Genomic DNA, 57671 nt, shown 5'->3' on the forward strand with positions numbered 1-57671 from the left:
CGCTGCAACGCCTGATGGAAGAGGACGGCATCGACGGCGTCACCTCGAATCCCGCCATTTTCCAGAAAGCGTTGACCGGCAGTTCGTTCTATGCCGAGGATATAGCCCGCCTGCGCACGTCCGGTCTCGACCCCGAGGCGCGTTACGAGGCGCTGGTGATTCCCGATATCCAGGCCGCCTGCGACATTCTGTGGCCGGCCTATGTCGCCAGTGCGGGCGATACCGGCTACGCCAGCCTGGAAGTCTCACCCTTGCTGGCGCATGACGCGGTTGGCACTGAAGCAGCTGCCTTGAGACTGCGCCAGTCGGTTGGGCGCGACAACCTGCTGGTCAAGGTGCCGGGCACGCCAGCCGGCGTGCAGGCCTTTGAGAACCTGACGGCGCTCGGCGTGCGGGTCAATGTGACGCTGCTCTTCTCGCTCGCCCAGTATGAGGCAGTGGCCCAAGCCTATTTGCGCGGGGCGCAGCGCTGGCTGGCCGAGGGCGGCAGTGCCGCGCAGTTGCGCTCGGTGGCGAGCGTCTTCCTGAGCCGCGTCGATACGCTGGTGGACCGGCGGCTCGAAGTCATCGGCACGCCGTTGGCCCGGGTGCTCCGCGGGCGGAGCGGCGTTGCTCTGGCCAAGCGCTGCTACCAACGCTATCTCGAACTCTTCCACGGCCCGACCTATGCCGCGTTGGCCGAGGCCGGCGTGCGACCACAGACGCCACTTTGGGCAAGTACCGGTAGCAAAAATGCGGCTTACAGCGATGTTCTCTATGTCGAGGCGCTGATCGGTCCGGAAACCATCAACACGCTGCCCGACGCGACCCTGGCCGCCTTCCACGAACATGGTCACGCCCTGGACCTGCTGGTCGAAGGCGCCAACAAAGCGCATTACCATATCGTGGCACTCGCCGGACAGGGCATTGAGTTGAATGAAGTCGGCGAAGCCCTGCAGATCGAGGGCGTACGCCTGTTCGTCGAGGCCTACGAAGAAATCTTGAGCAGCGTTTAGAGCGTTATAGAAGCGACAGCGGAGGTTTTGACTTCCGCTTTTCTCTCCGGGGCCGGCCGTGCCACCAAAATTCCTGGGCCGATACATTGTCAATGGCTCCTCAGCGCCGCTTGTTGCAAGTCCCGACATATTTAATCTAGGTCGCCGTTCGCTATAGGCTGACATTCAGGCAGTGACCTGGAATGGCCAAGATGAGAACAAGGGGACTCTAGTGCAAATTAGAAAGATACTGACTGTAGCGTGTACCGTTGCCGCATGTTTTCTGGGGGCGATGGCATTCGCGCAGAACCGGACTATCACCGTCGCATCGACGACCTCTACCGAGCAATCCGGACTATTCGGCTACATCCTGCCGCTCTTCGAGAAAGAGACTGGTGTGAAGGTACGGGTAGTCGCCCTCGGTACCGGACAGGCGCTGGATATTGCCCGCCGCGGCGATGCTGATGTCGCTTTCGTCCACGACAAGGCGGCGGAAGAGAAATTTGTCGCCGAAGGCTTTGGCGTCGAGCGCCGCGAGGTCATGTATAACGACTTCGTTTTGGTCGGACCCAAGGGCGATCCGGCCAAGGTGGCAGGCAAGGGCATCCTCGAGGGTTTGCGACGGATTGCTGCCATCGATGCTGTGGCTCGCTCAGCCTTCATTTCCCGTGGCGACAAGAGCGGCACACATGCCGCCGAACTTCGCTACTGGAAGATGGCGGGGCTCGATCTGGACAAGATCAAGGGGGCTTGGTACCGCGATACCGGCTCCGGCATGGGGCCGGCGCTGAATATGGCCTCCTCTGCCAACGCCTACGTCCTTGCCGATCGTGGCACCTGGCTGTCGTTCAAGAATCGCGGCGACCTGGTGATTCTTGTCGAGGGCGATAGCCGTCTGTTCAATCAGTACGGCGTGATATTGGTCAATCCGCTCAAACATCCGCAAATCAATCGGGAAGATGGTCAGCGCTTCGTCGAATGGCTGATTTCCGCTTCCGGCCAAAAAGCGATTGCCGAATACAAGATCGGCGGCGAGCAGTTGTTTTTCCCGAATGCTAAACGATAAGCGCAAATCAATGGGCGGATGCTTCCATCCGTAAGGACGAAGTCACGAATTCTGCCGTGTGTCTAACATCCGCCCTCCATTATTAGTGACTGCCGTACCTCACGGAAATTCCTGGGTTTTTGCCATCCCCGACTCGTTTGGATCTTGCCAGTTGTTAGTGATCCCGTTCGGGGCGTCAGGCTCTCATTCAGCCTTTTCGCCATAGCCCAGCCTTTGGGACAGGGCTGCCGCTGCGGACAGCATCGCCTTGGCAACGGGACTGTCCCATTCGGCGTTGAATTCCCCCATCGAACCCAGCGCTGTTATCGAGGCAACCATGCTGCCTGTGTGGTCGTAAACCGGGGCGCTGAATCCGTTGATGCCGGGGGTCAGGCTGCCAGTCGCGCGCGATATGCCGTGGGCGCGGATGTCGGTTAGCGTCTTTTCTAGTTGACGCCGGACCGTTGTAATAGCGACCTTGCTTTCGTCGGCTGCTTCGTGCAACTCCTCGTCGAGCATCTTCTTGAGGAAGGGCGACCGGTAAAAAGCCGAAAAAGCCCGCCCTGTAGCGGACTTGGAGAGCGATAGTACCGTGCCCGGGCGCAGGGTGATGGTTACCGGCGAGCCCGAGTCGACGATACGGACGATAGTGGCTCCGTGATTTCCCCAGACGGCTAGCGCCACGGTTTCCTGAATTTCTTCGCAGAGTGCTTCGAGAATCGGTCCGGACAGACGCACCGGGTCGAGTCGCCCCAGCCCCGAAAGCCCTAGTTCCAGCGCGTAGGCGCCAAGGTCGTAGCGGCCGCTACTGGAATCCTGTTCGACAATCCCAATTCTCAGGAAACTGACCATGTAGCGATGTGCCTTGGCTGCCGGCATTCCGGCGCCCTTGGCAATGTCGCGCAACATCATGGGGCGATTGGTCGCCGCCAGGACCCGCAACAGACGAAAGCCCACTTCGATGGATTGAATCCCCTGTCGATCACTTGCAACTTTGGTAACCATAACGGGCCGCCTGGATGAAAACCAATATTCTATTCATCTATGACGCCGCTGAGCGCGCCGAATATAATGCCGCAGCAAATATACAGGGAGGGTGTATGCGTTCAGTGTTAGTGGCGAATCCAAAAGGCGGGGCCGGCAAAACCACTCTGGCAACCAATTTGTCAGGCTACTTTGCCAATCAGGGAAAGAAAACCACGTTGTGCGATCTTGATCGCCAGCAATCGGCGCTCCGCTGGATGGCTTTTCGCGACCCGGCATTGCCGCCGGTGACAGGGTACTTTGCTGGTAACCAGATCGTGCTCAACCTGCCCCGCGAGGCCGACTGGGTTGTCGTGGATGCGCCGGCTGGCTTGCAGGGCTACAAGCTTACTGATTACTTGCGAGCAGTAGACAAAGTTGTCGTGCCGCTGGTGCCGTCGATATTTGACATGGCGGCTACCGAAGATTTTCTCAATTCGATGCGTAACGAAATACGTGGGCAGCGTTCCAAAGTCGGGATCGTCGCCATGCGTGTCGATCCGCGGACCAAGGCGGCAAGCATGCTGGAAGAGTTCCTCAAGCATTTCGATATTCCTATCGTTGCTTATCTCCGCAACACCCAGAACTACGTCAATGTGGCTGCCGCTGGTGCAACGGTCTTTGATCCGCCACGGGCGAAGCATCGTCGGGATGTCGACCAGTGGGCGACGCTCGTCGATTGGTTGGGAAGTAAATAGTCTTTCGAACAGATTGTTGTTGACACCCCGTGGGAGCGTCTGGATAATGCGCCCCTCTGACGGACGCGGGGTGGAGCAGCTGGCAGCTCGTCGGGCTCATAACCCGAAGGTCGCAGGTTCAAGTCCTGCCCCCGCAACCAACAAAATTTAACGCTTGGTAATTGCTAGGCGTTTTGTTTTTGTGAAGTTGGAAGTTGTTGTTGTAAGAGAAGAAGTTGGGTGTAAAAGCTTGACGAGATGTTGGAAGTGATTCATAATCTCGCTTCTCTGCTGCTGACGGATTTAACGAGACGGCGCGGCGAGTGATCTTTAACAATTTGAACAACCGATAGGTGTGGGTGCCTTGATGCTAGCGATGCAAATCGCAAAAAAGTATTAAAGGCAATCACACGGATGGAGAGATCCATCGAGGTAGAAGTTAAATTCTACCGTCAGTGAATTGTGAGTATTAGTTGGATTGAACTGAAGAGTTTGATCCTGGCTCAGATTGAACGCTGGCGGCATGCCTTACACATGCAAGTCGAACGGCAGCGGACCTTCGGGTGCCGGCGAGTGGCGAACGGGTGAGTAATGTATCGGAACGTACCTTTCAGTGGGGGATAACGTAGCGAAAGTTACGCTAATACCGCATATTCTGTGAGCAGGAAAGCAGGGGATCGCAAGACCTTGCGCTGATTGAGCGGCCGATATCAGATTAGCTAGTTGGTGAGGTAAAGGCTCACCAAGGCGACGATCTGTAGCGGGTCTGAGAGGATGATCCGCCACACTGGAACTGAGACACGGTCCAGACTCCTACGGGAGGCAGCAGTGGGGAATTTTGGACAATGGGGGCAACCCTGATCCAGCCATGCCGCGTGAGTGAAGAAGGCCTTCGGGTTGTAAAGCTCTTTCGGCCGGGAAGAAATCGCATGGGTTAATACCCTGTGCGGATGACGGTACCGGCATAAGAAGCACCGGCTAACTACGTGCCAGCAGCCGCGGTAATACGTAGGGTGCGAGCGTTAATCGGAATTACTGGGCGTAAAGCGTGCGCAGGCGGTTTTTTAAGACAGGCGTGAAATCCCCGGGCTCAACCTGGGAACTGCGCTTGTGACTGGAAGGCTAGAGTACGGCAGAGGGGGGTGGAATTCCACGTGTAGCAGTGAAATGCGTAGAGATGTGGAGGAACACCAATGGCGAAGGCAGCCCCCTGGGTCGATACTGACGCTCATGCACGAAAGCGTGGGTAGCAAACAGGATTAGATACCCTGGTAGTCCACGCCCTAAACGATGTCAACTAGGTGTTGGGAGGGTAAAACCTTTTAGTACCGGAGCTAACGCGTGAAGTTGACCGCCTGGGGAGTACGGCCGCAAGGTTAAAACTCAAAGGAATTGACGGGGACCCGCACAAGCGGTGGATGATGTGGATTAATTCGATGCAACGCGAAAAACCTTACCTACCCTTGACATGTCCAGGAGCCTGAAGAGATTTGGGTGTGCCCGAAAGGGAACTGGAACACAGGTGCTGCATGGCTGTCGTCAGCTCGTGTCGTGAGATGTTGGGTTAAGTCCCGCAACGAGCGCAACCCTTGTCGTTAATTGCCATCATTTAGTTGGGCACTTTAACGAGACTGCCGGTGACAAACCGGAGGAAGGTGGGGATGACGTCAAGTCCTCATGGCCCTTATGGGTAGGGCTTCACACGTCATACAATGGTCGGTACAGAGGGTTGCCAAGCCGCGAGGTGGAGCCAATCCCAGAAAGCCGATCGTAGTCCGGATCGTAGGCTGCAACTCGCCTGCGTGAAGTCGGAATCGCTAGTAATCGCGGATCAGCATGTCGCGGTGAATACGTTCCCGGGTCTTGTACACACCGCCCGTCACACCATGGGAGCGGGTTCCGCCAGAAGTAGGTAGCCTAACCGCAAGGGGGGCGCTTACCACGGCGGGGTTCGTGACTGGGGTGAAGTCGTAACAAGGTAGCCGTAGGGGAACCTGCGGCTGGATCACCTCCTTTCTAGAGAAAGCATCTCTGGCACCCACAACCTATCGGTTGTTCAAAGAGTAGCAAACAGACGAGGGTCTGTAGCTCAGTCGGTTAGAGCACCGTCTTGATAAGGCGGGGTCGTTGGTTCGATTCCAACCAGACCCACCACGTCACAAACGGGGATTAGCTCAGCTGGGAGAGCACCTGCTTTGCAAGCAGGGGGTCAACGGTTCGATCCCGTTATCCTCCACCAGAATCTAAAGATAAGCTGATTGTTTATCTTTAGCTTTTGAGGAATCAATTGCTACGCTCTTTAACAAAACGGAAGAAGGTTGTGTTGCAGCGCTGATGAGGCGTTGGCAACACGTTGTGATTGCATCTGTCTTCATTTCTTTGCCGGAATGAGACAGCACAAATATGAGTTTGCCTGTAGCCACTCTCTTAGGAGAGTACAAGGTTATAGGATCAAGCGACTAAGTGCATGTGGTGGATGCCTTGGCGATCACAGGCGATGAAGGACGTGCAAGCCTGCGAAAAGCGGGGGGGAGCTGGCAATGAAGCTTTGATCCCCCGATGTCCGAATGGGGAAACCCACTCAGCAATGAGTATCCCACACTGAATACATAGGTGTGGGAGGCGAACCCGGTGAACTGAAACATCTAAGTAGCCGGAGGAAAATAAATCAACCGAGATTCCCCAAGTAGTGGCGAGCGAACGGGGAGCAGCCTGCTAGTGATAGCGGAGACGTTAATGGAACGGAATGGAAAGTCCGGCCGTAGTGGGTGATAGCCCCGTACATGAAAACGACTCTGTGGTACTAAGTTAGCGAAAAGTAGGGCGGGGCACGTGAAACCTTGTCTGAACATGGGGGGACCATCCTCCAAGGCTAAATACTCGTGATCGACCGATAGTGAACTAGTACCGTGAGGGAAAGGCGAAAAGAACCCCGGGAGGGGAGTGAAATAGATCCTGAAACCGCATGCATACAAACAGTGGGAGCCGACTTGTTCGGTGACTGCGTACCTTTTGTATAATGGGTCAGCGACTTACGTTGTGTTGCGAGCTTAACCGAATAGGGGAGGCGTAGCGAAAGCGAGTCTGATAAGGGCGTTTAGTAGCACGGCGTAGACCCGAAACCGGATGATCTATCCATGGCCAGGATGAAGGTGCCGTAACAGGTACTGGAGGTCCGAACCCACTAATGTTGAAAAATTAGGGGATGAGCTGTGGATAGGGGTGAAAGGCTAAACAAATCCGGAAATAGCTGGTTCTCCCCGAAAACTATTTAGGTAGTGCCTCATGTATCACTTGCGGGGGTAAAGCACTGTTATGGCTAGGGGGTCATCGCGACTTACCAAACCATGGCAAACTCTGAATACCGCAAAGTGCGAGCATGGGAGACAGACAGTGGGTGCTAACGTCCATTGTCAAGAGGGAAACAACCCAGACCGCCAGCTAAGGTCCCCAAGACACAGTTAAGTGGGAAACGAAGTGGGAAGGCATAGACAGCTAGGAAGTTGGCTTAGAAGCAGCCATCCTTTAAAGAAAGCGTAATAGCTCACTAGTCGAGTCGTCCTGCGCGGAAGATGTAACGGGGCTCAAACTGTGCACCGAAGCTGCGGATATCCGTAAGGATATGGTAGGGGAGCGTTCTGTAGGTCTGTGAAGGTGTCTTGTAAAGGATGCTGGAGATATCAGAAGTGCGAATGCTGACATGAGTAGCGATAAAGGGAGTGAAAAGCTCCCTCGCCGAAAGCCCAAGGTTTCCTACGCAACGTTCATCGGCGTAGGGTGAGTCGGCCCCTAAGGCGAGGCAGAAATGCGTAGTCGATGGGAAACAGGTCAATATTCCTGTACCGATTCTAGATGCGATGTGGGGACGGAGAAGGTTAGGTCAGCCATCTGTTGGAATAGGTGGTTTAAGCGTGTAGGCGTGCCCCTTAGGCAAATCCGGGGGGCTAAGCTGAGGCGTGATGACGAGGCACTACGGTGCTGAAGTGATTGATACCAAGCTTCCAGGAAAAGCCACTAAGCTTCAGTCTAGAATTGACCGTACCGCAAACCGACACAGGTGGGCAGGATGAAAATTCTAAGGCGCTTGAGAGAACTCAGGAGAAGGAACTCGGCAAATTAACACCGTAACTTCGGGAGAAGGTGTGCCCCGGTAGGTTGTAGAGCCTCGCGCTCGAAGGCCGATGGGGTTGCAGTGAAATGGTGGCTGCGACTGTTTAATAAAAACACAGCACTCTGCAAACACGAAAGTGGACGTATAGGGTGTGACGCCTGCCCGGTGCCGGAAGGTTAATTGATGGGGTGCAAGCTCTTGATCGAAGCCCCGGTAAACGGCGGCCGTAACTATAACGGTCCTAAGGTAGCGAAATTCCTTGTCGGGTAAGTTCCGACCTGCACGAATGGCGTAACGATGGCCACACTGTCTCCTCCTGAGACTCAGCGAAGTTGAAATGTTTGTGAAGATGCAATCTCCCCGCGGCAAGACGGAAAGACCCCATGAACCTTTACTGTAGCTTTGCATTGGACTTTGAATCGGTCTGTGTAGGATAGGTGGGAGGCTGTGAAACCGGGACGCTAGTTTCGGTGGAGCCAACCTTGAAATACCACCCTGATTTATTTGAGGTTCTAACCTTGATCCGTGAATCCGGATCGGGGACCGTGCATGGTGGGCAGTTTGACTGGGGCGGTCTCCTCCCAAAAGGTAACGGAGGAGTACGAAGGTACGCTTAGGACGGTCGGACATCGTCCATAAAGTGCAATGGCAAAAGCGTGCTTGACTGCGAGACCCACAAGTCGAGCAGGTGCGAAAGCAGGTCATAGTGATCCGGTGGTTCTGTATGGAAGGGCCATCGCTCAACGGATAAAAGGTACTCTGGGGATAACAGGCTGATACCGCCCAAGAGTTCATATCGACGGCGGTGTTTGGCACCTCGATGTCGGCTCATCTCATCCTGGGGCTGTAGCCGGTCCCAAGGGTATGGCTGTTCGCCATTTAAAGAGGTACGTGAGCTGGGTTTAAAACGTCGTGAGACAGTTTGGTCCCTATCTGCCGTGGGCGCTGGAAATTTGAAGGGGGCTGCTCCTAGTACGAGAGGACCGGAGTGGACGAACCTCTGGTGTACCGGTTATGACGCCAGTCGTATCGCCGGGTAGCTATGTTCGGAAGAGATAAACGCTGAAAGCATCTAAGCGTGAAACTCGCCTTAAGATGAGATTTCCCGGAGTCTTGAACTCCTTAAAGGGTCGTCGAAGACCACGACGTTGATAGGTCAGGTGTGGAAGCGCAGTAATGCGTTAAGCTAACTGATACTAATTGCCCGTACGGCTTGATCCTATAACCTTGTAATACACTGCAAACTCATAATCGCAGTCACAACAAACAACCTTCTATCCCCGTTTTGCGTTTGGCGCGGTTACTCGCGACAAACATACAAGTTACGTCTGGCGGACATAGCCTTCTGGTACCACCCCTTCCCTTCCCGAACAGGACCGTGAAACAGTTGAGCGCCAATGATAGTGAGCTTCCGCTCGCGAAAGTAGGTCACCGCCAGACTCCCCATACAAACCCCCTTCAGCTCCAACTGAAGGGGGTTTCTGCGTCTACGGCTCCAGAGGCTTTCATCGCAAAATCGGACTTCGAGCTCCTCGCGCGCTATGTTAGAATTCGAAGTGGCGGGTCTCCCCGCATTGCAAGATGGTGAATCTGGTCAGGTCCGGAAGGAAGCAGCCACAGCCATTTACTGCAAGTGCCGGGGGTTAGGCTCGCCACTTTCATTTTCTGCTTTGATGTGGGGCGCATGAGTTATCAGGTTCTTGCCCGCAAGTGGCGGCCGCGAAATTTTTCTACGCTCGTTGGCCAGGAGCACGTTGTTCGTGCCTTGACCCACGCCCTGTCAGAGCAGCGCCTGCATCATGCCTATCTGTTTACGGGTACCCGTGGGGTCGGCAAGACGACGATTGCCCGCATTCTCGCGAAATCGTTGAATTGCGAAGGGGGTATTACAGCGACCCCATGCGGCACATGCTCGGCCTGTCAGGAGATCGATGGTGGACGTTTCGTCGATCTGCTCGAGGTTGATGCGGCGACCAATACCCGTGTCGACGAAATGCGTCAGCTACTCGAGAATGCTGTGTATGCGCCGACCCGCGGCCGTTTTAAGGTCTATGTGATCGACGAAGTACACATGCTTTCTAACTCGGCATTCAATGCCATGTTGAAGACTTTGGAAGAGCCGCCGGAGCATGTGAAATTCATTCTGGCGACAACCGATCCGCAGAAAATTCCGGTCACGGTGTTGTCGCGTTGCCTGCAATTTAATCTCAAGCAAATGCCGGCTGGCGCCATTTCCGGCCATCTTGCCCATATTCTGCAGGCAGAGGGCATTCCCTTCGAGGCGCCCGCTCTTGGGCTGATTTCCCGCTCCGCTTCGGGCAGTATGCGCGATGCCCTCTCTTTGCTCGATCAGGCGATCGCACATGGTGCCGGACGGGTTGAGGAAGCCCAGCTTCGTAGCATGCTGGGAACCGTTGATCAGGATTATCTGTTTGCTGTCCTTGAGGCGCTTATAGAGGGAGATGCGCCGGCTTTGCTGCAGATTGCTGCTGATCTCGCTATGCGCAGCCTATCCTTCTCGGCTGCCTTGCAGGAGCTGGGGGCGCTTCTGACCCGTTTGCAGATCGCTCAGTGCGTGCCGTCGGCTATTGAAGAAGACGATCCGGAGCGCGTGCGTTTGCTGCGCCTGGCCGCAGGATTCTCTCCCGAGTTCATCCAGTTGGCCTATCAGATTTCAGTGATTGGCAGAAATGAGCTATCGGTTGCGCCGGACGAGTATTCCGGCTTTGTCATGACGTTGCTCAGGCTGCATGCCTTTCGCCCCAGTTCGGTAGCCGATTTCGTGGCGGCAGTGACGCCGCGCGCGAAGTCCATTGCTCAAGTCGCGGCGAAGCCTCCCGAGACGCCCTCGGCGCAGCCAAAGTCATCAGCCGTTTCTGCAACGCCCGTATCGATACCAGGGGGCCAGAATCTGGACTGGCATCAGATCGTTTCCGCTCTCCCGTTGTCCGGTCTGGCGAGGACTCTGGCCCAGCATTGCGAATTGCGTCTGATCAGCGAGACGGAGTGTTGCCTGCGGTTGGCGCCGGTGCATGCTCATCTACAGATGAAACCGAGTCCGGAGCGATTGCAGCAGGCATTGGGCGACTATTTTGGGCGGCCGTTGCAGCTCAAAATCGAGGTGGGCACCAATGAAACGGATACACCGGCGGTGGCTGCTGGCCGTGAGAGACAGGAGCGCCAGGAGCAGGCGATTGCTTCGATTGAACAGGATAGCTTTGTACGTGATGTGATTGAGTCGTTTGATGCATCACTGGTTGAATCTTCTATTAAACCGATAGCGTGACGGAGAAATCGAAATGATGAAGGGCGGTCTGGGAGGCCTGATGAAACAGGCGCAGATGATGCAGGAAAACATGAAAAAGGCGCAGGAGCAGTTGGCTCAGCTTGAGGTAGAGGGGCTGGCCGGGGCTGGAATGGTCAAGGTGGTGATGACCTGTGCTCATGACGTGCGTCGTGTCAGTATCGACCCATCGGTGATGGATGATCGCGAAATGCTGGAAGACCTGGTTGCCGCTGCGGTGAATGATGCTGTGCGGCGCGGCGCAGCCCTTAGTCAGGAGAAAATGGCCGGCTTCACGTCCGGTCTGAATTTGCCCCGGGCTTCAAGCTGCCCTTCTAAGGTGAATCCCTCCGGTCTTGAGGCCCTGATCGAAGCGTTGCGCTGCTTGCCCGGAATCGGGCCGAAGTCGGCGCAGCGAATTGCCTACCACCTTTTGCAGCATGACCGGAGCGGCGCCCTGCGACTCGGTGATGCCGTGCAGCACGCTTTGCAGACGATTCGCCATTGTCAGCGCTGCAATACCTTTACCGAAGCTGAAGTCTGCGAACGCTGCGCTTCGCCGCGGCGCGACCCCTCTCTGCTTTGCGTTGTCGAGACACCCGTCGATCTGAACATGATGGAGCAGACACGGGCTTACCAGGGGCTCTATTACGTTCTGATGGGACGGATATCGCCCCTGGACGGCATCGGGCCGAAGGAACTTGGTCTCGAACAGTTGATGGCACGGGCACTGGATGGCGTGGTGAAGGAAGTGATTCTGGCGACCAACTACACCAATGAAGGGGAAGCCACAGCTCACTATGTCACGGCGATGCTCAAGTCTAAGGGCATCACAGTGACCAGGATCGCCCGTGGCGTACCCGTTGGCGGCGAACTCGAATATGTCGATAGCGGTACGCTGGCGCAGGCTTTGCGCGAGCGTAAATCGTGTTCAGCTTGATCACAGCTTTGATCCCGGGGGCGGTTGGCGTATAATTTAGCGTTTATTTTTAATCCCATCCAATTCCTTTAGGGGTCAGCGTTATGAGCAATCAAGGAAAAATGGACTGCGGGCGGCGGCGTTTGATCGTCGCAACTGCAGCCGTGGGCGGAGTGGGCGCAGTTGCTGCGCTCGTGCCGTTCGTATCCAGCTTGCTTCCTTCCGAACGTGCCAAGGCAGCAGGCGCTCCGGTAGAAGTCGATATCAGCAAGCTCGAGCCGGGTCAGATGATGACCGTCGAGTGGCGTGGCAAGCCGGTGTGGATCATCAATCGCACCAAAGACATGCTGGATACTCTCCCCAAGCTCGCCGACATGGTCGCCGACCCGAAGTCTGACAAGAACCAGCAACCGGACTACGCGAAGAACGATACCCGTTCGGTCAAGCCCGAAATCATGGTCGTCGTCGGTATCTGCACCCACCTCGGCTGCTCGCCGTCGTCCAAGTTCAAGGCCGGTGCCGAAGAAGGCATGCCGGGCGATTGGCTGGGCGGCTTCCTGTGTCCTTGCCATGGTTCGACCTTCGACTTTGCCGGCCGTGTTTACAAGGCAAAGCCTGCCCCGACCAATCTCGAAGTGCCGCCGCACGTGTATCTCGCCGATACCCGTATCTTGATCGGCGAAGACAAGAAGGGAGCATAAGAAATGGCTGCTGGCAATTTCGATAAATACAAGTCCGACGGTTCCCTCGCCGGCAATGCGCTGGAGTGGCTTGACGCCCGTTTCCCGGCTACCTCGATGTGGAAGGGTCACCTTTCCGAATACTACGCCCCGAAGAACTTCAACTTCTGGTACTTCTTCGGTTCCCTGGCGCTGCTCGTGCTGGTCATCCAGATCGTTACCGGCATCTTCCTGGTCATGCACTACAAGCCGGATGCCGCTTTGAATGCAGCGGGCGTACCGATCGCATTCGCCTCCGTCGAATACATCATGCGCGACGTGCCAGGTGGCTGGCTGATTCGCTACATGCACTCGACCGGTGCTTCGGCCTTCTTCATCGTGGTTTATCTCCACATGTTCCGCGGCCTGATCTACGGTTCCTACCGCAAGCCGCGCGAACTGACCTGGCTGTTTGGCGTCGGCATCTTCCTTGTGCTGATGGGCGAAGCCTTCTTCGGCTATCTGCTGCCGTGGGGCCAGATGTCGTACTGGGGCGCCCAGGTTATCGTGAACCTGTTCTCAGCTATCCCGGTGATCGGCAATGACCTGTCGCTGATCATCCGCGGCGACTTCGTCGTCGGCGATGCGACCCTGAACCGCTTCTTCTCCTTCCACGTCATCGCCTTCCCGCTGGTGCTGCTCGGTCTCGTTGCCGCCCACGTGCTGGCGCTGCACGAAACCGGTTCGAACAATCCGGACGGCGTCGAGATCAAGGCCAACAAGGACGAGAACGGCATTCCGCGCGACGGCATTCCGTTCCACCCGTACTACACGGTCAAGGACATCGTCGGTGTCGTCGTCTTCCTGATGGTGTTCTCCGCCGTGATGTTCTTCGCGCCGGAAGGTGGTGGTTACTTCCTGGAAACGCCGAACTTCTATCCGGCCGATCCGCTGAAGACCCCGCCGCACATCGCGCCGGTCTGGTATTTCACGCCGTACTACTCCATCCTGCGGGCCATGGTCTGGAACTTCTTCGGTCTCGATGCCAAGTTCTGGGGTGTGGTGGCGATGGGCGCGTCTGTGGTGATTTTTGCCGCACTGCCTTGGTTGGATCGTAGCCCGGTGAAGTCGATCCGCTATCGCGGTCCGATCACCAAGGCCATGATCACCATCTTCGTGATCTGCTTCTTCATCCTCGGTTACCTCGGCACGCTGTCGCCGTCCCCGATGGGCGAAATCATTTCCCAGATCTGCACGGTGTTTTACTTCGGCTTCTTCCTCGGCATGCCCTGGTGGTCCCGGATGGACAAGTTCAAGCCGGTTCCTGAACGCGTGACGATGAAGAAGTGAGGATGCAAAAAATGAAAAAATTTCTGATCGCATTGCTCTTCGCCCCGCTGATGGCTTTTGCCAGCGGCAGCGCCGTCCACCTCGACAAGTGGCCGGGCTCCGTTGGTGACAAGCCGGCATTGCAAAATGGTGCCAAGCTGTTCGTCAATTACTGCCTGAACTGTCACGGTGCGTCCTACCTGCGGTACAAGAACCTGCTGGATCTCGGGCTGACCGAGCAGCAGGTCAAGGAAAACCTGATGTTCACCTCCGACAAAATCGGGGAGTTGATGCGGGTTGCAGCGCGTCACGACGAGCAGAAGCAGTGGTTCGGCGCAACGCCGCCGGATCTGACCATTGTTGCCCGGGCTCGCGGTGAAGCTGGCAATGCCGGAGCCGGTGCCGACTGGCTCTACACCTACCTGCGTTCCTTCTATCGCGATGCCAATCGTCCGACGGGCTGGAACAACGTGGTATTCGAGAACGTTGGCATGCCGCATATCCTGTACGGACTGCAAGGCCAGCAAGTGCTGAATCACGAAACGCACAAGCTGGAACTGGCCGTCCCGGGCTCGATGCCGCCGGCCGAATTCGACAAGGCGGTTTCCGATCTGGTCGGCTTCATGGTCTGGATGGGCGAGCCGCAGCAGGAATATCGCCGTACTCTGGGCTGGTTCGTTCTGGCCTTCCTGGCAGTTCTCTTTGTTGTCGCTTACGCGCTCAAGAAGGAATACTGGAAAGACATTCACTGATCCCTCCCGGATCAGCTAACGGCATCGCGGGTTTGGCTCTGGCCAGCCCCCGATGCCGAATCTCATTTTGAGGGTTACCACAAATGATGAACCTCTACTCGGGCACCACCTGTCCTTTTAGCCATCGCTGCCGCATCGTCCTGTTCGAAAAGGGCATGGATTTCCAGGTGATCGATGTCGACATGTTCAACAAGCCGGAAGAAATGGCTGCGATCAATCCGCACAATCGCGTGCCGGTGCTGGTCGAGCGCGATCTGGTCCTGTTCGAACCCAACATCATCAACGAATACATCGACGAGCGCTTCCCGCATCCGCAACTGATGCCGGCCGACCCGATCATGCGCGCCCGCGCCCGCCAGTTGCTGGTCGGCATGGAACGCGAAATCTTTTCCTTCATGGAAGTGATCGAGAAGAACGGCAAGACGGCCGACAAGGCCCGTCAGGAAATCCGCGCCCGTCTGACCGAGATCATCCCGATCTTCAACAAGCAGAAGTTCATGCTGGGTGACGAATTCTCGATGCTCGACGTGGCCATAGCGCCGCTGCTCTGGCGTCTGGACCACTATGGCATCGATCTCGGTAAGGCCGCGGCGCCGCTGATGAAGTACGCCGAGCGGATTTTCAGCCGTCAGGGCTTCATTGACGCGCTGACGCCCTCCGAAAAGGCGATGCGCAAGTAAGGCATGGAACTTCCGTCCACCAAGCCTTACCTGCTGCGTGCCATCTGGGAATGGTGCTGCGACAACGGATTTACGCCGTATATCGCAGTCCAGGTCGATGCACGTACCGTCGTTCCGCGCGAGTTCGTCAAGGACGGCCAGATCGTGCTCAATATCGGGCAGGATGCGACCAACAAGCTGAATATCGGGAACGATCTGATCGAGTTTCAAGGGCGGTTTGGCGGCGTCGCCCGTCAATTGTCGGTTCCGGTCGGGCAGGTTTCGGCGATTTACTCGCGCGAAAATGGCGCCGGCATGGCTTTCGAGATCGGTGAGGAAACTGCTTCTTCCGACATCGAACTTCCCGATGACGCAGCGGAAGGCGATTCCGACGAGCCGCCACCCGAGCCGCCGCGTCCCGAAGGAGGGCGGCCCAAGCTGCAACGCATCAAATAGGGACGAAGGCTGCGCTTGATGCACCAAAACGGGGAGATTTCATTCTGAAATCTCCCGTTTTTCGTACAAGCCCATGATTTTCCTGCTTGGCATGGCTGTTGCTCAAGGAGGCCAGAAGGAAAATTATGAAAACTGAAGTCAAATCCACCTGTTGCTATTGCGGCGTCGGCTGCGGTGTCCTGATCGAAACCGAGAACGGCAAGATCAGCGGCGTCCGCGGCGACCCAGAACACCCAGCCAACTACGGCCGCTTGTGCACCAAAGGCGCGACGCTGCATCTGACCGCCGACCCGAGCTATCGCCTGCATTATCCGGAGCGGCGCGCCGTGCGTGGACAACCGGGGCAGCGCGTGAGCTGGGATACGGCGCTCGACGAAGCCGCAGAGCGTTTTGCCGAAACCATCCGCCAGCATGGCGCGGATTCGGTCGCCTTCTACATTTCCGGCCAGCTGATGACCGAGGACTACTATGTCTTCAACAAGCTCGCCAAGGGGCTGATCGGCACCAACAATGTCGACACCAACTCGCGGCTCTGCATGTCCTCGGCCGTCGCCGGCTACAAGCAGACGCTCGGGGCCGATGCGCCGCCGTGCAGTTATGCCGACATCGGCCAGGCCGGAGTGATCTTCATCGCCGGAGCCAATCCCGCCGTCGCGCACCCGATCGTCTTCCGCTACGTCGAAGATGCGAAGGCGGCCAATCCCAACCTCAAGATCATCGTCGCCGATCCGCGGCGCAGCGAAAGCGCGGAACTGGCCGACCTTCACCTGCCGATCAAGCCCGGTTCGGATATCGCGCTGTTCAACGGCATGCTGCATATCCTGATTGCCGAAGGCTTGATCGATCAGGACTGGATCGATGCCCACACCACCGGCTTCGCGGCGCTGGCTGCGGTCGTCAGGAACTACACGCCGGCGGTGGTCGCCGATCTGTGCGGCATTCCGGCCGCCGATATAGTCCAGGCGGCGCGCTGGTTCGGCAGCAACGGACCGGCGCTGTCGCTTTATTGCCAGGGGCTCAACCAGTCGGCCCATGGCACGCACAACAACGCCGGAATCATCCAGCTGCATCTGGCCACCGGCCAGATCGGCAAGCCCGGCGCCGGGCCGTTCTCGCTGACCGGCCAGCCCAATGCCATGGGCGGCCGCGAAGTCGGCGGCCTCTCGAACCTGCTCTCGGCTCACCGCGATCTGGCCAACCCGGAGCATCGTGCCGAAGTGGCGCGTCTCTGGGGCATCCCGTCGGTGCCGGAAAAGCCGGGAAAATCGGCGGTCGAACTGTTCAAGAGCCTGAAGTCCGGCGAGATCAAGGCGGTATGGATCGCCTGTACCAACCCGGCGCAGTCGATGCCCAACCAGGCCGAAATTCGGGCGGCCCTGCAGAACGCCGACTATGTCGTGTTGCAGGAAGCCTATGGCAACACCGACACTGCTGATTACGCTGACCTGCTGCTACCAGCCAGCGCCTGGGGCGAAAAGCACGGCACGGTGACCAATTCCGAACGCCGCATCATGCGCGTGCAATCCGCTGCCGCGGCACCCGGCGAAGCCCGCCATGACTGGGAAATCGTCGTCGACTTCGCCCGCCGCTTGGGCAACAAACTTCAGAACCCGAGCGTCGGCCAGTTGTTCCCCTATGCTGACGCCGAGTCCATCTTCAACGAACACCGCGAAAGCACGCGCGGGCGCGATCTCGACATCACTGGCCTGAGCTACGCATTGCTTGAAGCCGATGGCCCGCAGCAATGGCCATATCCGACCGGTGCCGCGGGCGGCAAGCAACGCCTCTACGAGGATGGCCAGTTCCCGACGGCCAATGGCAAGGCCCGCTTCGTGGTCATCGAGCACCAGCCAACCGCCGAAGTTACCGATGCCGACTTCCCGATCAGCCTGCTCAGTGGCCGCATGCGCGACCAATGGCATGGCATGAGCCGGACCGGCACCGTGCCGCGCCTCTTCAACCTGGAAGATGAGCCTTTGCTCGCCCTGCATCCTTGCGACATGCGTCACCGCGGTCTGAACGATGGCGATCTGGCCCGGGTCAGCAATCCGCGTGGCGAAATGATCGTCCGCATCGCCGAGCGCCCCGGTTTGCGCAAGGGCCGGGCCTGGATGCCGATGCACTGGGGCAGCCAGTTCATGAACACGCCGGGCGCCAACGCATTGGCCTGCGATGCCATCGACGCCTACTCGAAGCAGCCGGAGTTGAAGCATGCGGCCGTCCAGATCGCCAAACTCGACTTGCCTTATCCGCTCGCCGTGATTCGCCGCTGCACTAGACAGGGCGAGGCCCTGGAACTGTTGCAGCGGGCGCGGGCCAGCCTGGCCGACTATCCCTATGCCACGGTCAGCCTCTATGGCCGTCAGTCGCCGCTGGTCGTGCTGCGCGCTGCGACGGCAAAAGCCATCCCGGAAACCGCGATCGCCGATATCGACCGCCTGTTCGGCCTCGATGGTGAGGAAGGCGCGATCGTCTATCTCGATGCCAAGCGCCAGGTCAGCAAGAAGGCCATTGCTCAGAATGGCCGCCTGCTCGGCGTTCGCCTGGCCGGCGAGACGCTGGCCCAAGTCTGGCTCAAACAGGCGATGGCCGAAGACGAACTCGATGCCAGCCTGATCCGCTTCGCCCTGGCGCCGACCGCCAAGCCGCCGGTCGGTGTCGTGTCGCGCAACATCATTTGCAAGTGTGCCGATGTCAGCGACGTCCAGATCCATGCCGAACTGGCGCAAGGCGCCGGCTTGCCGCAACTACAGGAAAAGCTGAAGTGCGGCACCTTCTGCGGCTCCTGCGTTCCGGAAATCAAGCGACTGGCCGCCGAATACGTGCCCAAACAAGCTGCGGCCTGAACGCGGCGGGAGGAGACCATGAGTTACGCACAATTCATCAAGGAAATCGGCCGCGGTGCCGAAGGGGCGCGCGATCTGCCGCTCGACGACGCCCGCCAGCTCTATGCTGCGATGCTCGACGGTGGCGTGCCTGATCTCGAGCTGGGCGCCATCATTCTCGGGCTGCGGGTCAAGGGCGAGTCGCTCGATGAAATGCTCGGCTTTCTGAGCGCCGTCGATGAGCGCACCAACCGGCTCGACATGCCGCACGGCAGGGTCCGGCCGGTGGTCTTGCCAAGCTACAACGGCGCCCGCAAGGAAGCCAATCTGACGCCGCTGTTGGCGCTTCTGCTCCAGCGTTTCGGCGTCCCGGTGCTGGTTCATGGCCTACTCGAAGGTTTCGGCCGGATCACCACCGGCCTGATTTTCCGCGAACTCGGCATCATGCCGCTGACGTCGAGTACCCAAGCCCAGATCACGCTGGAAGAAAAAGGGCTGGCCTTCCTGCCCCTGACCGCACTCTGCCCGGGTATCCACAACCTGCTCGGCTTGCGCAGCCGTCTGGGCGTGCGTAATAGCGCGCACAGCCTGGTCAAGCTGATCAATCCCTTCGATGGCGATGCCGTCCTGGTCGCGCCGGCGACCCACCCCGAGTTCATCGAACTGATGCGCAACCTCCTGCTCAATCGCGGCCAGCGTGCAGTGCTGCTGCGCGGCACCGAAGGCGAGCCCTTCGCCAACCCCAAGCGCCGGCCGCGCCTCGAGTACGTGCATGACGGCGTGGTCGATGTCCTGTTCGAAGCCGAGCACGAAAGCCTGCGCACCCTGCCCAATCTGCCGGAGGCCAACGATGCGGCGAGTACCGCCAAGTGGATCCGGCGCATCCTCGACAAGCAGCTGCCGCTGCCCAAACCGATCGCCAACCAGCTTGCCTGCTGCCTCTACGCCAGCGGCTATGCCGAAGATTTCAACCAGGCCAAGGCCATTGTCGCTGTCGAAGCCACCGGGCTGCTGATGGGCGGCAACTGAAACGAAATTTGCACCGCCTTGGTTATGGATGCCCGGATTTGGTGCGCTCAAGCCACCCTTGGTAGCATCGAATCAATAAAAATCAGATAGTTAAGTTGCTGGCACGCCAATTGCACTAGGTAAGCCAGTACAGCGAATCAACCGCCAACGGAGGCGGTTCGATGGCAACGATGTCATGCGCTGAAGTCAGATTTTGCACCCCAGGGTGCGCGCAACGTTGGAGCCAAAAATGAGCAAACCTCGTCTCGTCCTGATCGGCAACGGCATGGCCGGTGTCCGTACCGTCGAAGAACTGCTGAAGATCAAGCCGGATCACTACGACATCACGATCTTCGGCGCCGAACCCCACCCGAACTACAACCGCATCCTGCTTTCCCCGGTCCTCGCTGGCGAAATGACCATTTCCGAAATCGTCCTCAACGAACTGGAGTGGTACAAGGAAAAGGGCATCAAGCTGCATACCGGCAAACAGATCGCCAAGATCGACCGCGTCAAGCGCAAGGTCATCGCCGATGATGGCACCGAGGAAGAATACGACCGCCTGCTGATCGCCACCGGATCGACCCCCTTCATGCTGCCGATTCCCGGCAACGACCTGCCTGGCGTCATCGGTTACCGCGACATTAAGGACACCGACGAAATGATTGAAGCCGCCCGCCTGCACAAGCACGCGGTGGTGATCGGCGGCGGCCTGCTCGGCCTCGAAGCCGCCAACGGCCTCAAGCTGCGCGGTATGGACGTTACCGTCGTGCATCTCGGCCCCTGGCTGCTCGAACGCCAGTTGGACGAAGTGGCCGGCAAGATGCTGCAGAAGTCGCTGGAAGACAAGGGCCTGAAATTCCTGCTCCAGAAACAGACCGAAATGCTGGTCCAGGGCGAGAGCGGCCGTGTCGCCGCCGTGCGTTTCAAGGACGGCATGCAGATTCCGGCCGACCTCGTCGTCATGGCCGCCGGCATCCGCCCCAACTACGCGCTGGCCGAATCTTCCGGCATCTACTGCAACCGCGGCATCGTGGTCAACGACACCATGCAGACCTACGACCCCAAGGTCTATGCGGTCGGCGAATGCGTCAGCCATCGCGGCATCGCCTACGGCCTGGTCGCGCCACTCTTCGAGCAGGCCAAGGTCGCCGCCAACCACCTGGCCAACTACGGCATCGGCCGCTACACCGGCTCGGTGACCTCGACCAAGCTCAAGGTCACCGGCATCGACCTCTTCTCGGCCGGCAACTACATGGGCGGCGAGGGCACCGAGGAAATCCTGCTTAACGACCCGCACGGCGGCGTCTACAAGAAGCTGGTGATCAAGGACAACAAGCTGGTCGGCGGCGTCATGTACGGCGACACGGCCGACGGCCCGTGGTACTTCCAGCTCTTGAAGGACGGCCGCGACATCCACGATATCCGCGACCAGCTGATCTTCGGCCAGTCCCTGGTCGGCGACGTCGGCCATGCCGGCAACAGCAAGGCCGCGCTGATGGCCGACAGCGCCGAAGTCTGCGGCTGCAACGGCGTCTCCAAAGGCTCCATCGTCAAGGCGATCAAGGAAAAAGGCCTCTTCACACTGGACGAGGTCAAGAAGCACACCAAGGCGGCCTCCTCCTGCGGTTCCTGTTCCGGCCTGGTCGAGCAGATCCTCGCCTCGACCATCGGCGGCGCCTACACCCCGGCCGCTTCCGACAAGAAGCCGGTCTGCGCCTGCACCGAGCAGTCGCACAAGCAGGTCCGCGAAGCCATCCGCGACCAGCACCTGATCAACAAGGAAGCCGTCTTCAAGGCGCTCGAATGGAAGACCCCGAACGGCTGCGACAAGTGCCGGCCGGCGGTGAACTACTACCTGATCTCGACCTGGCCGCATGAAGCCAAGGACGATCCGCAGTCGCGCTTCATCAACGAACGCGCCCACGCCAACATCCAGAAGGACGGCACCTACTCGGTCGTGCCGCGCATGTGGGGCGGCCTGACCAACCCCAAGGAACTGCGCGCCATCGCCGATGCCGCCGAGAAGTACAACGTGCCGACGGTGAAAGTCACCGGCGGTCAGCGTATCGACCTGCTCGGCGTCAAGAAGGAAGACCTGCCGGCCATGTGGGCCGACCTCAACGCCGCCGGCATGGTTTCCGGCCACGCCTACGGCAAGTCGATCCGCACCGTGAAGACCTGCGTCGGCATGGAACACTGCCGCTTCGGCACGCAGCTGGCGATGTCGATGGGCGTCAAGCTGGAAAAGATGCTGTTCGACATGTACGCCCCGCACAAGGTCAAGCTCGCCGTCTCCGGTTGCCCGCGCAACTGCGCCGAAGCCGGCATCAAGGACGTCGGCATCATCGGCGTCGATTCCGGCTACGAGATCTACATTGCCGGCAACGGCGGCATCAAGACCGAGGTCGCCCAGTTCCTGTGCAAGGTGACCTCGGACGAGGACGTCATGGAGTATTCCGGCGCCTTCCTGCAGCTTTACCGTCTCGAAGGCTGGTATCTGGAGCGCACTTGCCACTGGCTGGAACGCGTCGGCATGGATTACGTCAAGGGCAAGATCGTCGAGGACGAAGAGGGCCGCAAGGCGCTCTACGCCGCGCTGCTCGATTCGCTGAAGGACGCCAAGGATCCCTGGGCCACCTCGCGCGAGCCGCAGGCGATCAAGCAGTTCGAGCCGATCTCGATCTAAGACACGAATTCAAGGAACCCAAAATGAGCGACTGGAAACTGATCTGCAAACTCGAAGACATCCCCCAACTCGGCTCGCGCGTCGTCCGCCGGGCCACGGGGGGCGACATCGCGGTCTTCCGCAATGCCGAGGATGAAGTCTTCGCCCTGCACGACAAGTGTCCGCACAAGAGCGGGCCGCTGTCGCAGGGCATCGTCCATGGCCGCAAGGTCACCTGCCCGCTGCACGGTTGGAACATCGGCCTCGAGGACGGCCATGCCGTCGCGCCGGACGTCGGCTCCTGCAGCAAGTTCGAAGTGAAAGTGGAGGGCGGCGAGGTCTTCCTCTCGGTCTGAGCGGTGTTCTTTTAACACAAGCAAAGATAGGTCGGACGACCCAACGGGCGTCCGGCATTTCCATGGGTGGAGGCCGCTTCCATGGCTTCAGAGTGGGTAGGGACGTCAGGCAACATCATGACGACGATGCCCGGCAGCCGGGCCGGGGTATTTTCTGTGCGCAAGCGTACCGAAGGGATGGTCGGCGGCGGGTAGTCTGGAATTGTCCCAAGCCCCAAGGAGAAACAGATGGACACAGCCACCTTCAGCCCAACACCGGAAAACGCCCAGCCCACCTGGAAATGCGAGGACTACAAAGGCAAGCAAATGCATGTCTGCACGCAACGCCGCATCCATGACAACGCAAGCCTAGCCGGACACGGCGAGCAATGGACCTTCAGGGTCAAGATAACCGACCAGAGCAACAACCCGATACCCTACAAGAGCGCCAGCGCCACGTCGGACCCCGAACTCTTCTACACCACGCAAGCCATTGCAGAAGACATGGGCTCCCTGAGAGGCCGCGAATTGATTGACGGGGTGTGAAAGCCCTTACTCCGGAATTTCGGCCTCGACCAGTTGCGCCAGCAATACCAGCGACTCCTGCCAGCCCAGATAACAGGCCTCGGCCGGAACGACCTCCGGGATGCCCCGCTGCACGATGTTCAATTCCACGCCGCAAAAAACCGGCCGGATCGAAATCGTCGTCTCCATTTCCCCCGGCAGGTTGGGGTCGTCGAAGGAGTCCGTGTGGCGGATGCGCTCGTTGGGCACCAGCTCCAGATACTTCCCGCCAAAAGAATGGCTGTGGCCGGTCGAAAAGTTGGTGAATGACATCTTGTAAGTCCCGCCCACGGTGGCATCCAGATGATGAACCTTGCCCGTGAAACCATGCGGCGGCAGCCATTTCACCATGGCCTCGGCATCGAGAAATGCCCGATAAACCCGGTCGGGCGTCGCCCGCAGCACTCGATGTAAGGTGACAGTATTGGTGGCCATAAGCATTACCCCTTTCGCTGTTCGGTTTGAAGTGGCGTCAATTGAGCCGGCAGAGCCGGCCGATCATTCTCTTGGGCGTCTGGTGGCGGCTAAGGTTCAAGGGGGTTTGTGCTGTCTTTTGGAATGCTGAAAGCATGGGGCATTTGGCGACCTGAACTGACACAGCGATGTTCGCCAATGCAATGACGCAGATAGCTAGAACCGTGAGTGCAAATGGCGAGGCCAATCTGTATGCCTAACGACGAAGGTCAGCGGCAGGCGGACAGCACAGCTGGCCGACTGTCCGCTGGAGCGGATTGTTAGGGCCGGGGGCTACTACGTTCAGCAAGGCGAAATACCTCCATACCAATTTCCCGCAACTCTAAGACCCGTTCTGCTTGACTCTCGGCATAGCCCATTTGATGACTTTGCAGACAATTCACTGCTTCGTAGGCTAATAAGAGAAATTGGACAAAAAAGTCCCCCATGTTGCGAAAGAGTACCTTCGGCAGCATGGGCTGTTCTTTGCGGATTTTCAGCTGATGGTTGTCTATCAGGTGGCCCATGGAGTGTTCGCTGAACGAGCTATGCGACGCGTGGCTGTTCAGGTGCTCTCGAAACTCCTGAAAAGGTCCGGAAATGAGTCGGGCTATTTTCCCGGCGGACGGGAGTTTATTAGCTAATGCCTGCTGTACGCGGCTCGGGTCCAACCGAAAATAGGTAAGTAATTCATGGAACTCAATAAACGGCCTCATCAAAGCACCCGCTTCTTGCCCTAGGCCGTCCAAGATCAGACCATAAATACCAAGAGCATGGTTGCGGGCTTTTGTTAGGGACAGACCGCAAACACGGCAGAATTCGTCGCTTGCTGCCTTGTTGTCAAAGAGTTCTATGCATTCATCGATTACGACAAACAAGTCTTCGATTGCCTTGGCCTGTGGAGCGAATTCCCTGACGAGCAGTTGTAGTGCGCTATTTCTTGTGGCCCAGAGTTCCATTGGTAGGTCCTAACTAGTAGTAGACGACAAAATGTCGCCTAATTCGGCGACATGTCCGATAAGCTGGACTACAGGACAGTTGGAGTTGATTGTGCTGCAATGCTTCTGGTTGAATTGCTGCATGTTTTTCCTTGTGTTCTTGCGACAAACTGGACATGTTCGTTTTGTCGGTGCTAGTCAGTTTTCGCGGCGGCTATTAGCTCGATAGCATACTCCTGGCGCGCCTGACGGCGGGTGGCCTCGCCCCTTGCCGACAAACGCCGCCGCACCAGAAATGCTGCACCGCAATGGCGTGGCATGCCTTGTTTTGGTGCGAATTCACGCTGGCGTTCGAGCTGGAACGTCAATAAATCAAGGTCTTGCCGTCCTGGCGCGCAGCTTGCTATGTAAGGTCATCACAGCGATTTATCCGCCAACGGGGGCGGTTCCATGACAACGACGTCATGCGCTGAAACAGGCAACCCCCCCTTAACGACCGTTGCGACGGTCCACCCGGAAAATCGACCACCATGGACAAGAAATCCTTCCTGCAGGCCGGCCATACGCCGACGCTGCTCGCTGCCTTCCTTTATTTCGACCTCGCCTTCATGGTCTGGGTCATCCTCGGCCCGCTCGGGGTCGGCATCGCCAAGGACCTCGGCCTGTCGCATGCCGAGAAGGGCATGATGGTTGCCACCCCGGTGCTGGCCGGCGCGCTGCTGCGCATCATCATGGGCATCCTGGTCGACCGCCTGTCGCCGAAGAAGGCGGCGATCATCGGTCAGGTCATCGTGATTGCCGCCATGGCCTACGCCTGGCAGGTCGGCGTCCATTCCTACGCTGAAGTGCTGATCCTCGGCCTCTTCCTCGGCGTCGCCGGCGCTTCCTTCGCCGCCGCCTTGCCGCTCGCTTCGCGCTGGTATCCGGCCGAGCACCAGGGCACGGCAATGGGCATCGCCGGCGCCGGCAACTCCGGCACCGCCCTGGCCGCGCTGTTCGCCCGGGCCTGGCCGCCGCCTTCGGGTGGACCAACGTCTTCGGCATCGTGCTCATTCCGCTGATCCTCGTCCTGATTGCCTTCTGTTTCATGGCCAAGGATGCGCCGGATGCGCCGCCGCCCAAGACCTTCGCCGAATACCTGAAGGTCCTCAAGGACAAGGACGCCTGGTGGTTCATGTTCTTCTACTCGGTTACCTTCGGCGGCTTCGTCGGCCTGGCTTCCTCGCTGGTCATCTACTTCAACACCCAGTACGGCCTTGACCCCAAGATGGCCGGTTTCTTCACCGCCGGCTGCGTCTTCGCCGGTTCGCTGGTCCGCCCGATTGGCGGCAACGTCGCCGACCGTATCGGCGGCGTCAAGTCGCTGACCGTGATGTACATCTTCGCCGCCATCTTCCTGGCCATCGTCGGCATCGGCCTGCCCGAAGCCTGGATGGCGCTGGCCGTCTTCGTCGGCGCCATGCTCGCCCTGGGCATGGGCAACGGCGCGGTCTTTCAGCTCGTGCCGCAGCGCTTCAAGAAGGAAATCGGCGTGATGACCGGCCTGGTCGGCATGGCCGGCGGCGTCGGTGGCTTCTACCTGGCCTCCAGCCTCGGCTACTCGCGCCAGCTGACCGGTAGCTACCAACTGGGTTTCATGATCTTCGCTGGCCTCGCCGTGCTCGCCCTGGTCGGCCTGACCGGCGTCAAGACCCGGTGGCGCACGACCTGGGGCGCCAGCCACCTGACCGCCGCCAAGATCTGATCGGGGATTCCATGAAGCGCAGAGACTTCCTGCTGCTTTCCCTGGGGGCCGCCCTGGCCGCCCCGGGCGGGCCCTCGAAGCCGCCAAGCCGAGCATCAGCCTGGGGGCGGCGATCAACAAGGCTGGCCGCCAGCGCATGCTGTCGCAACGGCTGGCCAAGGCCTACGCCATGCAGGTGGTCGGCGTCATGCCGGACAAGGCGGCCGGCCTGCTCGATCAGTCGCGCGGCTTGTTCGAGGCGCAATTGGGCGAGTTGAAAACCCTGGTCCCCAACGAGGCAGTGCACGGTGCTCTGGGTGATCTCGACTACGCCTGGACTGGCTATCGCGCCGCGCTGAACGCCCCGCGGACGCCGGAAAGCACCCGGCTGGTACTGGTCGAGTCGGAGAAGACCCTGCGCGCCGCGCATGCCCTGACCGGCCTCTACGAGAAGCAGGCGGCGAGCAGCGCCGGGCGCCTGGTCAATCTGTCGGGGCGCCAGCGCATGCTGTCGCAACGCATGGCCAAGTGCTTCATGTTCCAGCAGTCCGGCGTTGCGGCCGATGGCCTGCGCGGCGAGATGGAAGCGGCACGCCGCGATTTCGTCGCAGCGCTGGCCGAACTCAATGCGGCCCCGGAAAACTCTGCCGAGATTCGCACCGAACTTGGGCTGGCCAATATGCAGTGGATGTTCTTCGAGCAGGCCATGAACGGCCGCGAGCCGAACCGGGACATCGCCGTGCGCAACGTGGCGACGACCAGCGAACGCATCCTCGAAGTCATGGACAGTCTGACTGGGCGTTACGAGAAGCTGGTACGCGGCTAGGGGCGAGGTACCATGCAGCCCATGGAAAGCACCCGCAAATCCGCCCTCCGGCTGGCCATCGGCCACGCCTCGCTGACCGGCCCGCGCGAACGCAACGAGGATTATTGCGGCGTCGCCACGCCGGAAGGCCTGGAGCTCGAGAACAAGGGCGTACTGGCCGCCGTCGCCGACGGTATCGGTGGCCACAAGGGCGGGCGCGAGGCGGCCGAATACACGGTGCGCGGCCTGCTCGCCGACTATTTTGCGACGCCCGACACCTGGGGCGTGCCGCGCGCCATCGAGACGGTGACCACGGCGCTCAACCGCTGGGTCATCGCCGAAGCCGGCCGCAACGCCGAACTGTCCGGCATGGCGACGACGCTCTCGGCCGTGGTTTTGCGCGGCCGCCGTTATTACACGGCGCATATCGGCGACAGCCGCATCTACCTTCTGCAGGAAGGGCGCTTCGAGCGCCTGACCGTCGACCACACCTGGGAACACCCGGAACTCAACAATGTACTGTCGCGCGCCATCGGCCTCGACCCGCGCGTGCTGATGGATTTCGGCGATGGCGAACTGGCTGTCGACGACCGTTTCCTGCTGGTCTCCGATGGTGTCTGGGGCGTCTTGCCCGATGCGCTGATCGCCGAGGTCCTGCTCGACCATCCCGAACCGCAGGGCGCCGCGGCAGCGCTGACCAGCCTGGCGCTGGCCCAGGGCGGCCACGACAATGCCACGGCGGTCGTCGTCGATGTCCTGGCATTGCCGCCGGCCGGCCTGCGCGACAGCCTGGAAAGCGCCGCCGGCCTGCCGCTGCCGCATCGCCTCAAACCCGGCCAGGAGATTGACGGCCTGATCGTCGAGGAGGTGCTACACGATGCCCGCGAGACCTTGCTTTACCGCGTGCGCAATCCGCGCAACGGCCAGCAGTTGGTGCTCAAGACCCTGCAGCCAACGATGGCCGGTGATGTCGAAGCGACCGCCGCCCTGCTCATGGAGGAGTGGCGCAGCCGGCGGGTCGTCTCGCCCTTCTTCCCCCAGATCGTGCCGGCCGAAGGACGCAGCGGCCTCTATTACCTGATGACCTGGCATGCCGGCGCCAGCCTGCAGGCGCGGCTGGCTTCCGGGCAACACTTTCCGGTTGGCGAGGTGGTGCACCTCGGTGGCGCGCTGCTCAAGGCGATCGCTACGCTGCACCGCCTCGACATCATTCACCGCGACGTCAAGACCGACAACATCCACCTCGGCCAGGACGGCGTGCTGCGCCTGCTCGACCTCGGCGTCGCGATCAGCCTCGGCGAACTCAAACCCGGCGAGGTGCCCGGCCCGGCCGGCACGCCGTCCTACATGGCCCCCGAACTCCATGCCGGCGCCGCGCCGACGCCCGGCTTCGACCTCTACGCCGCCGGCGTCACGCTCTACCACCTGCTGACCCGCAAGTATCCCTACGGCGAGATTGAACCCTTCCAGAAACCGAAATTCGGCGAGCCGGAACGGCCGACCCGCTGGCGCCCGGAAATCCCCGGCTGGCTGGAGAACGTCCTGCTCAAGGCGGTCGCTCGTGACGCCAATGAGCGTTTCGAGACCGCCGAGGAATTCCTGCTCGCCTTGGAACGCGGCGCCAGCCGCCCGCTCCAGGCGCCGCCCCGCCAGCCGCTGGCGCAACGCAATCCGTTGCTGACCTGGAAGATCATCGCCGCCGTCTCGCTGGCCCTCAACCTGCTGCTGTTGATTGGGCTGTTCGCTTAGAGGCGCAAACAAATGCACCTGGCGTCGTTGTTGCCGCCTTTTTGTACGACTCGTACTGCCTTCGGCGGCACACAGAGCCAGGGCCGCTTCGCTTCATTCTGTTAGTACTTCTTACCCTGTCTGATGGCGACTAGGTTTTGTGGCTCGCCAGCAAGTTCAGTCGAGCGGGATCTATCGCGCTCTTTGCCGGTCAATCCTAAGCCAGCGCAGCGTTGCAAAGGCCACCGGCAGGTAAGATGGCGGCTCTTCCGAGGCTGACTGGCGTCGGATTTTTGATTCAATAAACGGAAAATTTGCCATGTCGACTGCTCTTATTCTCTTTGCCCACGGCGCCCGTGACCCGGAATGGGCAAACCCGATGCGTCGCGTCCAGGCGGCCATTCGCCAGCGGATGCTCGGCGTGCCGGTCGAACTGGCCTTTCTCGAATTCATCGCCCCGGCCTTGCCGGACTGCGCGGCGCAACTGGTCGAACAGGGGGCGCGAAAGATCGTCGTCTTGCCGATGTTCATCGCCCGCGGCGGGCATTTGAAGAAGGAAGTGCCGGAGATGATGGCGACCCTGCGTTCGACCTATTCCGATGTCGAGTTCGTGCTTGGCGGCGTGATCGGGGAGAACGAAAGCGTGGTTCAGGCGATGGCCGAAGCGGCACTCCAGATGGCTGGTTCGGAGCTTGCTTAGTATTCATCATGCTGACCGTACTCGTTATCGATGAATCCCGTACCCGGGCCGGAGAAATCTGCGCCGGGCTGGCGCTCGCCGGTTATCAGGTGGCGGCCATCCTGGCCGGCTCGGAAAACCTGACCGCCGAAGTCGAGAAACTCCAGCCCGACGTGATCCTGATCGATACCGACAGCCCGAGCCGTGACACGCTGGAAAACCTGGCCGCCATGAACAAGAACATGCCGCGTCCGGTCGTCATCTTTACCCAGGAAGACGGCCAGGCCACCATCCGCGATGCCGTCAAGGCGGGTGTTTCCGCCTATATCGTCGATGGTCTCGATCCCAAGCGCATCAAGCCGATCGTCGAAGTGGCACGCGCCCGCTTCGAGGACACGCAGGCCCTGCGTCGCGAGCTGGAAGAAACCTCGAAGAAGCTGACCGACCGCAAGCTGGTCGACCAGGCCAAGGGCGTGCTCATGAAAGCGCGTGGCCTCGATGAGGATGCGGCGTATCACGCCATGCGCAAGCTGGCGATGGAGCGGGGCCAGACGATGGCCAAAGTGGCGCGCGACGTCATCGATATGGCGCGGGTGCTGCTCTAAAGCTGTGCGGCGGCGGTGCTTGCTGCACTGCAATAGTGCGTAGCCCCTAGCCTGGGCGGCAGCGAAACAAAAATCCAAGTTGTTGAAAATAAACTAGTTATTAATAACTAGTACTAAATAACTAGTGCTGGCACGGCCATTGCAATAGTCCTTTCAAACGCACGGTCAATGGCGGCCGGGCAAGAGTCGAGCGCAAGCCGATTCACTGGACAAGGGCGTCCATCCCAGCTGCCGACCGGCGGCCGGGATGTGACGCCCATTTTGTTTTTTCGATTCTCGCAATCAAGGAGCAAGCAATGGAAGACATTAAACCGGCAGCGGAAGGCACGTTGGAATCATCGCCATCCTTTTCTCGTCGTGATTTCGTTTCAGCCGCATTGGGAGCCTCTCTGATGGCCATGGTACCCCCCGGCGTTCGCAGCGGTGCCTGGGCCGCTGGTTCGGACGCCCCCGAAAAGAAGGAAGTCCGCATCGGCTTCATCCCGCTCACCGATTGCGCCTCCGTCGTGATGGCCGCGGTCAACAAGTTCGATGAAAAATACGGCATCAAGATCATCCCGACCAAGGAAGCCTCCTGGGCCTCGGTGCGTGACAAGCTGGTCAACGGCGAACTCGATTGCGCCCATGTGCTGTATGGCCTGATCTACGGCGTGCAACTGGGCATCGGCGGGCCGAAGAAGGACATGAACGTGTTGATGAACCTGAACCACAACGGTCAGGCGATCACGCTTTCCAACCAGTTGAAGGACAAGGGCGCCATCGACGGCCCGAGCCTGGCCAAGCTGATTGCCAAGAAGGAGCGCGAATACACCTTCGCCCAGACCTTCCCGACCGGCACCCACGCCATGTGGCTGTACTACTGGCTGGCGGCGCAGGGTATCAACCCGCTCAAGGACGTCAAGACGATCACCGTGCCGCCCCCGCAGATGGTCGCCAACATGCGCGTCGGCAACATGGACGGCTACTGTGTCGGCGAGCCCTGGAACAACCGCGCTATCATGGACAACATCGGCTTCACGGCGACGACGACCCAGGATATCTGGACCGATCATCCGGAAAAGGTGCTCGGCACCACCGCCGAATGGGTGCAGAAGAACCCGAACACGGCGCGTGCCGTGGTCGCCGCGATTCTGGATGCCGGCAAGTGGATCGATGCCTCGATTGCCAACAAGCAGAAGACGGCCGAAACCATCGCCCAGAAGTCCTACGTCAATACCGATACCGAAGTCATCGTCGCCCGCATGCTTGGCCGCTACCAAAACGGCTTGGGCAAGAGCTGGGACGACAAGAACTGCATGAAGTTCTTCAACGAGGGCACGGTCAATTTCCCGTACCTGACGGACGGCATGTGGTTCATGACCCAGCACAAGCGCTGGGGCCTGTTGAAGAGCCATCCGGACTATCTGGCCATCGCCAAGCAGGTCAACCGGGTCGACATCTACAAGCAGGCCGCTACCGCCGCCGGCGTAGCCCTGCCGAAGAGCGACATGCGCAGCCACAAGCTGATCGACGGGGTGGTCTGGGACGGCAAGGATCCGGCCAAATACGCCGATTCCTTCAAGGTCAAGGCATAACGCACTGAACTGGTGTCGTTCCCGGCCCGGCCGGGAACGCAGGGCTCCGAGGAGAGAAAAATGAGCGCAATCACGATAGACGGTGCATTTGGCCGTGACAAGCCGGCCGCAGGCGCCCCGCACGAAGTGCCGCTGGGGCAGGGTAGCAGCAGCCAGCCGGCGGCAGTCGCCGTCGAACCGGCCAAGGAAAAGACAATGGAAAAAGCCACAACCCCGTCAGGCGCCGAAACCGGCACGCCGTTCGCCGAAAGACTGGGCGCTCTCGGTAGCGCTGTTCTGCCACCGCTGCTCGGCATGGTGATACTGATCGGCATCTGGTACATCGCCACCCTGAAGGGCGGCAGCATTCCCGGACCGGTCAAGACCTGGGATGCGGCCAGGCTGCTCTTTGCCGATCCTTTTTATAGCAACGGCCCGAATGACCAGGGTATTGGCTGGAATGTGCTGTCCTCGCTGCAGCGGGTCGGCATCGGCTTCGGCTTCGCGGCGCTGGTCGGCATTCCGCTCGGCTTCATTCTCGGCCGTTCGGCCTTCCTGGCGGCGATGGTCAATCCGATCATCAGTCTGCTGCGTCCGGTCTCGCCGCTGGCCTGGTTGCCGATCGGCCTGCTCGTCTTCCAGAAGGCTGACCCGGCGGCGACCTACACCATCTTCATCTGCTCGATCTGGCCGATGATCATGAACACCGCCCAGGGCGTGCAGCGCGTGCCGCAGGATTACCTGAACGTCGCCCGCGTGCTCGCCCTGTCGGAGTGGAAGGTCGTCACCAAGATCCTCTTCCCGGCGGTGCTGCCCTACATGCTGACCGGCATTCGCTTGTCGATCGGTACCGCCTGGCTGGTCATTGTCGCCGCTGAAATGCTGACCGGCGGCGTCGGTATCGGTTTCTGGGTGTGGGACGAATGGAACAACCTGAAGGTGGAGCACATCATCATCGCCATCTTCGTCATCGGCATCGTCGGCCTGATTCTCGAGCAGGCGCTGATCCTGCTGGCCAAGAAGCTGACCAAAGAATCGTCCTAAGGAGCGCAGATCATGGAAAAGTTCGTACAAATCGAATCGGTGGTACAAACCTTCGATACCAAGAAGGGCAAGTTCGTCGCCCTGCGCGGCATCGACCTGACCATCCGTAAAGGCGAGTTCGTCGCCCTGATCGGCCACTCCGGCTGCGGCAAATCGACCCTGCTCAACCTGATCGCCGGGCTGACCAAGCCGAGTACCGGCGTGCTGCTCTGCGACGGTCGCGAGATCGGCGGCCCCGGCCCGGAACGCGCGGTGGTCTTCCAGAACCACAGCCTGCTGCCCTGGCTGACCTGCTTCGAGAACGTCTATCTCGCCGTCGAGCGCGTTTTCGGCCAGAAGGAGGGCAAGGCGAAGCTGAAGGAACGCACCGCCGCCGCGATCAATCTGGTCGGCCTCGATCACGCCAGCAGCAAGTACCCCCACGAAATCTCGGGCGGCATGAAGCAGCGCGTCGGCATCGCCCGCGCCCTCTCCATGCAACCCAAGGTGCTGCTGATGGATGAGCCCTTCGGGGCGCTCGATGCGCTTACTCGCGCCAAGCTGCAGGATGAGTTGATGAGGATCTGCGATGCCACCAAGGCGACCGCCGTCATGGTTACCCACGATGTTGACGAGGCCGTGCTGCTCTCCGATCGCATCGTGATGATGACCAACGGCCCGGCGGCGACGATCGGCGAAATCCTCGAAGTCAATCTGCCGCGGCCCCGTCAGCGCCTGACCCTGGCCCATGATCCGGTCTATATGGAATGCCGGGCCAAGGTGCTGGAGTTCCTCTACGAGAAACAGGCCCATGTCGAAAAAGTTGCCGCCTGACCCTTTGTAATCTCTCAGGTCGCTGGGTGCTCTCTCTCCAAAAGCGACATTTGCCCGCCGGTTCCGATCGGTGGGTTTTTTTGTCTTGATCCAGGTCATTGGCTTTTTTGCCGCCGCAAGGCTAAGGTTTGGCCTTTGATTCAGGATCGGATTCGATGTTCACCAACCCGGGCAAGCTCTCGCGAAAGATCGTCGGTACGCTGATTGTCTTCCTGCTGGTAGCGACCACGGCCATCGGCCTGACCCTGCTCATTTCCTGGCAACTTGAAGGGGTGGCGGCGGCCATCAACGATGCTGGCAGCCAGCGCATGCGCAGCTACCGCATTGCGCATCTGATGTCGCGTAGTCTCGATGCTCCTGGCTCGGCGCAGACCGAAAACCTGAGCGCCGAGGTCCAGCGCTTCAACAAGGTCTTGCTCGACTTGCAACGGGGCGACCCGGCCCGGCCGCTCGCCGCGCCACGCAACGGCGAGGTACAGCGCTTGCTGGTCGACGTCGAGCAGTCCTGGCGTGGCAAGATCCAGCCCTTGGTCGAGCAGTATCTGGCGGCCGGCGGCGCACCGCGGCAAGCCGCGCTCGACCGCTTCAACGGTGAACTCGAACCCTTTGTCGGGCGCATCAACGACCTGGTGCTGGCCATGGAACGGGGCTACGCCCGCGATACCGTCATGCTGCGCACCGTGCAGGGCCTGCTGGTGTTGTTGGCGGTGCTCGGCACCATCATCCTGATCCGCTTCTTTCTCAAGCTGGTCATCCGGCCGGTCGGTATCCTGCACGACGGCATGCAACGGATGATCGACAACGATCTCGGCGTCCGCCTGCCGCTTGCCAGTAATGACGAGATCGGCGGACTGGGGCGCGGTTTCAATCAGATGGCCGAGCATCTGCAGACGGTCTACAGCACGCTGGAAGACCGCGTCGCGGCCGAGACCCGTAGCCTGGCCGAACGCAACCGCGAACTCGGCATTCTTTATGAAGTGACGTCACTGCTCGCCGATCCGGTACCGGTCGATGCCCTGTGCCAGGCCTTTCTCGATTGCATCAAGTCGGCGCTGGGCGCCGATGCCGGGGCGGTACGTCTGTATATGCCCGATTCCCAGAAGCTCTACCTGGTCACCCATGAGGGCCTGTCGGAAGCCTTCCTGGCCCGCGAGCGCGAACTCAATTGCGGCGAATGCCTGTGTGGTGAAGTGATCCAGAGCGGCATGCCGGCGGTGTTCAACACGATCAACCCGCCCAAGGGCATGAAACTGGGTAGTTGCATCCGCGAGGGTTTCGCCACGGCAACGGCTTTCAGTATCGTCCATGGTAAGCAGCGGCTGGGGGTCTATAACCTCTACTATCTGAATCCCCATCCGATTTCCGAACAGGAAAAGCATCTGCTGGAAACCCTGGGCCAGCACCTTGGCGTTGCGGTCGAGAACCAGCGGCTGAAGTCCCGGGAGATGGAACTGGCGGTTTCCGAAGAGCGGAATCTGCTGGCTCAGGAATTGCACGACTCGATTGCCCAGGGCCTGGCCTTCCTGAATATCCAGGTCCAGTTGCTGCAGGATTCCCTGAACAAGAACCGCCTTGAAGAGGCGCAGCAGGCGGCCGGCGAAATCCGCAATGGCGTGCAGGAAAGCTACGACGACGTCCGCGAGCTGCTGGTGCATTTCCGGACGCGGGTCATCCAGTCCGACCTCGAGTCGGCCATCACCTCGGCGCTGGAGAAGTTCGAGGGCCAGACCGGGATTACCACTTCCTTCGAGCAGATCGGGGGCGGCGCCCCGCTGGCGCCGACCGACGAGACCCAGATCATGCACATCGTCCAGGAGTCGCTCTCGAATATCCGCAAGCACGCCAAGGCCAGCCATGTGCACCTGACGCTGCGGCGAAATCGCGGCGTCACTGAAATCGAGGTGCGCGACGACGGCGCCGGTTTCGATACGGTCAATGAGCCGAAAACCCAATCCGATCGCCATGTCGGCCTGAAGATCATGCGCGAGCGGGCGCATCGGGTCGGGGGCGAATGCCGGGTCACATCAAAGATTGGCGAGGGCACCTGCGTTACGCTGCGCTTGCCCAAGCAAAACAGAGAGGCAGTTTGAAATGAACGAAAAAATCCGGGTCTTGCTGGTCGATGACCACACCTTGTTCCGCAGCGGCATCAAATCGCTGTTGCAGCGCAACGACGACTTCGAGGTGGTCGGTGAAGCCGGCGACGGGCTGGAAGGCATCAAGCGCGCCCGTTCGCTGAAACCCGATGTCGTGCTGCTCGACCTGCACATGCCGGGCGTCTCCGGCCTTGAGGCGGTCAAAGTGATGGCCGAGGAAATTCCTGAAGTTCATGTCCTGATGCTGACCGTCTCCGAAGATGCCCAGGACCTGATGGATGCCCTGCGCGCCGGGGCAAGCGGTTACCTGCTGAAGAATATCGAGACCGACATGCTGGTCGATGCCATCCGGCGGGCGGCGCAGGGCGATTCGGTCGTCTCGCAGCAGATGACCGCCAAGCTGATCCAGGGCGTGCGCACGCCGCCCAAGGCGGATTCGGCGATTATCGAGCGCGACCGGTTTTCTCCGCGCGAACGCGACATCCTGGCCGCGCTGGCCCAGGGGGAAAGCAACAAGGAAATTGCCCGCAAGCTCGATCTGGCCGAGAGTACAGTCAAGATTCATGTGCAGAATATCTTCAAGAAACTGCACATGAGCAGCCGGGTCCAGGTGGCGCTCTATGCCGTCGAACACGGTTTTGGCCTGACCAAGAGCGCCTAGGCGGGGCGGCTTGCGTTGTCAGGTCACGGCAACTGGCGGGCGCATAAAAAAGGCCCCGCCATATAGGCAAAGGCCAGAGTCGGCTTTGCGCCGGCTATTCCTCGAGGGGAGAGGAAAAAATCAGTGCGCCGGGATGGGGTGGGTGCGTTGCAGATGCTGATAAGTTATAGCCAGATCATGCACATGTTCGTAACGGCCGGTTTCAATCGCATGCTGCATGTTTTCGATAATCATCGAATGCAGCCGACAAACGCCTTCCGGCGAGCAGAGAAGTTGTTCGCTCAATTCTGCGGCTACCGTCACGGGAATATGTTCATGTTCCGCAATGGCCTCGATTTCACCGCGTTCGAGATCGCAATAATCAATAACGTCCTGAAAAGAAAGCATACGCTCCTCCTAAGATAGGCCAGAAGATAATGGCAGGTCGACGACCCCTGTTCGTTATCGTTGTTCTATCCGCCTTGTCGTTTTTATCGGTGGAGGACTATTTTGATTTATAGCCCTATCGCGCCGGCAATACAAGGTGAAAAACCGGAGCTAAATGCGCAGGCGGCTATCCGGCAGCGGGTGGGCCAGTTGCAGGCGAGCGATCATCGGAGCGAGGTCGAGGCCGGTCTCCTTTTTGAGGGCGAGCGCCTGTTCGCGCATCTCGGCCAACGAGACATCGACCGCTTCGCCGCCGCTGGCAAAGGCAATCGTGTTGCCGCTGTCGCAGGACGGGAATACGGCGACCCGATTGTCGAAAGCCGCCTTGATCCGCTCGACACTGCCCTCGAAGCCCTTGTTGCGGCCGAGCAGATTGGCGCCGAAAAGTCCGCGCTCGCTCAACCGGCTACGGCAGGCCTGGTAGAAAGGCAGGGTGTCGAGCGCGCCGGCTCGGGCTTCGGGGTCGAAGCCATCGGCCAGGATGTAGTCGAACTTCCGCTCGCCGCTCAGCATGTAGTCGGCACCGCAACCGATCACCACTTCCAGCCGGCGTGGGTCGTCCGGCAGCTTGAAGTACTGGCGGGCGATGAACTCGACCTGCGGATTGATTTCGACGACGGTGATGCGGCAGGCCGGGAGGTGACGGTAGATGAACTTGGCCAGCGACCCGGCGCCCAGCCCGATGAGCAGGGCATGGCGCGGCCACTGTTTGGCCGGACGCAAGAGCAGGCCGGCCATCATTTCCCGGGTATAAGCCAGCTCCAGCGACCACGGGCGGGCGATGCGCATGGCGCCTTGTATCCAGTCCGAACCAAAGTGGAGATTGCGGACCCCGTTTTCCTCGCTGATGTCGACGGAATGCCGGGGGAGGTGGCGCATTTTTTCATGGTTTGGCTCAAGCGGCGGGGGAGGCGGCGGCTGGTGCCCCAGGTGGAATCGAACTGTAGGTGATATGGTCTGTGGCTTCGTTGATTATCGGTCTGTCGTTTTTTAAAGTGCCAACAGAAATACCAACAGAAAAAATTTCGTTGGTCGAATGGTAGCTTATCTGGAGGCTCTGTTGCCGGTGTGGATGTCGATCCGTATCTATCATTAACAGTGACGGCAAAGCCCTAGATACGATCTAAGCATCGTCCATTCGAGTCGCACCGGACTTCATACAGTATTGCGACGAATGCTGTATATCAATACAGTATTCGAATGCTATTTGCCGTCGTTCAAACCCACCACCGAGGAACCCGCCTATCTCGTGAAGAGATCCGCGCTGCTGAGCCAATTATCGGCCAGCTAGTCATCAGCGACTGGCTAGAAGGCAATGCCGCAGGCCGGGCGATTCGCGTGGCGAACTTGAAGCATCCGACGACCAGCTACTGCCCCAATCTGCTCAGCCCGATCTTCGATCCGCAGATCGTCAAAATGACCACCCAAGGCTTTCTGCTGCTTGGGACCCAGATTCGCTGCGATGAACAGCTCAAGCCGGTTGAGACACTCCAGGGTTGGTGGGTACGGTTTTCCACCTAGACACAACTACAGCAAACAGATCACCGACTGATGCCGTTAGAATATGACTAAGTCGTGACCTGATTGTTCCAATGAGGGTCTGTCCAATTCATCACAGGAAAAATAAATGCGATCAAGTCACCCGATGCACGTTCATTTGTACAAGGTCTCACGATCAGAAACGCTCCCGTTGCTTGAAACCGTGATCCAGAACGTTGCAGGGGTTCCACTCGAGCAGCGACTCCGTCAGGTTACTACTCGGCCAATTCGTATGGACGACCCAATGGCTCCAGACGACAAGTTCAAGGGTGTATGGCGTCTCTCCTTTCTCAAGTTTCGATCCGAAGGTCCAGGACGGGCGAGCCCTAGCACCGTGGCCGAAAGCATCCCCCTTGCCGAAGGTGAATCATTTTCCGAGGATACCGCAGCGATTTTCGACCCGGAGAGCAAGGCGCTCGTTGTCCAGTACAACCACTATGGCCCGAGGGCATCGGCAATCGAGGATTACTTCACCGTCTGGACTGGCGTGCAGCAAGCGAAGTATTCCTTTCTGCTGCAGATCAACCAAGCCGCCCAAGCAAGATTACGTAACAAGAAATTATTCACCCGCCTGAATTTCCGTGTTGCTCCAGATCGGATTTCAGAACACTGGAAGAACGCGAACGTTTCCCTTGCCGATGCGCTCAAATGTACTGCGGACATTGGCGAGGGTGATTGGATCTCGGTTGAAATCAGCATGGACCGGCGAGACCACAATCGTTCGCTCGATATTTTCGACAAGATTCAGGCGTTCGTTGGCCTTGCAGATGAGCCGCGTGATGTTGTCTCGCACTTGGAAATCTCAGGCCGGGACGACATCGGCGAAGCTGTGGACCCGGTTAATCTCATCAATGAGCGTGTTCAAAAATCCTACCGAGATCTACCGCTTGACGAAGGCCGAAGGATCCCGATGGAGGTCCGATGGAACTGCTTGTACGATGCCTACTCCACTTGGAAGCAATCTGGTCTGATCTGATGCAGCGAAGTCTCAGTTTCGAGCGTATTTACCCAATCCTACTTGCCGCCAGCTCGGCAATCGCGGCTTGGTTATTGGATTTTGCGCTCCCAACAGATGCAACTAAAGAGTTGCTGGCAGCAACTATCAGTTTTGGTGCAATCCTCGCTGGCTTCATCGGTACCGCCAAATCGATACTGATGGCCCTGCCTGCAGCGCTGCTTACCAAGCTGCGCACAAGCACGTACATGGATGACTTGGCAGGGTATCTCTCCACCGCACTAACCGGGAGCCTGATTACCAGCGCCTTAAGCGTTGTCGGATTCTTTTCGCTGCCCGAGTTTTTCAAGCACTGGTACCCTGCATTGTGGCTTGGCTCGCTCGTGTACGCGGGGATTTCTTTCTGGCGTGCTAGCAGAATCATGGTTCTGCTTCTCAAGATAGACCCATCAAAAATATAAGCTCGACTTGTCCATTGCCTCTCGGCACATTATGTCGTTAGAGTTTTGAGCCTTCCATCTATTTCACGGCGGTACTCATGAAAAGCAGCCGCATACTTCTTTCTCTGTTCGCCTTGGTGGCGTCATCTGCAAAGGCCCAAGTTACCCAGGAGCAGGTGTACCGGTGCCTGATGAACGTCACTGCCCAATCAATGCTGAGCCCGCAACAGGAAGCACACCTCAAAGTTGTCTGCTACGAAGGAACGCGGGGCATGGCCGACGATTGCGAACGAAGCGTCACAGCAACAATGCGGTTGCCATCGCAGACTGAACAGCACTACAAGGCACAGTGCCGTCGAGTCAGTCCGAATTAATCTGCTCTAGCCTTCAGGCCCGCCCTCGATTAGTTCCACCGGAGGAGGCGCCAATAGCTCCGTAGCCTCTTTCGTATTCCCCCGCAACCACTGGTCGACGTAGGCCGTCTCGATCACGACAACGCTTCGCTTGTCCTGCTGATCGAGCGCCAGCTTCGGATCGGGCTTGTGCATCCGGTTCATGATCGGGTGATCGTCGGCATTCACCGTCAGCATCGTGTAGCTCTCGACCACCTCGCCGGTTGCGTGATCGATCCAGGTATTCCACAGGCCGGCTAGCCCCCACGGCTGTCCATCCAGGCGCCGGAATCGCCACCAGACATTCTTCCCCGTATCCCAGCACGGTTCGTCGAACGACAGCGCCGGGATGATGCAGCGCTGGCCATTGCGCCAGGCATCGCGGAATGTCGGCTTGGCCGCCGCTTCTTCTGAGCGGCAGTTGCACGTCGAGTATTTCAGGACGGGCGTTTGCGACCAAGACGGAACAAGGCCCCAAGTGCCGACGACCAGATCCAGCGCATCGGACTGACCGAGGCGAAGGAATGGCCCTAAAGCCCGGGGGAAAACCTCCTTGGCCCACTTCGGTTGATTGTGGCGGCCGATGTGCCACATGAACTCAATCTCGGCCTGCTCGGGTGGGATGTAACGGGTGCACATAAGTAGAGGCTACGCCAAATGGGACGAACCGGCGCAATGCGGATCGGCGCCGTAGTAATGCCCTTGGAGCAAGTTTCGGAGCACCAGTTCTGTCTATATCTCTAACGATGGCGGTTGCCGCCTGTGCCTCTGCTTGGGCTTGGAAACCTGGGCTTCTGTGTTGGAGCGAGGTGCGATCAACAATCCATTTTGGCCACGGCCTGCGGTCTGCCTCTCAATCTCAGAACGCAGGTAGTCGGTCAATTTTTCCTGCATAAACACCCAGCGCCTGCCAATCTTTGCACCAGGGATAGTTCCGGCGGCAGTCAGTTCTCGCAAGGTAAATGGGCTCATTTGAAGATACGCCGCAGCGGCTTTAAGGTCGAATGATTGGAACGGAGTAGCCCTTTCACGCGGGTTCGATGAATGAAAATCAGACACGCCTATCTGTCCATCACCCTGGCAGCAAAGACGGACGAACCGTGAAATCATCGCTGCAAGGGATTCAGATATTTTTCCGGCTATGAGCCTATCAACGCTTCCTGCGCCAAAGGATTTGGTTTCTCCGTTGGCATCCGCAACCACGCCAACCACGGCACAGCCGGCTTCTATTGCTGTGTTCGCAATTGCAGCTGAAATTTCTGCAAGATGCATGATTCGCTTACTCCTGTCTCTCTACTGGCTGGCGGAGATGCACGAAGTCACCCCCGCCAGCCCATATCAATGCGTGCGCCCGATCCGGTTCAAAGCTGTAACGATATCCTCTGAAATCGGGCACACCACCGGATCGACGGCTTCTAAGTAGTCTTGAGCCGCAACGATTTCGGCCGCTGCTTTGTCGAGAAGGCAAAACACATCGCTGTCAGATGATTCGACAACTCTCATCGCACTTGAAATTAATGCCAGTGCATCTGCGAGTTGGTTGAATGAAACGTATGAAGCTTCACTGACAGCTGTAGAATTTTGAATAGCCATGATGGACTCCTTGATAGTCGATTGTGGTCAGAGGCCCGGCCAGTGTTCCCGCACTGCCGGGCTTCGTTTTTGCGTTGGGCGCACCATTACTTTACAAAAATTCAGGCCAATTGAAAAGAAAATAATATTTAAAATCAATTGATTAACGTTTGGTAATCAAATTCAATCATTCCGCAGCAGTGGCTACGGAATACGGGCCTTGACCATTGATCCATGGCCGCACAACTGCGGCAACTGGAGGAAAAAAATGGTTACCTACTCGTTTATGCCCATTCCGGAAGTTGAGCGGGCAACCGGTTTCGGGAAGTCGAAAATCTACGACAGCCTGAATCCGGAATCGGATGGCTACGACCCGGATTTCCCGAATCCCGTTGTTCTTTCCAAACGCTGTGTCCGCTGGCGTAGCGACGAAATTCAAGCTTGGTTGGACAAGAAATCCGCAGCAAGTCGTGATGCTGGCAGGGTTGAGCGCAAGACGCAGGCGAAGGCGGCTGCTCGGGTTTCCGTAGCCAAGCGCAAGGCGACGGCTACTGAACTCGCCGGCCAGGCGTAGGAGGCGCAATGAACACGCTTCCTCCGCGCTGGCGCTTGCACCAGGCGGTACTGACCATTCGTGGCACTACAGGCGAGTTCCGCCGCTGCGCCATCCTCAATTTTTGCGCCGTCGCCTTGGCTGTTCTGAGGAGATAGCCGATGTCGGTCAAAACGATGGGCCGTGTGTGGGAGTTCAGCCAGCACGGCGGTACTGAACTGCTGATGTTGCTGGCTATGGCCGATTTCAGCGATGACGATGGGCGTTCCTATCCGTCGGTCACGACGTTGGCGAAAAAATGCCGGATGAAGCCGCGCAATTGCCGCTATCTGCTGCGCGCCCTGGAGGACTCCGGGGAGTTGTCCATTGTGCCGAACGCAGGTCCTCGCGGCGCGAACCTTTACCGCATCAATCTGGACGTGTTGGGGATGCAACACAGTGCAGGGGTGCAAAGCCTTGCAGGGGTGCAACACAGTGCCGCCACCCCTGCACAGGATTGCCACAAACCCCTGCAACGTATTGCAGCCAAACCGTTAGTGAACCATCAGGAACCGTCAGAGGGGAAAAAGCGCCGCTCTCGTTCGGCGGAAAAAACTTTTGCTGAGTGGATCGATGATGTTCGCGCATCTGGCGAAAAGCCGATTTCTGACTACCTGACGGTTTGGAGCTACTGCGAAAGCATCGGCCTGCCAACTGAGTTTGTTGAACTGGCATGGCTGAAGTTTCGCGACCGTTATTCGAGTGATGAGAGCTACAAGGCGAAAAAGTACGCTGACTGGCGCAGGACGTTCCTCAATGCGGTGAAGGAGAACTGGTTCAGGCTTTGGTATCGGAATGGCGATGCTTTCCTGCTGACCACTGCCGGCCAGCAGGCCGAACTGGAAACGCGGGGTGCTGAATGAATGCACTCAACGTGACCTCGATGTTCAGCGCCGAAGCTGAGCAGTCGGTTATCGGCGGCCTGCTGCTTCACCCTGCATCCTTCGACCTGATCGGCGACGTATTGGCCGAGAGCGATTTTTACATCGAGGCACACCGCCTGATTTATCGCCAGATCGCGCTGATGTTGCATCAGGGGCGTCCGGTCGATGCTGTAACGGTTGCCGATGAACTCGACACGGCCGGCGAGTCGGAGCGCTCGGGTGGGTTGGTCTACTTGGGTGAGATTGCCAGCAGCACGCCGGGCGCAGCGAACATCAGGCGCTATGCCGAACTCGTCCGCGACAAGAGCCTGCGGCGTGACCTGCTGGCAGCATCGGCTGAGGTTGCCGACCTTGCACGTCAGGCAGGCCCGGAAACGGCGGCGCAACGAATTGAGGCTGCCCAGGAAAGGTTGATTGCACTTTCGGCGAAGCAACGGGCTCTGCGCGAGCCGGAAGAAATCGGCGCCTCGTTGCCTCGCATGCTTGAGGCTATCGAGCGGCGCCGGGAGCGTAACGGCCAGGTTGCTGGCTTGCGTACGGGATTCGCCGACCTCGACCGGATCACGAATGGCCTTCACCAGGGCGATCTGATCATCATTGCAGGCCGCCCTTCCATGGGCAAAAGCTGCCTGGCACTGAACATCGCCGAGAACGTTGCCATGGATGCAGGCTCTGCGCTGATCTTTTCGTTGGAAATGTCGGCGGATCAACTTTCCGAACGGTCGACCGCAAGCGTCGGCGGTATTTCGCTGTCAGCGATTCGCTCCGGCGAACTCACCGAAGATGATGACGCGCGGCTGTCGTTCGCCTTGGGCAAGTTGCACAAAGCCAAGCTGATCATCGACGACACGACTACACCGACGATTGCACAGATGCGTGCCAGGGCACGCCGCGTGCAGCGCAAGTTCGGTCTCGATCTGCTCGTCGTCGATTACATCCAGTTGATTGGATCTACCGACTTCAGAAAAGCGGGAAATCGCAATGAGGAAATCGGGCAGATCACGCGAGGCTTGAAGCTGTTGGCCCGCGAACTGGGGGTGCCGGTGATTGCCTTGTCGCAACTGTCCCGCGACGTGGAAAAGCGCCCCGACAAGCGCCCGATGATGTCCGACTTGCGCGAATCCGGCGCCATTGAACAAGACGCGGACCTAATTCTGATGGCGTACCGCGACGAGTACTACAACCCGACCGGACCATTCAAAGGGTTGGCCGAAATCCTGATCCGCAAGCACCGCCAGGGCGAACTGGGCGATGTTCGCCTCGCCTTTCAGGGCGAGTTCGCACGCTTCCGGAATGTCACTTCTGATGCTTGGGATAGCGCGATGCGGGCAGCCAGAGAGGCATCACAGGCGGCAAAGCCGATGGCAAGGCGCCGGATTGCTGACGACTGATTTTCAACAAGGAGAAGCAAATGACTGATGCAGAACTGAAGCAACAACCCCGTTCCGTCCGCGAGGAGTTCGAGCGGATCAAGAACAGCGAACTTGACCACGACCCGCAACTTACCGCCTTGAACGCTCAGTTGATCGAAGCCAGGGCAGAACTGTGCAGCGCGCAGGGATCGCACGACGAGGTTAGGGGCTGTATCCAATGGCTTCCGAGCGCTATCGCCAGCGCCGAAAGCAAAATCGAGGAAATTAAGGGGCTGCGGGTGTCGGCAATTGCTGCGGCATTGATTGCCAAAACGGAAGACAGGCCGGCCCCGGACTTTTCCGCCGACGATGAACTTCTCGCCCAATTGAAGGCTGCCGAACTTTTCCTGGAACGCCTTCAGCTTTCCGCGCATGGCCTTGATCAGAAGGAAAAACAGGCACGCCGCACAGCGGAACTGGCGGGCAATCCCTGCTCTGCCCTTGAAGAGCGCATCAACGAACGTTGCGACCAATTGCGGCTGGCCGAGGCCCGGCGCCGCCACGGCTTTGCCTAAAAGGAGAATCATCATGCTTGATCAGATCCAACCCGGCCCCTTGACCCGTATCGCCATGCAATCGCAGCCGCAGGTGAGTGGCGGAGACTCCATCAAACCGTCGGTGCGTAATCCGATGAGTGCGGCAATTCAAGACGGACATTCCACGACCGATCCCGATACCGATGGCCGCCGTTCGTACAGCCCTACGTATGGTTCGGCCTTCAACGCCCCTCTTCCCGGACCGAAAACCCCGGCAGTCGGTAATCCGCTGGCCGCAGCGAAACCGGCCCCGGCATCCAGAGTCCCGAACGCTGGCAGCACCATTACCGTCGAATCGGCGGCGGCAGCGGCCGGCAACCCGCTGGCTGCTTCGCCTCCCTTGGTATCGGCTGGCCGCAGCGAAAGTGCGCTGCAAAACCCCATGGCGCCAATCGCCAGGGAAGCGATTGCTGGCGGCGTTGTTGATGACTCCGCATCGGCCTTGCGCGATCAGCAATCTGGCGGCCGGAGCGTGAAGGAGATTTACGACAACATGGTTCGCCTGCGCCTGAATTCCGACCTCAACGACCCGACAATCACTGACCCGGCCGTTCGTGAGAATGCCGCCAAGGCGCTTGCAACCATGGGAAACCCCATGGATCAGGCGATCAAGGGACAGCAACTGCAGAGCGGGCAGTTGAACAACGCCAAGGATCAAAAGATCGCCGCGTTGCAACAACAATACCTTGCTGAAGCCGACCCGGAGAAACAGGCTGCGCTGGGCGAGCAAATTCGCGTAATCACTGGGAAAAGCAGAAGCGACCCCGGCGAGCGCCTGACCCTGCCACAGACCCGCAGCAACTTTGAAATCGACGCCGCACGCGAGCGCATTGCCGGTTTGAGTGCGCAGGAAATCCAACGGCGTACTGCCAAGACGACCAATACCGGCCGTGAAAATCCCGATTTCGACCCTCTGCTGGAGCGTGCCGTAACCTTGGCCAATCGCCGCAAGTATGGCGCCGACGATCATTTCGACCAGCGGCAACAGGCGCAGCAGGCCACCGGCCAGGCTGGCGATGCGATGACCCGCTTCAAGGCCGACAAGGCGATGGCTGGTCACTCCCTGGGCAAACTGACGAACCAGGGTGTGGAGGTCTTCGACAGCACCGGCAATCTGATCGGCCACTACCGCTAAGGGGCGCATCATGGGATTCGTCGCACTCAATCAGAATGAGCAGCCGCAGGGCGGATTCGTTCCGCTGGCTGATCCGTCGCAGGCTAGCGGCTTTACGCCGCTGAATCCGGGTCAGCCGTCCATGCTGAAAACGATCGCTTTGGAAAATCCGCTGACGGCCATTGCCGAAACTGGCTTGAATCTGGCCAGTCAGGCGGTGGCCCTTCCTGTGGCCGGACTTGCCGGTATCGGTGCCGAAGTTGGCAACGCCCTGGGCATGACCGAACGGAAGGGGGCGGATGTCGTCCATGGTGTGAGCGAGGCGCTTACCTACCAACCGCGTGGCGAAATGGGCAAGGCTGCAACTGAGTTGGCGACCCTGCCCTTCCAGAAACTGGCCGAGGCCGGGCAAGCCGTGGGCGGCAAGGTGCTGGATACCACTGGCAGCCCGTTGGCGGCAACCGTGGTCGACACCGCAATCAACGCGCTCCCCATGGCAATCGACCCTGCTATTCGCGCAGGCAAAGCGCGTATCTCGGGAAAGTCGGAGATGGGACTGGAAGGTATCGGCAGCGACGCGCAGGCAACGAACGGAGCGTCGGCAGCGGCAGAGGTTGCGCAATCGGCAGAAAACACCGCCATGCGTGTTTCTGGCGATCCGGCCCAACGTGGGTTTCATCCGTTGAAGGAGGTCAGTGATGGGCGCGATTTCAGCAACGCACCGTCGGGAGTACGCGGCTTGGAAGGGGGCGATACGAATGTGTACCAATCCCAAGGACAAGAGTTTTCGATGGTACGGCGGGAGAGGGGTAGCGTTCTGCCCTCAGTGGATGAACAGTTTCGAGACCTTTCTGAGGGACGTTGGGCCGAAGCCGACCAAGGGGCGTCTGTGGTTGGGGCGCCTGGACGTGAACGGGAACTACGAGGCGGGGAACGTGGCATGGATGCCGTACCGGCGACAAATCAGGCATCGCCGGTCCAGTCATTTGCTGCTGACGGTGAACGAAACGTTCCTGTCGCTGGAGGAGGTCGGGGCAACATTCGGGATACCGGGGAAAACCTTGCGCGACCGGATGGTGGTTCTGAACCTTGGGATGGAGCATTCGCTGCGCCCCGGAAAACTGCCGTTCAAGAAACCGCGCTTGTTGACCTTCAACGGGGAGACGCTACCGCTGCAGGATTGGGCGGGGAGAATCGGGGTGGCCAGCACAACCCTGAAGGAGCGCATCCGGAGCGGAATGCCGCTGGAACGAGCGCTGGAATCGGGGGATTTGAGGCTGCGAAAGGATTCCAGCCCCTGAATGCCGAAGTCCAGCCGATGGCCGGCAAGGTGCAGAACAGTTGGGCGCCGGGTGCGAACTATGCGCCGCTTATCGATGATGCCCGCAGCCCGGCCGGCGCCGCCAGTGTGGCCGACTTGCCCGACCCGATCCGGCGCGAGTCCATCATCAAGGATTTCACCAAGGCACTCAACAGCACGATTTATGAGGGGCGGGTGAAGGGCAAGAACCGCTTGGGTTTCTTCCGTCCTGGCGTTGAGGAGGTGCGCATCAAGCGGCTCAACGATATCGAAGTGGCCAGCCATGAAATGGCGCACTTGATTGACCATCGCGTTCCTGAACTGTCCAAGGCGATGAGGGCCGACAAGGCGCTGACGGAGGAACTGCGCAGCGTCAGCTATGATCGGAGCAATGTCGCCGAAGGTTTCGCCGAGGGCATGCGCTTGTGGATGACCCAGCCGGAAACCCTGCAAGCCAGGGCGCCGAAGGTGGCGGCCTTCCTTGATGACTTCGCCGCCAAGCATGCCTACGGCCCGGCTCTGCGCAAAGCACAGGCCGACATGACCGGCTGGTTTAGCCAGGATTCGCTCAATCGCGCCCGCTCCAAGATCGGCCAGGAAAAGCCGTTGGCCGAGTTCTTCGACCGTGCTTTCGACAAGTTCCGGCAATCGACAGTGGATGATTTGCACGGCATCTACCAGATGGAGCGGGACATGACCGGCGGCAAGATCATTGCCGGCGGCGCCTACGAAACCGCCCGGCTGTCGCGTGCATCGGCCTCGATTGCGGATGGGGCGATCCGCTTTGGCTACCCCGTCAAGAAGGCTGACCGCTCATTCACCTACGCCGGCAAGGGCTTGGAGGAAATCTTGCGCCCTGTCTCGGCCAGCCTAGATGATGCCTTGCTGTACTTCGTCGGCCGCTCGGCCCGCGAGTTGATGCAGCAGGGCCGGGAGCATCTGTTCACCAAGGCTGAAATCAACGGCATGCTGAAGCTGCGCACCCCTGAATTCGACCAGGCTTTCAGGGACTATCAAGCGTGGAACAAGGGCGTTCTCGACTTTGCCGAGGCGCAAGGCGTGCTGAACCCGGAAACGCGGAAGCTTTGGAAACGCACCGAATACCTGCCGTTTCATCGTGTGCAGCAGCCGGGCGGCTTGAAGGGGAAGCCGGGCGATTGGGCCGGCGTGAAGGCATTGACCGGCGGCACTGACAATATCCGCGATGTCCTGGGCAACATGATCGGCAATGCCGCGCAGTTGATTGATGTGGCTGTGAAGAACGCGGCTCGTCTGAAGGTTGCCGAGATGGCCAGTCGCCCCGGTGGCGCCAAGTTCATGGTCAAGATCGACGCTGAATCGCGGCCGGTGAAGGTTTCCGGTAGCCAGGTCATGGATGAAATGTTGAAGCGCTACGGCATTGCAATTGACGGTCAGCCGCCGGCCTTCTTCGAGTTCTTCCTAAGCGGCCAGCCGCCGGCCGGGGGCAACGTGGTTGCCGTGCTGAAGGGAGGGAAGCCCGTTTGGTACGAAGTCGGCGACCCGATTCTGTACCGTGCGCTGTCGTCACTCGACCGGGCGCCCATGCACTGGCTGACGCAATGGCTCGGCATGCCCAAACGCATCGGCCAAGCAACAATCACCCTGACGCCAGATTTCATGGTGGCGAACATTGCCCGCGATACGATCATGGGGGCCGTGATGTCCCGGTCAGGATTCCGGCCGGTTCTGGATTCGCTTCACGGGATGCGCCTGCGTCTGAAGCGCGATCCACTGTACAAAGAGTACATCGCCAACGGTGGCGGGCTGTCGAGCCTGTATCTCGATGAGCACCATTTGCGCACGAAGCTGGAGAAGTTCTACAGCAGGCAGGGGGTTGATTACCGCACGGTGCTGGATACGCCCGAGAAGCTGCTGAACGCTGTGGAAACGTTAGCTGACGCCTTCGAAATGTCCACGCGCCTCGGCGAATACAAGCGGGCCATCAATGCCGGCGAGCATCCGCGCCATGCTGCGTTCCAGGGGCGCGAGGTTTCGACTGATTTCGCCATGAAGGGCGATAGCAAGGCGCTTGGCTTCATGTACGACACGGTGATGTTCCTCCGGCCTGCAGTCGTTTCCATGGATCGCCTTTATCGGGGCATTGCCCACGATCCAAACCGGGCGGCCATCGGTATCAAGACGGGTATGGTCGCCCTGTCGTCGGTCGGGCTGTACCTGCTGAACCGGGACGATCCGCGTTATGCCGATCTGCCGGATTGGGACAAGGATACTCACTGGCATTTCTTTGTGGGCGATCAGCACTTCCGTTATCCGAAGATTTGGGAAATCGGCGCCGTGGCATCGCTGGCTGAGCGCACCGTGGAACGCCTGAATGAAACCGACCCGGCCGGACTGGGTAAGGACTTCGCTCGCATCGTTGGCAACACCTTCAGCCTCAACCTGATGCCGCAGGTCCTGGCGCCGATCTACGAGCAGGGCGCCAACAAGAACAGTTTCACGAAGGCACCCATCGAGACGCCGGGCATGGAGAACGTGCAGCCGTTCATGCGGGCCAAGCCGAACACCAGCGAGACGATGCGGGCGCTCGGCATGGCAACCAGCAATCTGCCGGAATCGTTGCAAGTGAATCCGGTACGCACTGAAGCGCTGCTGAGGGGCTACCTGAACACCTGGGCGGCCTACGGCCTGATGCTGACCGACAAGGCATTTTTCGATGATGCCGGCCCGGCCATGCGCACCGATGAACTGCCTGTGGTCCGCCGTTTCTACGCTCAGGAGCCGGCCAAGCACACGAAGTTCGAAACGAAGTTTTACGACATGCTCGGGGAAGCCAAGCGCCTGCAAGGCACGCTCAAGGAGTTGGACCGGCAGGGGCGGCCGGAGATCGCCGACGAGAAGGAAAAGGGGCCGCTTGCTGGGGAGGCCAAGGCGCTGGAACGGGCGCAACTGAATATCCGGAAGGTCAATGCCGAGATGATGAAAACGCACCGTGACAAGTCGCTGACGCCCACCGAAAAGCGTCAGCGGATCGATGAACTGATTGCTGAGAAGAATCTGCTGCTGAAGGCAACCGTCAAGGATGCTGAGGCTGCGCAGAAGGGGAGAGCGAACCATGGATGAGAAGAAAGTCGCTGTCTTGGAAAACGAGAAAATGGCCCTTCATCCGGTCATTTCCAGCGCAAGTACCGCCCGCATTTACTCTGCGGATGCATTTGGCGAACTTGATCTTGGGGATTGCGCAGTCGTCATCCTGAAGCAAGCTGCTGAGGTGGCAAAGGGTAACTTAGCAAGCCTTGAGGAAATGCTGCTTGGGCAGGCGGTCGCGCTCAATGCCATGTTCGCTGAATTCGCCAGAAAGGCGGCCGTTACTCAACGCGCCACCAATGCCGAGTTGTATATCCGTACTGCACTGAAGGCGCAGGCACAGAGCCGGGCGACATTGCAGACCCTGGCCGAAATCAAAAATCCACGACCGGTGGCGTTTGTGAAGCAGCAAAACATTGCTCACGGGCATCAGCAGGTGAACAACGGGGAATCACCTTCGCCCGCGCACGCGGGAGAATTCAAATCCGGGCAAAACGAACTTTTGGAGGGCAATCATGGCGAACGGCTGGACACCGGAACGCCGGGCGAGGCAATCGATGCTGATCCGGCAATGGCAACCGTGGAAAAAATCGACGGGGCCGCGCACGGCTGAGGGGCTGGCCAAGTCTTCACGGAATGCCGAAAAAGGCGGGGAATGGCGGGAGTTGCGGGATCTCGTGAAGGAGTTGAACCAACTGCTACGCGAGCAGCGGGAAGGGCTTGAGCGGGTTCGGCCATGAGTGACGGAGAAACTTCGGATGTGACCATTTCGTGAATGGCTTGGCTTTTAGTCTTGCAAAGGTAGATCCGGTGGCGACGAAGCATCCGGCATTGGTCTGTGAAGCCTATGACAGTCGACGCCCTGATCGACAGCTTGCGGGATGACATAGACAACGCTGATAATGACGAAAATATGCAAACTGCCGAATTTGTAAAGGCCTACAAGGATAATCTTGCCGAACGTGCGCGAATTTCCCGTTCACACTTTGCCGTTCTCGGAGAAACTAGAGCCCGCTGCCCAAGCTTGACCCGCTTACTGGGTATCTGCCGCCCGGGCACTTTGGCAAATCCTGCCAAATTACCTACGTTGAGACGACGTTTATCGACGAAAGTACCGATCAGGAAAGCGATCACGCACACTGATTGATGTCGACGACATGACAATTTAACAATAAGAACCTATAATTTTTATATGTTATGAGCGAACCGCCCACCAAGTCCGTAGTCAACATGACCAAGGACGAGCTCTTTCAGCATGTCAGAAAGATTGCTAGGAATAGTGTCAATGTCAGGCTGTCCAAGCACACCAGATGGGAACGCATGGGCCCGCGTCGCATTACCGAGGCTGAAATATCGGAAATTGTGACAATGGGTTCCATGCCCAGGCAGCCCGAACCAGGACGATTCTTCGGCGAAATGAACTGCAGGTTTGAAAAACGAGATATCGATGGCATCAAGCTCGGCGTAGAGGTCAGCGTCAAAGACGACCGACCCCACCTGCTTGTCATCACTGTTATAAGGTGCTCATCATGAACACATCAGTAAGACGCCCCTTCGAAGATGGTCGCCTGACGGGCGTCTTCCTCGAAAACGGCTATGAGGTCGATACCGATCCGGACTACGGCGAGTGCGTGGGCTATCACGATATCAACCAGCTGACCCGCCAGATCGGCGTTGCCTTGTCGATGCGGCCTGGCTGCCTACGCGGCCACGAGTTCCAATATATCCGCAAAGCCATGGGTATCCCGCGCGCCGAAATTGGCCGTTTGTTCGGCCGTACTGAACTGACGATCGCCAATTGGGAATCCAAGAACAAAGTGCCGCTAGAAGCCAGCGTCTTGTTAAAACAAAAGTGCCTGACCGATTTTGGCTACCCCGCCTCTGCGCCTGGTGCGCTCACCCAACTTGGCATCGCTGAATTCAGCGATGAACCTATCGTCATGACGTTTGATGCCACCAATAAAGCCTGGACATCCAATCTCCACCCGAACGACGGCGATAACGCTACGCAGGTTGACGTTTGGATCGAACAGCAAGCCAGCCTGGCGACGCGCTATTTCGTGCAATGCACCCCAGCCCACAAAAGCGTTTCGCAAATCAAAGATTACTTGACTGCCGTTAATGTGCTTCGATGGCCCGGTGAGGGACAAGTCACCATAGCGTGCAACGAATCAGAGTTGATCGATGCGAGCAAGGCACTGACTAACGAATGGTGGTCAGTAAACAAATTCCCGGAAATCGGAACGCTGCGACTGGACTATCTCAAATCCTTCTCTGGCCACAAAACGCATTCGGCGAAGACAACCATACACGGCAAGCACTACGCCAAGAATTAGCCTGCAAACCATGAAAATACAGATCAAATACGAAGATCACTCTTTTCCGGTAATTCAGGTCATAGCGAACCCTGATTTTCCTAAACTCGCAGAGAACACCGAATCAGAAAAAGCTGAATCGGGCGCCGACGTCCATATCAATTCATCAATGAACGTTAGCAATACAGGTGAAGGAAATGCGCGCTATTTGTGCGAGCTGCGTATCAACGTCGACCGCAAGGAAAGCCCAAAGGCCCCATACTTCATCGAAATGCTCAGTCTCTGCTACCTGCAGATCGAGACTAGCGGCCAGATTAAGGACTTGGAACGCCTAGCCGCCGATGCGGCGCACCGGATGTTGTATCCCGCTATCCGAGAAATGATTCTGAATCTAACCGCCCGCCAGCCTTGGGGGAAGTTTTCCATTGGCCTCTCGACACTTAATTCTGAGCCGGCTGAGCAAGCGAGCAATACTCAACCCCAGAGAAAACGGATTCGCACTAGCAAAGCGGCAAAGTAAAATTAGTCACAGCAGACAACATAAAACCCGCCCGATGGCGGGTTTTTTATTACTATGGCGTATTCCAATATCAAAGATATAGGCCATGGAGAATGCATACGATCCGGAAGACCCTCGCTTACTTCGAATCCATGCTGATCGGATTATCAAGCGAGATATCGACCAGCTGCTTGGTATTTGCGAATTTGCATTGCAAGATGGACACATCGACCAAACTGAAGCGCACTCGATCCTGAGCTGGCTACACAATCACCGCTTGAGCATTGACACTTGGCCCGCCAGCGTTCTCTATGATCGTCTGCGGTACATGCTGGCCGATGGCCACTTGGACGAAGACGAGCAACGTGATCTGTTGACGCTGATCATGAACATTGCCAGCCCACGTAGTAGCGCTGGCAATGTGGTCCCGACCGCCCTGCCGCTCAATACGCCAGCACCTCCGGTAACAATCGAAGGCCACAGCTTCTGCTTTACCGGAGTATTCGACTTTGGCAAACGTGCCGACTGCCACGGAGCAATCGAACAACGTGGCGGCATTCCCGCGGGCAGCATTACGAAGAAACTGCACTACTTGGTGATCGGCAATATCGGTTCGGACGTCTGGAGGCACAGCAGTTTCGGCTCCAAAATCGCCAAGGCAGTCGACTACCGGGAAGCCGGTGCCCCATTGGCAATTATTTCCGAGAGCTATTGGGCGGCGCGGTTGCGATAACCCCCCCCGTGCGACGTCGAGAGGTGGCTGCAGGGGGGCGCAGAAATTGCCTCGTTACTGGGCGCGCCGGCTGTCATACTCATTGGGGGCGGCCGCTGCCTTAACCCATCTTTGCTTCCGCGAGCTTATTCCGCCAGGTTCCGTGTTCTAAAAATATGCCGACCAGGGCCCAAGGTCATGTAGCAGTTTGGCAGCAGGCGAAGGATACTTCTGTCTGGTGCCGTAACTTGCCCGCGGGAACCCAAGTGCTGATTCATTGCGGCCAAGTGCGTTGGTTACGCGCCGTCTCGAATCTCCATTTTCAGTTTTCCGACAATGTTCTTGAACTGCTCGTAGGTCATAGGCGTAAATTCTTCGAGATTCGCATCTTCGTTGTTGGCATCGCAATACGAACCACACAATTCATTTTTCTCAATGCGGGCATCGCACTTGAAAACTCTGTCATTGAAATCGAAGGTGTAGGCTGTTGCCCGGCCAGCCGCACGCCATAAATCGTGGGTATCTTTCTGGCCTGTGCTTATATTTCGCAAATCATCGAGAATAATTTGCTTGATGAATGATCGTTGAGGGCTTCTGGATTGAGAGGCCGCAGCGCTGTTCCGTTTTCCTACCCGGCCAGCCTTCAGCGTGTGAACCATGTTCAGCAGAACAATGACGGCCTCCGGGGAATCTCCTTGCTCGGTCATGCTGAGTGCGGCCAACCCTGATTTGTAGAGGCCGTATTGTTCTATGACTTCCCGCACAGCCGGTTGCTTGGTGGCAAATCCAAACAGAAAACCATTGGCAATTCCCAATGATTCCGGGGGCACCAAACGGTGCATGGGGTTTTCCAGAATTCTCGGCGGTACTGTGCAGGCCGGTATGTTGGATTCAGCAACGAAAGGCTGTGCAGCCTCGCGGACGGCCTGAATCAACGCATGCATTTTCTTCCGGTTGCTGGTAAATGGCGACGTGTGTGCTAGCAGCGTCAAAGCACTTGCTGCGGTGCAATCGGCGTATATGGCCAGAAAATGGCTTTGCTGTGACGTGTTCATTACTTTGTCAATCAGCCTTTCTTTGCCATGAACGGCACTACTTTCGTGTCGTGTTCCAACGCTTGCAGGTGGTTGGCCCAAGCCTGCATCATCTTCCGGCGCTCTGGAAGGTATTCGGCCTGATGTGAGTAGGCGCCAAAGGTTGCACCGCGCCGCTCACGGTGGGCCAGTTGCTTGTCGATAACATGGGCCGGCCAGCCTAGCTCAAGTAGTGCGCTAGTTGCCGTTGCCCGCATGCCGTGGGCTGTTACCGGGAAACCAAGGCCTTTCTGGATCGCCATACGCAAGGTGTTCTCACTCATGCCGGCTTCGCCGGGGCGCCCAAGGCATGGGAACAGAAATTTGTAGCCCCCAGTCAGCGGGTGCAGTTCTTCCAGAATGGCTATGGCTTGATCGCTGAGGGGGACGATGTGTTCTTCCTTCATCTTCATGCCTCGGCCTGCGCCCTTGATGCGCTCTGCCGGTATGCGCCACTCCTTGGCCTCGGTGTCGAACTCTGACCACATGGCCCAATTCAATTCACCGGGGCGAACGAATGTGTGCAGAAGGAGCCGCAGGGCTAGGCGAGTCCGGTAATCGACTCGCTTGGACGCATCGTCAATTGTGCGAAGGAAGGTGGGTAGCTGCGAAATCGGCAGGCTGGCCAGATGCTTTTCCTTCGCCGGCCGAAGAACTTCGCCGCTACGCAGTTCGGCGGCAGGGTTGATCTTCACTTTTCCATGCTGGATTGCGTAGCGAAAGACTGCATCGATCCATGCGCGAACCCGCCGTGCCGTCTCGCCGTTGCCCTTTCTGTCGATTGGCAGGATCACGGCCAGGATATGCGCAGGCTCTACGCTCTCAATGGGCAGGGCGCCGATTTTCGGGAACACGTAGGTTTCCAGTGCGGCGATGGTCTTATTTGCAGTCTTCTTGGCCAGCCCGCTTTCACGGTTCTCGTGCCACTCCCTGGCGATGGCGTCAAAGGTGTTGGCTGCTGACAGCTTAGCGGTCAGTTTCTCGACCTTCCGTTGGTGGCCTGGGTCAATATTCAGGTCGAGCAGCGCCTTGGCATCGTCGCGCCGCTTCCGTGCTTCCTTGAGTCCGATAGTGGGGTAAACGCCGTGGGCGAGGGTCTTCTGCTTGCCGGCAAAACGGTAGGCCTGACGCCAGTACTTAGAACCATCGGGTTTGACCTCGACATACAGGCCGCCGGAGTCAGATACTCGGTAGGCCTTGGCTTGACCCTTGAGTCCTGAAATTGCCTTATCTGTCAGCATGTTACCCCCGCGTTGTTGGTATCTGATTTGCCGGGTGTGTTGGTATCTGTTTCCATGCCAACAGATATACCAACAAAAAATCCGGCTTCAAGACAACTAAAACGAACTGCTATGGAGGCAGTATAGACAAAAAACCCCGCATTTACGCGGGGTTTGGAACCTTGAAGAACTCTGCCGGAAAACGTATTGGCGCCCCCAGGTGGAATCGAACCACCAATTCGCCCTTAGGAGGGGCGTGTTATATCCATTTAACTATGGAGGCGAGCTGCATTTGACGGCAGGCGCGAATTGTACCGGGGTGCGCGGGCCTTGTGATAGATTCCCGGCCACTAAAACCATCACCGAGCGCCCATTTTTCCCTCATGCCGTACCTCAAACTCTCTGCTGCCTGTCTTGCCTACGGCCACGTGCCGCTTCTCGATCACGCCGATTTCCTGCTCGACCCGGGCGAGCGGGTTGCCCTGATCGGCCGCAACGGTACCGGCAAGTCGTCGATGCTGGCGGCGATGGCGGCCGGTACCGGCCGCGGCAAGCTCGATGATGGCGAGGTCTGGGTGCAGCCTGGTATCCGCGTCGGCTATGTGCCGCAGGAGCCGCCCTTCGACCCCGAGTTGTCGGTGTTCGAGGCCGTGGTCTCGGGCATGGGCGAGGCTTCGAAGCTGCTCGCCGCCTACCATGAGGTATCGCATCAGATGGCCGACGGTACGGGCGATCACGAGGCGCTGCTGGCCCGCATGGAAACCTTGCAGCACGAACTAGAAGCGAGCGGAGCCTGGGCTTGCGAAGCGCAGGCCGAGAAGGTCATCGACCGTTTCGGGCTGGACCCCGACGCCCGCGTCGGCAGCCTGTCCGGCGGCCAGAAGAAGCGCTTGGCCCTGGCTCAGGCCCTGGCGGTGGCACCCGAGGTGCTGCTCCTCGACGAGCCGACCAACCATCTCGATATCGCGGCCATCGAATGGCTGGAGACCATGCTGATCGAGAGCAATGTCTGCCTGTTTTTCATTACCCACGACCGTTCTTTTCTCGACCGCGTATGTACCCGCATCGTAGAGCTGGATCGCGGCAAACTGGCTAGTTTCCCCGGCAGCTTCAAGGAATACCAGTTACGCAAGGAGGCCTTGCTGCATGAAGAAGGGCTGGCCAATGCCCGCGCCGACAAGCTGCTCAAGGAAGAGGAGGTCTGGATCCGGAAGGGCGTCGAGGCGCGGCGGACGCGCG

Annotated in this window: 50 protein-coding genes, 3 tRNA genes, 3 rRNA genes, 1 other RNA gene and 2 pseudogenes (2 of these 59 running past the window's edge); 48 read left to right on the forward strand and 11 right to left on the reverse strand. The window is 58.8% G+C overall.

Translation table 11 applies throughout. The annotated features are described in order from the left end of the window. Together tal and NQE15_RS07975 are read left to right on the forward strand one after the other, a co-directional pair. Nucleotides 1-995 carry the 3' portion of a transaldolase gene (gene tal / locus NQE15_RS07970; protein WP_265948227.1) on the forward strand. 88 nt of this gene lie to the left of the window's left edge, so only the last 995 of its 1083 coding nucleotides appear in the window; the start codon falls outside the window, past its left edge; its stop codon occupies nucleotides 993-995. A 271-nt stretch (nucleotides 996-1266) separates the two neighbouring features. Continuing rightward, entirely contained in the window at nucleotides 1267-2040 is a 774-nt protein-coding gene (locus NQE15_RS07975; protein WP_265948228.1) for a substrate-binding domain-containing protein, read from the forward strand. Between the two features lie 183 nt (nucleotides 2041-2223). On the opposite strand, the gene NQE15_RS07980 is transcribed toward NQE15_RS07975, so the two are convergent. Further along, nucleotides 2224-3024, reverse strand: a complete 801-nt coding sequence (locus tag NQE15_RS07980; protein WP_265948231.1) for an IclR family transcriptional regulator — start codon at nucleotides 3022-3024, stop codon at nucleotides 2224-2226. 14 nt (nucleotides 3025-3038) lie between these two features. On the opposite strand from NQE15_RS07980, the gene NQE15_RS07985 reads away from it, so the two are divergent. From NQE15_RS07985 to NQE15_RS08080, 20 genes and pseudogenes are all read left to right on the forward strand, one after another. Further along, nucleotides 3039-3740, forward strand: coding sequence for a ParA family protein (locus NQE15_RS07985; protein ID WP_265948233.1), 702 nt, complete (start codon nucleotides 3039-3041; stop codon nucleotides 3738-3740). Between the two features lie 64 nt (nucleotides 3741-3804). Then, nucleotides 3805-3880 (forward strand) — tRNA-Met (locus tag NQE15_RS07990). 319 nt (nucleotides 3881-4199) lie between these two features. Next, nucleotides 4200-5735: ribosomal RNA gene (locus tag NQE15_RS07995) — 16S ribosomal RNA — on the forward strand. Nucleotides 5736-5797: 62 nt separating this feature from the next. Continuing rightward, nucleotides 5798-5873: transfer RNA gene (locus NQE15_RS08000), tRNA-Ile, on the forward strand. 295 nt (nucleotides 5874-6168) lie between these two features. Next, nucleotides 6169-9051, forward strand: a 23S ribosomal RNA gene (locus tag NQE15_RS08005). 106 nt (nucleotides 9052-9157) lie between these two features. Continuing rightward, nucleotides 9158-9270 (forward strand): 5S ribosomal RNA (gene rrf, locus NQE15_RS08010). The 16S, 23S and 5S rRNA genes sit together here with 2 tRNA genes alongside, the layout of an rRNA operon. A 118-nt stretch (nucleotides 9271-9388) precedes the next feature. Then, an RNA gene (gene ffs / locus NQE15_RS08015) (signal recognition particle sRNA small type) lies at nucleotides 9389-9487 on the forward strand. Between the two features lie 27 nt (nucleotides 9488-9514). Then, complete coding sequence (gene dnaX, locus NQE15_RS08020) at nucleotides 9515-11116, forward strand: DNA polymerase III subunit gamma/tau (RefSeq protein WP_265948235.1); 1602 nt, start codon at nucleotides 9515-9517, stop codon at nucleotides 11114-11116. A 16-nt stretch (nucleotides 11117-11132) separates the two neighbouring features. After that, a pseudogene (locus NQE15_RS08025) lies at nucleotides 11133-11452 on the forward strand (YbaB/EbfC family nucleoid-associated protein). A 1-nt stretch (nucleotide 11453) separates the two neighbouring features. Beyond that, nucleotides 11454-12053: a recombination mediator RecR gene (recR, locus tag NQE15_RS08030; protein ID WP_265950186.1), complete on the forward strand. Its 600-nt coding sequence runs from the start codon at nucleotides 11454-11456 to the stop codon at nucleotides 12051-12053. A gap of 83 nt (nucleotides 12054-12136) precedes the next feature. Continuing rightward, nucleotides 12137-12733 carry a ubiquinol-cytochrome c reductase iron-sulfur subunit gene (petA, locus tag NQE15_RS08035; protein WP_265948237.1) on the forward strand — a complete coding sequence of 199 codons (597 nt, stop codon included), beginning with the start codon at nucleotides 12137-12139 and terminating at the stop codon, nucleotides 12731-12733. Nucleotides 12734-12736: 3 nt separating this feature from the next. Beyond that, nucleotides 12737-14041, forward strand: coding sequence for a cytochrome b (locus tag NQE15_RS08040; protein ID WP_416336510.1), 1305 nt, complete (start codon nucleotides 12737-12739; stop codon nucleotides 14039-14041). Between the two features lie 11 nt (nucleotides 14042-14052). Further along, a complete protein-coding gene (locus NQE15_RS08045) occupies nucleotides 14053-14772 on the forward strand; it encodes a cytochrome c1 (RefSeq protein ID WP_265948239.1) in 720 nt (239 codons plus the stop codon). 83 nt (nucleotides 14773-14855) lie between these two features. After that, entirely contained in the window at nucleotides 14856-15452 is a 597-nt protein-coding gene (locus NQE15_RS08050) for a glutathione S-transferase N-terminal domain-containing protein (protein ID WP_265948241.1), read from the forward strand. A gap of 3 nt (nucleotides 15453-15455) precedes the next feature. After that, nucleotides 15456-15887 (forward strand): ClpXP protease specificity-enhancing factor, encoded by a 432-nt coding sequence (locus tag NQE15_RS08055; RefSeq protein ID WP_265948243.1) that lies wholly within the window; start codon nucleotides 15456-15458, stop codon nucleotides 15885-15887. A gap of 125 nt (nucleotides 15888-16012) precedes the next feature. Then, nucleotides 16013-18733: a nitrate reductase gene (locus NQE15_RS08060; protein ID WP_265948245.1), complete on the forward strand. Its 2721-nt coding sequence runs from the start codon at nucleotides 16013-16015 to the stop codon at nucleotides 18731-18733. Nucleotides 18734-18751: 18 nt separating this feature from the next. Continuing rightward, nucleotides 18752-19741, forward strand: coding sequence for a DNA-binding protein YbiB (gene ybiB / locus NQE15_RS08065; RefSeq protein ID WP_265948247.1), 990 nt, complete (start codon nucleotides 18752-18754; stop codon nucleotides 19739-19741). A 229-nt stretch (nucleotides 19742-19970) separates the two neighbouring features. Beyond that, a complete protein-coding gene (nirB, locus tag NQE15_RS08070) occupies nucleotides 19971-22409 on the forward strand; it encodes a nitrite reductase large subunit NirB (RefSeq protein ID WP_265948249.1) in 2439 nt (812 codons plus the stop codon). Nucleotides 22410-22432: 23 nt separating this feature from the next. After that, on the forward strand, nucleotides 22433-22744 hold the full coding sequence (gene nirD / locus NQE15_RS08075) for a nitrite reductase small subunit NirD (RefSeq protein WP_265948251.1): 312 nt from the start codon (nucleotides 22433-22435) through the stop codon (nucleotides 22742-22744). A 228-nt stretch (nucleotides 22745-22972) separates the two neighbouring features. Beyond that, nucleotides 22973-23269, forward strand: a complete 297-nt coding sequence (locus NQE15_RS08080) for a hypothetical protein (protein WP_265948253.1) — start codon at nucleotides 22973-22975, stop codon at nucleotides 23267-23269. Between the two features lie 6 nt (nucleotides 23270-23275). Here NQE15_RS08080 and NQE15_RS08085 read toward each other — a convergent pair whose 3' ends face one another. Next, the gene (locus NQE15_RS08085; RefSeq protein WP_265948255.1) at nucleotides 23276-23722 is read right to left on the reverse strand and encodes an SRPBCC family protein; all 447 of its coding nucleotides are present in this window, start codon (nucleotides 23720-23722) and stop codon (nucleotides 23276-23278) included. Between the two features lie 299 nt (nucleotides 23723-24021). Then, a complete protein-coding gene (locus NQE15_RS08090) occupies nucleotides 24022-24699 on the reverse strand; it encodes a hypothetical protein (protein WP_265948257.1) in 678 nt (225 codons plus the stop codon). 509 nt (nucleotides 24700-25208) lie between these two features. Here NQE15_RS08090 and NQE15_RS23830 point away from each other — a divergent pair. The 10 genes and pseudogenes from NQE15_RS23830 to NQE15_RS08145 all read left to right on the forward strand — a co-directional run bounded on the left by NQE15_RS23830 (nucleotide 25209) and on the right by NQE15_RS08145 (nucleotide 36385). Next, nucleotides 25209-26422, forward strand: a pseudogene (locus NQE15_RS23830) (nitrate/nitrite transporter). 136 nt (nucleotides 26423-26558) lie between these two features. Next, nucleotides 26559-27227, forward strand: coding sequence for a type IV pili methyl-accepting chemotaxis transducer N-terminal domain-containing protein (locus NQE15_RS08105; RefSeq protein WP_416336511.1), 669 nt, complete (start codon nucleotides 26559-26561; stop codon nucleotides 27225-27227). A gap of 12 nt (nucleotides 27228-27239) precedes the next feature. Beyond that, complete coding sequence (locus NQE15_RS08110; RefSeq protein ID WP_265948263.1) at nucleotides 27240-28955, forward strand: bifunctional protein-serine/threonine kinase/phosphatase; 1716 nt, start codon at nucleotides 27240-27242, stop codon at nucleotides 28953-28955. A gap of 298 nt (nucleotides 28956-29253) precedes the next feature. Further along, nucleotides 29254-29634, forward strand: coding sequence for a sirohydrochlorin chelatase (locus tag NQE15_RS08115; RefSeq protein ID WP_265948265.1), 381 nt, complete (start codon nucleotides 29254-29256; stop codon nucleotides 29632-29634). Nucleotides 29635-29642: 8 nt separating this feature from the next. Beyond that, the gene (locus tag NQE15_RS08120) at nucleotides 29643-30218 is read left to right on the forward strand and encodes an ANTAR domain-containing response regulator (RefSeq protein ID WP_265948267.1); all 576 of its coding nucleotides are present in this window, start codon (nucleotides 29643-29645) and stop codon (nucleotides 30216-30218) included. A 392-nt stretch (nucleotides 30219-30610) separates the two neighbouring features. Continuing rightward, nucleotides 30611-31792, forward strand: coding sequence for a CmpA/NrtA family ABC transporter substrate-binding protein (locus NQE15_RS08125; protein WP_265948270.1), 1182 nt, complete (start codon nucleotides 30611-30613; stop codon nucleotides 31790-31792). Between the two features lie 60 nt (nucleotides 31793-31852). Next, entirely contained in the window at nucleotides 31853-32815 is a 963-nt protein-coding gene (gene ntrB / locus NQE15_RS08130) for a nitrate ABC transporter permease (RefSeq protein ID WP_265948272.1), read from the forward strand. Between the two features lie 12 nt (nucleotides 32816-32827). After that, on the forward strand, nucleotides 32828-33628 hold the full coding sequence (locus tag NQE15_RS08135; RefSeq protein WP_265948274.1) for an ABC transporter ATP-binding protein: 801 nt from the start codon (nucleotides 32828-32830) through the stop codon (nucleotides 33626-33628). 155 nt (nucleotides 33629-33783) lie between these two features. Then, nucleotides 33784-35718, forward strand: a complete 1935-nt coding sequence (locus NQE15_RS08140) for a type IV pili methyl-accepting chemotaxis transducer N-terminal domain-containing protein (protein ID WP_265948277.1) — start codon at nucleotides 33784-33786, stop codon at nucleotides 35716-35718. A gap of 1 nt (nucleotide 35719) precedes the next feature. Then, nucleotides 35720-36385, forward strand: a complete 666-nt coding sequence (locus NQE15_RS08145) for a response regulator (RefSeq protein WP_265948279.1) — start codon at nucleotides 35720-35722, stop codon at nucleotides 36383-36385. Nucleotides 36386-36505: 120 nt separating this feature from the next. Here the strand turns inward: NQE15_RS08145 and NQE15_RS08150 are convergent, their stop codons facing one another. Together NQE15_RS08150 and NQE15_RS08155 are read right to left on the reverse strand one after the other, a co-directional pair. Beyond that, entirely contained in the window at nucleotides 36506-36772 is a 267-nt protein-coding gene (locus tag NQE15_RS08150) for a hypothetical protein (RefSeq protein WP_265948281.1), read from the reverse strand. A 150-nt stretch (nucleotides 36773-36922) separates the two neighbouring features. Then, a complete protein-coding gene (locus tag NQE15_RS08155) occupies nucleotides 36923-37690 on the reverse strand; it encodes a spermidine synthase (protein WP_265948283.1) in 768 nt (255 codons plus the stop codon). 321 nt (nucleotides 37691-38011) lie between these two features. Here NQE15_RS08155 and NQE15_RS08160 point away from each other — a divergent pair, with 321 nt between their 5' ends. The 3 genes from NQE15_RS08160 (at nucleotide 38012) to NQE15_RS08170 (ending at nucleotide 39766) form a co-directional block, all read left to right on the forward strand. After that, nucleotides 38012-38332, forward strand: coding sequence for a hypothetical protein (locus tag NQE15_RS08160; protein WP_265948285.1), 321 nt, complete (start codon nucleotides 38012-38014; stop codon nucleotides 38330-38332). Between the two features lie 124 nt (nucleotides 38333-38456). Beyond that, nucleotides 38457-39326 (forward strand): DUF6731 family protein, encoded by an 870-nt coding sequence (locus NQE15_RS08165; RefSeq protein ID WP_323054986.1) that lies wholly within the window; start codon nucleotides 38457-38459, stop codon nucleotides 39324-39326. Next, nucleotides 39326-39766: a hypothetical protein gene (locus tag NQE15_RS08170; RefSeq protein ID WP_265948290.1), complete on the forward strand. Its 441-nt coding sequence runs from the start codon at nucleotides 39326-39328 to the stop codon at nucleotides 39764-39766. Before NQE15_RS08165 ends, NQE15_RS08170 begins: the two co-directional genes overlap by 1 nt. Nucleotides 39767-40125: 359 nt before the next feature. Here NQE15_RS08170 and NQE15_RS08175 read toward each other — a convergent pair whose 3' ends face one another. The 3 genes from NQE15_RS08175 to NQE15_RS08185 all read right to left on the reverse strand — a co-directional run bounded on the left by NQE15_RS08175 (nucleotide 40126) and on the right by NQE15_RS08185 (nucleotide 41730). Continuing rightward, nucleotides 40126-40731: an SOS response-associated peptidase gene (locus tag NQE15_RS08175; RefSeq protein WP_416336512.1), complete on the reverse strand. Its 606-nt coding sequence runs from the start codon at nucleotides 40729-40731 to the stop codon at nucleotides 40126-40128. Nucleotides 40732-40869: 138 nt separating this feature from the next. Further along, entirely contained in the window at nucleotides 40870-41409 is a 540-nt protein-coding gene (locus NQE15_RS08180; RefSeq protein WP_265948295.1) for a helix-turn-helix domain-containing protein, read from the reverse strand. A 66-nt stretch (nucleotides 41410-41475) separates the two neighbouring features. Next, the gene (locus NQE15_RS08185) at nucleotides 41476-41730 is read right to left on the reverse strand and encodes a hypothetical protein (RefSeq protein WP_265948298.1); all 255 of its coding nucleotides are present in this window, start codon (nucleotides 41728-41730) and stop codon (nucleotides 41476-41478) included. 199 nt (nucleotides 41731-41929) lie between these two features. On the opposite strand from NQE15_RS08185, the gene NQE15_RS08190 reads away from it, so the two are divergent. The 12 genes from NQE15_RS08190 (at nucleotide 41930) to NQE15_RS08245 (ending at nucleotide 54160) form a co-directional block, all read left to right on the forward strand. Further along, on the forward strand, nucleotides 41930-42283 hold the full coding sequence (locus NQE15_RS08190) for a helix-turn-helix transcriptional regulator (RefSeq protein WP_265948301.1): 354 nt from the start codon (nucleotides 41930-41932) through the stop codon (nucleotides 42281-42283). An 8-nt stretch (nucleotides 42284-42291) separates the two neighbouring features. After that, nucleotides 42292-42420 carry a hypothetical protein gene (locus tag NQE15_RS08195; protein ID WP_265948304.1) on the forward strand — a complete coding sequence of 43 codons (129 nt, stop codon included), beginning with the start codon at nucleotides 42292-42294 and terminating at the stop codon, nucleotides 42418-42420. 3 nt (nucleotides 42421-42423) lie between these two features. Then, nucleotides 42424-43164, forward strand: a complete 741-nt coding sequence (locus tag NQE15_RS08200; RefSeq protein ID WP_265948306.1) for a helix-turn-helix domain-containing protein — start codon at nucleotides 42424-42426, stop codon at nucleotides 43162-43164. Beyond that, nucleotides 43161-44576: a replicative DNA helicase gene (gene dnaB, locus NQE15_RS08205; protein WP_265948310.1), complete on the forward strand. Its 1416-nt coding sequence runs from the start codon at nucleotides 43161-43163 to the stop codon at nucleotides 44574-44576. The genes NQE15_RS08200 and dnaB overlap by 4 nt, the downstream gene beginning before the upstream one ends. A gap of 20 nt (nucleotides 44577-44596) precedes the next feature. Next, a complete protein-coding gene (locus tag NQE15_RS08210) occupies nucleotides 44597-45112 on the forward strand; it encodes a hypothetical protein (protein ID WP_265948312.1) in 516 nt (171 codons plus the stop codon). A 13-nt stretch (nucleotides 45113-45125) separates the two neighbouring features. Beyond that, nucleotides 45126-46268: a hypothetical protein gene (locus NQE15_RS08215; protein ID WP_265948315.1), complete on the forward strand. Its 1143-nt coding sequence runs from the start codon at nucleotides 45126-45128 to the stop codon at nucleotides 46266-46268. A 10-nt stretch (nucleotides 46269-46278) separates the two neighbouring features. Beyond that, complete coding sequence (locus NQE15_RS08220; protein ID WP_265948319.1) at nucleotides 46279-50649, forward strand: LPD38 domain-containing protein; 4371 nt, start codon at nucleotides 46279-46281, stop codon at nucleotides 50647-50649. Next, the gene (locus NQE15_RS08225) at nucleotides 50642-51226 is read left to right on the forward strand and encodes a hypothetical protein (protein ID WP_265948322.1); all 585 of its coding nucleotides are present in this window, start codon (nucleotides 50642-50644) and stop codon (nucleotides 51224-51226) included. Before NQE15_RS08220 ends, NQE15_RS08225 begins: the two co-directional genes overlap by 8 nt. 234 nt (nucleotides 51227-51460) lie before the next feature. Then, complete coding sequence (locus NQE15_RS08230) at nucleotides 51461-51760, forward strand: hypothetical protein (RefSeq protein WP_265948324.1); 300 nt, start codon at nucleotides 51461-51463, stop codon at nucleotides 51758-51760. Nucleotides 51761-52142: 382 nt separating this feature from the next. After that, nucleotides 52143-52949: a helix-turn-helix domain-containing protein gene (locus tag NQE15_RS08235; RefSeq protein WP_265948326.1), complete on the forward strand. Its 807-nt coding sequence runs from the start codon at nucleotides 52143-52145 to the stop codon at nucleotides 52947-52949. Nucleotides 52950-52959: 10 nt separating this feature from the next. Then, entirely contained in the window at nucleotides 52960-53448 is a 489-nt protein-coding gene (locus NQE15_RS08240; RefSeq protein ID WP_265948329.1) for a hypothetical protein, read from the forward strand. A gap of 85 nt (nucleotides 53449-53533) precedes the next feature. Beyond that, a complete protein-coding gene (locus NQE15_RS08245) occupies nucleotides 53534-54160 on the forward strand; it encodes a BRCT domain-containing protein (protein ID WP_265948331.1) in 627 nt (208 codons plus the stop codon). A 275-nt stretch (nucleotides 54161-54435) separates the two neighbouring features. Here the strand turns inward: NQE15_RS08245 and NQE15_RS08250 are convergent, their stop codons facing one another. From NQE15_RS08250 to NQE15_RS08260, 3 genes are all read right to left on the reverse strand, one after another. Further along, nucleotides 54436-55194, reverse strand: a complete 759-nt coding sequence (locus NQE15_RS08250; protein WP_265948333.1) for a hypothetical protein — start codon at nucleotides 55192-55194, stop codon at nucleotides 54436-54438. 11 nt (nucleotides 55195-55205) lie between these two features. Then, nucleotides 55206-56453, reverse strand: a complete 1248-nt coding sequence (locus NQE15_RS08255; RefSeq protein ID WP_265948335.1) for a tyrosine-type recombinase/integrase — start codon at nucleotides 56451-56453, stop codon at nucleotides 55206-55208. A gap of 187 nt (nucleotides 56454-56640) precedes the next feature. Further along, nucleotides 56641-56715 (reverse strand) — tRNA-Arg (locus tag NQE15_RS08260). Nucleotides 56716-56815: 100 nt separating this feature from the next. On the opposite strand from NQE15_RS08260, the gene NQE15_RS08265 reads away from it, so the two are divergent. Next, nucleotides 56816-57671, forward strand: partial view of an ATP-binding cassette domain-containing protein gene (locus NQE15_RS08265; RefSeq protein ID WP_265948337.1) — the 5' portion only. 1067 nt of this gene lie beyond the right edge of the window; only the first 856 of its 1923 coding nucleotides appear in the window; it begins with the start codon at nucleotides 56816-56818; its stop codon lies off the right edge, out of view.

It is taken from the genome of Dechloromonas sp. A34 (assembly GCF_026261605.1).
GTDB lineage: Bacteria > Pseudomonadota > Gammaproteobacteria > Burkholderiales > Rhodocyclaceae > Azonexus.

Coding starts and splice junctions, on each gene's coding strand:
- NQE15_RS07975 (WP_265948228.1), top strand. CDS start 1,267: ATGGCATTCGCGCAGAACCGGACTATCACCGTCGCATCGACGACCTCT.
- NQE15_RS07980 (WP_265948231.1), bottom strand. CDS start 3,024: ATGGTTACCAAAGTTGCAAGTGATCGACAGGGGATTCAATCCATCGAA.
- NQE15_RS07985 (WP_265948233.1), top strand. CDS start 3,039: ATGAAAACCAATATTCTATTCATCTATGACGCCGCTGAGCGCGCCGAA.
- dnaX (WP_265948235.1), top strand. CDS start 9,515: ATGAGTTATCAGGTTCTTGCCCGCAAGTGGCGGCCGCGAAATTTTTCT.
- petA (WP_265948237.1), top strand. CDS start 12,137: ATGAGCAATCAAGGAAAAATGGACTGCGGGCGGCGGCGTTTGATCGTC.
- NQE15_RS08040 (WP_416336510.1), top strand. CDS start 12,737: ATGGCTGCTGGCAATTTCGATAAATACAAGTCCGACGGTTCCCTCGCC.
- NQE15_RS08045 (WP_265948239.1), top strand. CDS start 14,053: ATGAAAAAATTTCTGATCGCATTGCTCTTCGCCCCGCTGATGGCTTTT.
- NQE15_RS08050 (WP_265948241.1), top strand. CDS start 14,856: ATGATGAACCTCTACTCGGGCACCACCTGTCCTTTTAGCCATCGCTGC.
- NQE15_RS08055 (WP_265948243.1), top strand. CDS start 15,456: ATGGAACTTCCGTCCACCAAGCCTTACCTGCTGCGTGCCATCTGGGAA.
- NQE15_RS08060 (WP_265948245.1), top strand. CDS start 16,013: ATGAAAACTGAAGTCAAATCCACCTGTTGCTATTGCGGCGTCGGCTGC.
- ybiB (WP_265948247.1), top strand. CDS start 18,752: ATGAGTTACGCACAATTCATCAAGGAAATCGGCCGCGGTGCCGAAGGG.
- nirB (WP_265948249.1), top strand. CDS start 19,971: ATGAGCAAACCTCGTCTCGTCCTGATCGGCAACGGCATGGCCGGTGTC.
- nirD (WP_265948251.1), top strand. CDS start 22,433: ATGAGCGACTGGAAACTGATCTGCAAACTCGAAGACATCCCCCAACTC.
- NQE15_RS08080 (WP_265948253.1), top strand. CDS start 22,973: ATGGACACAGCCACCTTCAGCCCAACACCGGAAAACGCCCAGCCCACC.
- NQE15_RS08085 (WP_265948255.1), bottom strand. CDS start 23,722: ATGGCCACCAATACTGTCACCTTACATCGAGTGCTGCGGGCGACGCCC.
- NQE15_RS08090 (WP_265948257.1), bottom strand. CDS start 24,699: ATGGAACTCTGGGCCACAAGAAATAGCGCACTACAACTGCTCGTCAGG.
- NQE15_RS08105 (WP_416336511.1), top strand. CDS start 26,559: ATGCTGTCGCAACGGCTGGCCAAGGCCTACGCCATGCAGGTGGTCGGC.
- NQE15_RS08110 (WP_265948263.1), top strand. CDS start 27,240: ATGCAGCCCATGGAAAGCACCCGCAAATCCGCCCTCCGGCTGGCCATC.
- NQE15_RS08115 (WP_265948265.1), top strand. CDS start 29,254: ATGTCGACTGCTCTTATTCTCTTTGCCCACGGCGCCCGTGACCCGGAA.
- NQE15_RS08120 (WP_265948267.1), top strand. CDS start 29,643: ATGCTGACCGTACTCGTTATCGATGAATCCCGTACCCGGGCCGGAGAA.
- NQE15_RS08125 (WP_265948270.1), top strand. CDS start 30,611: ATGGCCATGGTACCCCCCGGCGTTCGCAGCGGTGCCTGGGCCGCTGGT.
- ntrB (WP_265948272.1), top strand. CDS start 31,853: ATGAGCGCAATCACGATAGACGGTGCATTTGGCCGTGACAAGCCGGCC.
- NQE15_RS08135 (WP_265948274.1), top strand. CDS start 32,828: ATGGAAAAGTTCGTACAAATCGAATCGGTGGTACAAACCTTCGATACC.
- NQE15_RS08140 (WP_265948277.1), top strand. CDS start 33,784: ATGTTCACCAACCCGGGCAAGCTCTCGCGAAAGATCGTCGGTACGCTG.
- NQE15_RS08145 (WP_265948279.1), top strand. CDS start 35,720: ATGAACGAAAAAATCCGGGTCTTGCTGGTCGATGACCACACCTTGTTC.
- NQE15_RS08150 (WP_265948281.1), bottom strand. CDS start 36,772: ATGCTTTCTTTTCAGGACGTTATTGATTATTGCGATCTCGAACGCGGT.
- NQE15_RS08155 (WP_265948283.1), bottom strand. CDS start 37,690: ATGCGCCACCTCCCCCGGCATTCCGTCGACATCAGCGAGGAAAACGGG.
- NQE15_RS08160 (WP_265948285.1), top strand. CDS start 38,012: ATGCTATTTGCCGTCGTTCAAACCCACCACCGAGGAACCCGCCTATCT.
- NQE15_RS08165 (WP_323054986.1), top strand. CDS start 38,457: ATGCACGTTCATTTGTACAAGGTCTCACGATCAGAAACGCTCCCGTTG.
- NQE15_RS08170 (WP_265948290.1), top strand. CDS start 39,326: ATGCAGCGAAGTCTCAGTTTCGAGCGTATTTACCCAATCCTACTTGCC.
- NQE15_RS08175 (WP_416336512.1), bottom strand. CDS start 40,731: ATGTGGCACATCGGCCGCCACAATCAACCGAAGTGGGCCAAGGAGGTT.
- NQE15_RS08180 (WP_265948295.1), bottom strand. CDS start 41,409: ATGCATCTTGCAGAAATTTCAGCTGCAATTGCGAACACAGCAATAGAA.
- NQE15_RS08185 (WP_265948298.1), bottom strand. CDS start 41,730: ATGGCTATTCAAAATTCTACAGCTGTCAGTGAAGCTTCATACGTTTCA.
- NQE15_RS08195 (WP_265948304.1), top strand. CDS start 42,292: ATGAACACGCTTCCTCCGCGCTGGCGCTTGCACCAGGCGGTACTGACC.
- NQE15_RS08200 (WP_265948306.1), top strand. CDS start 42,424: ATGTCGGTCAAAACGATGGGCCGTGTGTGGGAGTTCAGCCAGCACGGC.
- dnaB (WP_265948310.1), top strand. CDS start 43,161: ATGAATGCACTCAACGTGACCTCGATGTTCAGCGCCGAAGCTGAGCAG.
- NQE15_RS08210 (WP_265948312.1), top strand. CDS start 44,597: ATGACTGATGCAGAACTGAAGCAACAACCCCGTTCCGTCCGCGAGGAG.
- NQE15_RS08215 (WP_265948315.1), top strand. CDS start 45,126: ATGCTTGATCAGATCCAACCCGGCCCCTTGACCCGTATCGCCATGCAA.
- NQE15_RS08220 (WP_265948319.1), top strand. CDS start 46,279: ATGGGATTCGTCGCACTCAATCAGAATGAGCAGCCGCAGGGCGGATTC.
- NQE15_RS08225 (WP_265948322.1), top strand. CDS start 50,642: ATGGATGAGAAGAAAGTCGCTGTCTTGGAAAACGAGAAAATGGCCCTT.
- NQE15_RS08230 (WP_265948324.1), top strand. CDS start 51,461: ATGACAGTCGACGCCCTGATCGACAGCTTGCGGGATGACATAGACAAC.
- NQE15_RS08235 (WP_265948326.1), top strand. CDS start 52,143: ATGAACACATCAGTAAGACGCCCCTTCGAAGATGGTCGCCTGACGGGC.
- NQE15_RS08240 (WP_265948329.1), top strand. CDS start 52,960: ATGAAAATACAGATCAAATACGAAGATCACTCTTTTCCGGTAATTCAG.
- NQE15_RS08245 (WP_265948331.1), top strand. CDS start 53,534: ATGGAGAATGCATACGATCCGGAAGACCCTCGCTTACTTCGAATCCAT.
- NQE15_RS08250 (WP_265948333.1), bottom strand. CDS start 55,194: ATGAACACGTCACAGCAAAGCCATTTTCTGGCCATATACGCCGATTGC.
- NQE15_RS08255 (WP_265948335.1), bottom strand. CDS start 56,453: ATGCTGACAGATAAGGCAATTTCAGGACTCAAGGGTCAAGCCAAGGCC.